General features: G+C 52.8%; 72 protein-coding genes and 2 pseudogenes. 38 read left to right on the top strand and 36 right to left on the bottom strand.

All coding sequences use genetic code 11. The features are described from left to right. Positions 1 to 195: 195 nt before the first annotated feature. Positions 196 to 417, top strand: coding sequence for a hypothetical protein (locus tag BW974_RS25110; protein WP_139328989.1), 222 nt, complete (start codon positions 196 to 198; stop codon positions 415 to 417). 680 nt (positions 418 to 1097) lie between these two features. Here the strand turns inward: BW974_RS25110 and BW974_RS27340 are convergent. Next, positions 1098 to 1328 carry a HalOD1 output domain-containing protein gene (locus tag BW974_RS27340; protein WP_076432980.1) on the bottom strand — a complete coding sequence of 77 codons (231 nt, stop codon included), beginning with the start codon at positions 1326 to 1328 and terminating at the stop codon, positions 1098 to 1100. A 204-nt stretch (positions 1329 to 1532) separates the two neighbouring features. On the opposite strand from BW974_RS27340, the gene BW974_RS21875 reads away from it, so the two are divergent. Continuing rightward, the gene (locus tag BW974_RS21875) at positions 1533 to 1976 is read left to right on the top strand and encodes a DUF7344 domain-containing protein (protein ID WP_076432978.1); all 444 of its coding nucleotides are present in this window, start codon (positions 1533 to 1535) and stop codon (positions 1974 to 1976) included. Further along, positions 1966 to 2301 carry a HalOD1 output domain-containing protein gene (locus BW974_RS21870; RefSeq protein ID WP_076432976.1) on the top strand — a complete coding sequence of 112 codons (336 nt, stop codon included), beginning with the start codon at positions 1966 to 1968 and terminating at the stop codon, positions 2299 to 2301. The genes BW974_RS21875 and BW974_RS21870 overlap by 11 nt, the downstream gene beginning before the upstream one ends. A 485-nt stretch (positions 2302 to 2786) precedes the next feature. Here BW974_RS21870 and BW974_RS21865 read toward each other — a convergent pair whose 3' ends face one another. After that, the gene (locus BW974_RS21865) at positions 2787 to 3140 is read right to left on the bottom strand and encodes a DdfA family disk-determining factor (protein ID WP_217694389.1); all 354 of its coding nucleotides are present in this window, start codon (positions 3138 to 3140) and stop codon (positions 2787 to 2789) included. Positions 3141 to 3341: 201 nt separating this feature from the next. Then, on the bottom strand, positions 3342 to 4049 hold the full coding sequence (locus BW974_RS27590; protein ID WP_449267262.1) for a DUF7344 domain-containing protein: 708 nt from the start codon (positions 4047 to 4049) through the stop codon (positions 3342 to 3344). Positions 4050 to 4377: 328 nt separating this feature from the next. On the opposite strand from BW974_RS27590, the gene BW974_RS27335 reads away from it, so the two are divergent. After that, positions 4378 to 4644, top strand: a complete 267-nt coding sequence (locus BW974_RS27335) for a HalOD1 output domain-containing protein (RefSeq protein ID WP_217694388.1) — start codon at positions 4378 to 4380, stop codon at positions 4642 to 4644. Between the two features lie 232 nt (positions 4645 to 4876). On the opposite strand, the gene BW974_RS21850 is transcribed toward BW974_RS27335, so the two are convergent. Next, positions 4877 to 5338 carry a hypothetical protein gene (locus BW974_RS21850; protein WP_076432972.1) on the bottom strand — a complete coding sequence of 154 codons (462 nt, stop codon included), beginning with the start codon at positions 5336 to 5338 and terminating at the stop codon, positions 4877 to 4879. Positions 5339 to 5699: 361 nt separating this feature from the next. On the opposite strand from BW974_RS21850, the gene BW974_RS21845 reads away from it, so the two are divergent. The 3 genes from BW974_RS21845 to BW974_RS25105 all read left to right on the top strand — a co-directional run bounded on the left by BW974_RS21845 (position 5700) and on the right by BW974_RS25105 (position 7849). Continuing rightward, on the top strand, positions 5700 to 6317 hold the full coding sequence (locus BW974_RS21845) for a hypothetical protein (RefSeq protein ID WP_076432970.1): 618 nt from the start codon (positions 5700 to 5702) through the stop codon (positions 6315 to 6317). Then, a complete protein-coding gene (locus BW974_RS21840) occupies positions 6314 to 7492 on the top strand; it encodes an inorganic phosphate transporter (RefSeq protein ID WP_076432968.1) in 1179 nt (392 codons plus the stop codon). Before BW974_RS21845 ends, BW974_RS21840 begins: the two co-directional genes overlap by 4 nt. A gap of 159 nt (positions 7493 to 7651) precedes the next feature. Then, positions 7652 to 7849, top strand: a complete 198-nt coding sequence (locus tag BW974_RS25105; protein ID WP_139328988.1) for a hypothetical protein — start codon at positions 7652 to 7654, stop codon at positions 7847 to 7849. Between the two features lie 277 nt (positions 7850 to 8126). On the opposite strand, the gene serS is transcribed toward BW974_RS25105, so the two are convergent. Continuing rightward, positions 8127 to 9404 carry a serine--tRNA ligase gene (gene serS / locus BW974_RS21830; RefSeq protein WP_076432964.1) on the bottom strand — a complete coding sequence of 426 codons (1278 nt, stop codon included), beginning with the start codon at positions 9402 to 9404 and terminating at the stop codon, positions 8127 to 8129. A 345-nt stretch (positions 9405 to 9749) separates the two neighbouring features. Further along, on the bottom strand, positions 9750 to 9947 hold the full coding sequence (locus BW974_RS27080) for a thermonuclease family protein (RefSeq protein ID WP_281247731.1): 198 nt from the start codon (positions 9945 to 9947) through the stop codon (positions 9750 to 9752). Between the two features lie 60 nt (positions 9948 to 10007). On the opposite strand from BW974_RS27080, the gene BW974_RS25100 reads away from it, so the two are divergent. From BW974_RS25100 to BW974_RS21815, 3 genes are all read left to right on the top strand, one after another. Beyond that, complete coding sequence (locus tag BW974_RS25100; protein ID WP_139328987.1) at positions 10008 to 10229, top strand: hypothetical protein; 222 nt, start codon at positions 10008 to 10010, stop codon at positions 10227 to 10229. A 376-nt stretch (positions 10230 to 10605) separates the two neighbouring features. Beyond that, positions 10606 to 11991, top strand: coding sequence for a hemolysin family protein (locus BW974_RS21820; RefSeq protein ID WP_076432962.1), 1386 nt, complete (start codon positions 10606 to 10608; stop codon positions 11989 to 11991). 197 nt (positions 11992 to 12188) lie between these two features. Further along, entirely contained in the window at positions 12189 to 12836 is a 648-nt protein-coding gene (locus tag BW974_RS21815) for a Dph6-related ATP pyrophosphatase (RefSeq protein ID WP_076432960.1), read from the top strand. Positions 12837 to 12916: 80 nt separating this feature from the next. On the opposite strand, the gene BW974_RS21810 is transcribed toward BW974_RS21815, so the two are convergent. The 3 genes from BW974_RS21810 to BW974_RS21800 form a co-directional block, all read right to left on the bottom strand. Further along, entirely contained in the window at positions 12917 to 14245 is a 1329-nt protein-coding gene (locus BW974_RS21810) for a twin-arginine translocation signal domain-containing protein (RefSeq protein WP_139328986.1), read from the bottom strand. Positions 14246 to 14511: 266 nt separating this feature from the next. Beyond that, positions 14512 to 14751, bottom strand: a complete 240-nt coding sequence (locus BW974_RS21805; RefSeq protein WP_076432958.1) for a hypothetical protein — start codon at positions 14749 to 14751, stop codon at positions 14512 to 14514. Positions 14752 to 15362: 611 nt separating this feature from the next. Continuing rightward, complete coding sequence (locus BW974_RS21800; protein WP_076432956.1) at positions 15363 to 16148, bottom strand: YihY/virulence factor BrkB family protein; 786 nt, start codon at positions 16146 to 16148, stop codon at positions 15363 to 15365. A gap of 462 nt (positions 16149 to 16610) precedes the next feature. Here BW974_RS21800 and BW974_RS25985 point away from each other — a divergent pair, with 462 nt between their 5' ends. Then, complete coding sequence (locus tag BW974_RS25985) at positions 16611 to 16751, top strand: hypothetical protein (protein ID WP_175609783.1); 141 nt, start codon at positions 16611 to 16613, stop codon at positions 16749 to 16751. 137 nt (positions 16752 to 16888) lie between these two features. On the opposite strand, the pseudogene BW974_RS27330 reads toward BW974_RS25985, so the two are convergent. Next, positions 16889 to 17074: pseudogene (locus BW974_RS27330) on the bottom strand (site-specific integrase); the annotation flags it as partial. Between the two features lie 76 nt (positions 17075 to 17150). After that, on the bottom strand, positions 17151 to 17453 hold the full coding sequence (locus BW974_RS21795; RefSeq protein WP_076432954.1) for a DUF8160 family protein: 303 nt from the start codon (positions 17451 to 17453) through the stop codon (positions 17151 to 17153). A 185-nt stretch (positions 17454 to 17638) separates the two neighbouring features. Here BW974_RS21795 and BW974_RS21790 point away from each other — a divergent pair, with 185 nt between their 5' ends. Both BW974_RS21790 and BW974_RS21785 read left to right on the top strand, forming a co-directional pair. Next, complete coding sequence (locus tag BW974_RS21790) at positions 17639 to 18310, top strand: hypothetical protein (protein ID WP_076432952.1); 672 nt, start codon at positions 17639 to 17641, stop codon at positions 18308 to 18310. A 1089-nt stretch (positions 18311 to 19399) separates the two neighbouring features. Beyond that, complete coding sequence (locus BW974_RS21785; RefSeq protein WP_076432950.1) at positions 19400 to 19738, top strand: DUF7344 domain-containing protein; 339 nt, start codon at positions 19400 to 19402, stop codon at positions 19736 to 19738. 103 nt (positions 19739 to 19841) lie between these two features. Here BW974_RS21785 and BW974_RS21780 read toward each other — a convergent pair whose 3' ends face one another. After that, positions 19842 to 20333, bottom strand: coding sequence for an Lrp/AsnC family transcriptional regulator (locus BW974_RS21780; RefSeq protein WP_076432947.1), 492 nt, complete (start codon positions 20331 to 20333; stop codon positions 19842 to 19844). A 30-nt stretch (positions 20334 to 20363) separates the two neighbouring features. On the opposite strand from BW974_RS21780, the gene BW974_RS27585 reads away from it, so the two are divergent. Together BW974_RS27585 and BW974_RS21770 are read left to right on the top strand one after the other, a co-directional pair. After that, positions 20364 to 20807 carry a DUF7344 domain-containing protein gene (locus BW974_RS27585; RefSeq protein WP_449267261.1) on the top strand — a complete coding sequence of 148 codons (444 nt, stop codon included), beginning with the start codon at positions 20364 to 20366 and terminating at the stop codon, positions 20805 to 20807. A gap of 481 nt (positions 20808 to 21288) precedes the next feature. After that, positions 21289 to 22128 (top strand): TrmB family transcriptional regulator, encoded by an 840-nt coding sequence (locus BW974_RS21770; RefSeq protein ID WP_175609782.1) that lies wholly within the window; start codon positions 21289 to 21291, stop codon positions 22126 to 22128. Positions 22129 to 22153: 25 nt separating this feature from the next. On the opposite strand, the gene BW974_RS27325 is transcribed toward BW974_RS21770, so the two are convergent. After that, a complete protein-coding gene (locus BW974_RS27325; RefSeq protein WP_175609781.1) occupies positions 22154 to 22357 on the bottom strand; it encodes a HalOD1 output domain-containing protein in 204 nt (67 codons plus the stop codon). A 202-nt stretch (positions 22358 to 22559) separates the two neighbouring features. On the opposite strand from BW974_RS27325, the gene BW974_RS21765 reads away from it, so the two are divergent. Continuing rightward, positions 22560 to 22916 (top strand): DdfA family disk-determining factor, encoded by a 357-nt coding sequence (locus tag BW974_RS21765; protein ID WP_076432945.1) that lies wholly within the window; start codon positions 22560 to 22562, stop codon positions 22914 to 22916. Positions 22917 to 22930: 14 nt separating this feature from the next. On the opposite strand, the gene BW974_RS21760 is transcribed toward BW974_RS21765, so the two are convergent. Next, on the bottom strand, positions 22931 to 23122 hold the full coding sequence (locus tag BW974_RS21760) for a hypothetical protein (RefSeq protein WP_076432943.1): 192 nt from the start codon (positions 23120 to 23122) through the stop codon (positions 22931 to 22933). Positions 23123 to 24381: 1259 nt separating this feature from the next. On the opposite strand from BW974_RS21760, the gene BW974_RS21750 reads away from it, so the two are divergent. Then, a complete protein-coding gene (locus BW974_RS21750) occupies positions 24382 to 24762 on the top strand; it encodes a DUF7344 domain-containing protein (protein WP_076432939.1) in 381 nt (126 codons plus the stop codon). 68 nt (positions 24763 to 24830) lie between these two features. Here the strand turns inward: BW974_RS21750 and BW974_RS27580 are convergent, their stop codons facing one another. The 3 genes from BW974_RS27580 to BW974_RS25975 all read right to left on the bottom strand — a co-directional run bounded on the left by BW974_RS27580 (position 24831) and on the right by BW974_RS25975 (position 26096). After that, on the bottom strand, positions 24831 to 25220 hold the full coding sequence (locus BW974_RS27580) for a DUF7344 domain-containing protein (RefSeq protein ID WP_076432937.1): 390 nt from the start codon (positions 25218 to 25220) through the stop codon (positions 24831 to 24833). Positions 25221 to 25433: 213 nt separating this feature from the next. Further along, positions 25434 to 25838 (bottom strand): helix-turn-helix domain-containing protein, encoded by a 405-nt coding sequence (locus tag BW974_RS24400; protein WP_084186442.1) that lies wholly within the window; start codon positions 25836 to 25838, stop codon positions 25434 to 25436. Positions 25839 to 25937: 99 nt separating this feature from the next. Continuing rightward, a complete protein-coding gene (locus BW974_RS25975) occupies positions 25938 to 26096 on the bottom strand; it encodes a hypothetical protein (RefSeq protein ID WP_175609780.1) in 159 nt (52 codons plus the stop codon). A gap of 400 nt (positions 26097 to 26496) precedes the next feature. Here BW974_RS25975 and BW974_RS21735 point away from each other — a divergent pair, with 400 nt between their 5' ends. Further along, entirely contained in the window at positions 26497 to 27081 is a 585-nt protein-coding gene (locus BW974_RS21735; protein WP_139328985.1) for a hypothetical protein, read from the top strand. Positions 27082 to 27309: 228 nt separating this feature from the next. On the opposite strand, the gene BW974_RS21730 is transcribed toward BW974_RS21735, so the two are convergent. The 3 genes and pseudogenes from BW974_RS21730 to BW974_RS26785 all read right to left on the bottom strand — a co-directional run. Further along, complete coding sequence (locus BW974_RS21730; RefSeq protein ID WP_076432934.1) at positions 27310 to 27477, bottom strand: DUF1931 domain-containing protein; 168 nt, start codon at positions 27475 to 27477, stop codon at positions 27310 to 27312. Between the two features lie 308 nt (positions 27478 to 27785). Beyond that, positions 27786 to 29030, bottom strand: a complete 1245-nt coding sequence (locus BW974_RS21725; RefSeq protein ID WP_076432932.1) for an inorganic phosphate transporter — start codon at positions 29028 to 29030, stop codon at positions 27786 to 27788. 245 nt (positions 29031 to 29275) lie between these two features. After that, positions 29276 to 29521, bottom strand: a pseudogene (locus tag BW974_RS26785) (IS6 family transposase); the annotation flags it as partial. Positions 29522 to 29593: 72 nt separating this feature from the next. On the opposite strand from BW974_RS26785, the gene BW974_RS21715 reads away from it, so the two are divergent. Together BW974_RS21715 and BW974_RS21710 are read left to right on the top strand one after the other, a co-directional pair. Next, positions 29594 to 29845, top strand: coding sequence for a DUF4177 domain-containing protein (locus BW974_RS21715; RefSeq protein ID WP_394329575.1), 252 nt, complete (start codon positions 29594 to 29596; stop codon positions 29843 to 29845). Beyond that, complete coding sequence (locus BW974_RS21710) at positions 29842 to 30897, top strand: DUF7972 family membrane protein (RefSeq protein WP_076432928.1); 1056 nt, start codon at positions 29842 to 29844, stop codon at positions 30895 to 30897. Before BW974_RS21715 ends, BW974_RS21710 begins: the two co-directional genes overlap by 4 nt. Positions 30898 to 31073: 176 nt before the next feature. Here BW974_RS21710 and BW974_RS21705 read toward each other — a convergent pair whose 3' ends face one another. Both BW974_RS21705 and BW974_RS25090 read right to left on the bottom strand, forming a co-directional pair. Further along, entirely contained in the window at positions 31074 to 31790 is a 717-nt protein-coding gene (locus BW974_RS21705) for a DUF2270 domain-containing protein (protein ID WP_076432926.1), read from the bottom strand. Between the two features lie 438 nt (positions 31791 to 32228). Then, positions 32229 to 32507, bottom strand: coding sequence for a hypothetical protein (locus BW974_RS25090; RefSeq protein WP_245800247.1), 279 nt, complete (start codon positions 32505 to 32507; stop codon positions 32229 to 32231). Between the two features lie 84 nt (positions 32508 to 32591). On the opposite strand from BW974_RS25090, the gene BW974_RS21695 reads away from it, so the two are divergent. Further along, on the top strand, positions 32592 to 32867 hold the full coding sequence (locus BW974_RS21695) for a DdfA family disk-determining factor (RefSeq protein ID WP_084186441.1): 276 nt from the start codon (positions 32592 to 32594) through the stop codon (positions 32865 to 32867). A gap of 448 nt (positions 32868 to 33315) precedes the next feature. Here the strand turns inward: BW974_RS21695 and BW974_RS21690 are convergent, their stop codons facing one another. From BW974_RS21690 to BW974_RS21680, 3 genes are all read right to left on the bottom strand, one after another. Beyond that, positions 33316 to 33510 carry a cold-shock protein gene (locus BW974_RS21690; protein ID WP_076432922.1) on the bottom strand — a complete coding sequence of 65 codons (195 nt, stop codon included), beginning with the start codon at positions 33508 to 33510 and terminating at the stop codon, positions 33316 to 33318. A 405-nt stretch (positions 33511 to 33915) separates the two neighbouring features. Then, positions 33916 to 34875, bottom strand: coding sequence for a transcription initiation factor IIB (locus tag BW974_RS21685; RefSeq protein WP_076432920.1), 960 nt, complete (start codon positions 34873 to 34875; stop codon positions 33916 to 33918). Between the two features lie 164 nt (positions 34876 to 35039). After that, on the bottom strand, positions 35040 to 35285 hold the full coding sequence (locus BW974_RS21680; protein ID WP_245800246.1) for an SWIM zinc finger family protein: 246 nt from the start codon (positions 35283 to 35285) through the stop codon (positions 35040 to 35042). Positions 35286 to 35344: 59 nt separating this feature from the next. On the opposite strand from BW974_RS21680, the gene BW974_RS21675 reads away from it, so the two are divergent. The 8 genes from BW974_RS21675 (at position 35345) to BW974_RS21645 (ending at position 40025) form a co-directional block, all read left to right on the top strand. Continuing rightward, on the top strand, positions 35345 to 36211 hold the full coding sequence (locus BW974_RS21675; RefSeq protein ID WP_217694387.1) for a DUF7344 domain-containing protein: 867 nt from the start codon (positions 35345 to 35347) through the stop codon (positions 36209 to 36211). A 2-nt stretch (positions 36212 to 36213) separates the two neighbouring features. After that, on the top strand, positions 36214 to 36513 hold the full coding sequence (locus tag BW974_RS21670; RefSeq protein ID WP_076432914.1) for a HalOD1 output domain-containing protein: 300 nt from the start codon (positions 36214 to 36216) through the stop codon (positions 36511 to 36513). An 844-nt stretch (positions 36514 to 37357) separates the two neighbouring features. Further along, on the top strand, positions 37358 to 37606 hold the full coding sequence (locus BW974_RS21665) for a hypothetical protein (protein ID WP_076432912.1): 249 nt from the start codon (positions 37358 to 37360) through the stop codon (positions 37604 to 37606). Continuing rightward, positions 37603 to 37998 carry a PIN domain-containing protein gene (locus tag BW974_RS21660; RefSeq protein ID WP_076432910.1) on the top strand — a complete coding sequence of 132 codons (396 nt, stop codon included), beginning with the start codon at positions 37603 to 37605 and terminating at the stop codon, positions 37996 to 37998. The genes BW974_RS21665 and BW974_RS21660 overlap by 4 nt, the downstream gene beginning before the upstream one ends. A 198-nt stretch (positions 37999 to 38196) precedes the next feature. Beyond that, complete coding sequence (locus BW974_RS26780; protein WP_245800245.1) at positions 38197 to 38619, top strand: hypothetical protein; 423 nt, start codon at positions 38197 to 38199, stop codon at positions 38617 to 38619. Next, complete coding sequence (locus BW974_RS26775; protein ID WP_245800244.1) at positions 38620 to 38799, top strand: thermonuclease family protein; 180 nt, start codon at positions 38620 to 38622, stop codon at positions 38797 to 38799. 310 nt (positions 38800 to 39109) lie between these two features. Then, complete coding sequence (locus BW974_RS21650) at positions 39110 to 39586, top strand: DUF7344 domain-containing protein (RefSeq protein ID WP_076432908.1); 477 nt, start codon at positions 39110 to 39112, stop codon at positions 39584 to 39586. 76 nt (positions 39587 to 39662) lie between these two features. Next, positions 39663 to 40025 (top strand): HalOD1 output domain-containing protein, encoded by a 363-nt coding sequence (locus BW974_RS21645; RefSeq protein ID WP_076432906.1) that lies wholly within the window; start codon positions 39663 to 39665, stop codon positions 40023 to 40025. 130 nt (positions 40026 to 40155) lie between these two features. On the opposite strand, the gene BW974_RS21640 is transcribed toward BW974_RS21645, so the two are convergent. Next, on the bottom strand, positions 40156 to 40431 hold the full coding sequence (locus tag BW974_RS21640; RefSeq protein WP_139328982.1) for a hypothetical protein: 276 nt from the start codon (positions 40429 to 40431) through the stop codon (positions 40156 to 40158). Between the two features lie 239 nt (positions 40432 to 40670). On the opposite strand from BW974_RS21640, the gene BW974_RS25970 reads away from it, so the two are divergent. From BW974_RS25970 to BW974_RS21625, 4 genes are all read left to right on the top strand, one after another. Then, positions 40671 to 40892, top strand: a complete 222-nt coding sequence (locus BW974_RS25970; protein WP_175609779.1) for a hypothetical protein — start codon at positions 40671 to 40673, stop codon at positions 40890 to 40892. 291 nt (positions 40893 to 41183) lie between these two features. Then, positions 41184 to 41438, top strand: a complete 255-nt coding sequence (locus BW974_RS21635) for a HalOD1 output domain-containing protein (RefSeq protein ID WP_076432902.1) — start codon at positions 41184 to 41186, stop codon at positions 41436 to 41438. A 473-nt stretch (positions 41439 to 41911) separates the two neighbouring features. Further along, positions 41912 to 42163 carry an AbrB/MazE/SpoVT family DNA-binding domain-containing protein gene (locus BW974_RS21630; RefSeq protein ID WP_076432900.1) on the top strand — a complete coding sequence of 84 codons (252 nt, stop codon included), beginning with the start codon at positions 41912 to 41914 and terminating at the stop codon, positions 42161 to 42163. Continuing rightward, positions 42160 to 42501: a type II toxin-antitoxin system PemK/MazF family toxin gene (locus BW974_RS21625; RefSeq protein WP_076432898.1), complete on the top strand. Its 342-nt coding sequence runs from the start codon at positions 42160 to 42162 to the stop codon at positions 42499 to 42501. Before BW974_RS21630 ends, BW974_RS21625 begins: the two co-directional genes overlap by 4 nt. 64 nt (positions 42502 to 42565) lie before the next feature. On the opposite strand, the gene BW974_RS21620 is transcribed toward BW974_RS21625, so the two are convergent. Beyond that, positions 42566 to 42865: an SWIM zinc finger family protein gene (locus BW974_RS21620; RefSeq protein ID WP_076432896.1), complete on the bottom strand. Its 300-nt coding sequence runs from the start codon at positions 42863 to 42865 to the stop codon at positions 42566 to 42568. 257 nt (positions 42866 to 43122) lie between these two features. Here BW974_RS21620 and BW974_RS21615 point away from each other — a divergent pair, with 257 nt between their 5' ends. Next, positions 43123 to 43596, top strand: coding sequence for a helix-turn-helix transcriptional regulator (locus BW974_RS21615; protein ID WP_076432894.1), 474 nt, complete (start codon positions 43123 to 43125; stop codon positions 43594 to 43596). Positions 43597 to 43927: 331 nt separating this feature from the next. Here the strand turns inward: BW974_RS21615 and BW974_RS21610 are convergent, their stop codons facing one another. Together BW974_RS21610 and BW974_RS25075 are read right to left on the bottom strand one after the other, a co-directional pair. Continuing rightward, a complete protein-coding gene (locus BW974_RS21610; protein ID WP_069452990.1) occupies positions 43928 to 44413 on the bottom strand; it encodes a hypothetical protein in 486 nt (161 codons plus the stop codon). A gap of 64 nt (positions 44414 to 44477) precedes the next feature. Then, positions 44478 to 44759 (bottom strand): SWIM zinc finger family protein, encoded by a 282-nt coding sequence (locus tag BW974_RS25075; RefSeq protein WP_139328981.1) that lies wholly within the window; start codon positions 44757 to 44759, stop codon positions 44478 to 44480. A 59-nt stretch (positions 44760 to 44818) separates the two neighbouring features. Between BW974_RS25075 and BW974_RS21605 the strand changes: the two genes are divergently transcribed. Next, complete coding sequence (locus tag BW974_RS21605; protein WP_076432892.1) at positions 44819 to 45061, top strand: winged helix-turn-helix transcriptional regulator; 243 nt, start codon at positions 44819 to 44821, stop codon at positions 45059 to 45061. A gap of 86 nt (positions 45062 to 45147) precedes the next feature. Here BW974_RS21605 and BW974_RS21600 read toward each other — a convergent pair whose 3' ends face one another. Together BW974_RS21600 and BW974_RS25965 are read right to left on the bottom strand one after the other, a co-directional pair. Next, on the bottom strand, positions 45148 to 45555 hold the full coding sequence (locus BW974_RS21600) for a nuclear transport factor 2 family protein (protein WP_076432890.1): 408 nt from the start codon (positions 45553 to 45555) through the stop codon (positions 45148 to 45150). Positions 45556 to 46038: 483 nt separating this feature from the next. Continuing rightward, positions 46039 to 46434, bottom strand: coding sequence for an SWIM zinc finger family protein (locus BW974_RS25965; protein ID WP_175609772.1), 396 nt, complete (start codon positions 46432 to 46434; stop codon positions 46039 to 46041). Between the two features lie 73 nt (positions 46435 to 46507). Between BW974_RS25965 and BW974_RS21585 the strand changes: the two genes are divergently transcribed. Both BW974_RS21585 and BW974_RS21580 read left to right on the top strand, forming a co-directional pair. Then, positions 46508 to 47005, top strand: a complete 498-nt coding sequence (locus tag BW974_RS21585) for a winged helix-turn-helix domain-containing protein (protein WP_076432884.1) — start codon at positions 46508 to 46510, stop codon at positions 47003 to 47005. A 54-nt stretch (positions 47006 to 47059) separates the two neighbouring features. Continuing rightward, a complete protein-coding gene (locus tag BW974_RS21580) occupies positions 47060 to 47389 on the top strand; it encodes a toxin-antitoxin system TumE family protein (protein WP_139328980.1) in 330 nt (109 codons plus the stop codon). A 19-nt stretch (positions 47390 to 47408) separates the two neighbouring features. On the opposite strand, the gene BW974_RS21575 is transcribed toward BW974_RS21580, so the two are convergent. The 4 genes from BW974_RS21575 to BW974_RS21565 all read right to left on the bottom strand — a co-directional run bounded on the left by BW974_RS21575 (position 47409) and on the right by BW974_RS21565 (position 50046). Continuing rightward, complete coding sequence (locus BW974_RS21575) at positions 47409 to 47741, bottom strand: SprT-like domain-containing protein (RefSeq protein WP_245800263.1); 333 nt, start codon at positions 47739 to 47741, stop codon at positions 47409 to 47411. Positions 47742 to 48287: 546 nt separating this feature from the next. Then, the gene (locus BW974_RS25070; RefSeq protein WP_139328979.1) at positions 48288 to 48485 is read right to left on the bottom strand and encodes a hypothetical protein; all 198 of its coding nucleotides are present in this window, start codon (positions 48483 to 48485) and stop codon (positions 48288 to 48290) included. Positions 48486 to 48553: 68 nt separating this feature from the next. Next, positions 48554 to 48796, bottom strand: a complete 243-nt coding sequence (locus BW974_RS21570; protein WP_076432880.1) for a hypothetical protein — start codon at positions 48794 to 48796, stop codon at positions 48554 to 48556. 239 nt (positions 48797 to 49035) lie between these two features. After that, complete coding sequence (locus tag BW974_RS21565) at positions 49036 to 50046, bottom strand: sodium:calcium antiporter (protein ID WP_076432878.1); 1011 nt, start codon at positions 50044 to 50046, stop codon at positions 49036 to 49038. A 222-nt stretch (positions 50047 to 50268) separates the two neighbouring features. Between BW974_RS21565 and BW974_RS21560 the strand changes: the two genes are divergently transcribed. After that, a complete protein-coding gene (locus BW974_RS21560) occupies positions 50269 to 51654 on the top strand; it encodes a phenylacetate--CoA ligase family protein (RefSeq protein WP_076432876.1) in 1386 nt (461 codons plus the stop codon). A gap of 238 nt (positions 51655 to 51892) precedes the next feature. On the opposite strand, the gene BW974_RS25065 is transcribed toward BW974_RS21560, so the two are convergent. Further along, positions 51893 to 52252, bottom strand: coding sequence for a hypothetical protein (locus BW974_RS25065; RefSeq protein ID WP_076432873.1), 360 nt, complete (start codon positions 52250 to 52252; stop codon positions 51893 to 51895). Positions 52253 to 52574: the final 322 nt, after the last annotated feature.

Genomic DNA, 52574 nt, shown 5'->3' with positions numbered 1-52574 from the left:
ACCTACCAAAGCGAACAGTCTCGAATCAATGAGCGCCGTTGGGTTGTGAATGGCACTCAGCAGTCGAACGTCTACTAAATCCATAAGCGGAAGTAACCAACCCCCGGTATCCCCAAATTAATTTATGCGCAATCCGTGATGCGAATCTCTCATTCGCTACATCGGATTTATTAAAGCAAAACACGTACTTTGGATATGAGCAGATCACACGTTGGCACTATTGTAATCGGTCTACTTGGGATTGCCCTGACCTACACTCTTTCTGGGCCAGAAGAACGGGTCTTTGCATTTGGACCGTTTCGATTTGATCCCTACTTCGCCGCTATCAGTGGATTTGGGTTCCTGATCGCATGGGGAATATTATCAACACTGGGGCTTGCTTCACCAGTTTTTGAGAAATTCAACAGATTAGGGTAAATCCAGAAGAAGGTGTTTGTATCATGATCATTTTCTATTCATCACGAAGCTGGTTTTCTACCGCCTAAAATCATAAACGACACTGGACTATCCCCACACCGTGAGTCGATCACTGTGTTTTTCGGGGTGCATATTTAGCCGACCAGCCGTCGTTGATTCCCACGATTGATTTCGGCTTTTTGAGCAATCTGAGAGGAAGCAGTCTGATTTCTGGGACTTCGATCCGTTTCAAGATGCGTGATTGATTTGATAATCGAAGTAGAACGTGCTACGGCAGCGAGGTCAACTTCTCGAATTTGGCCGATTTAGCGGATTCACTACCGCTGGGCAGTATAAGCAGAAGTGGGACAACCCCGGGACCCATGTATCGATCTGTAGCAGTCGTCTACGGATCGACGATTCGTACGGAATTCATCCGAATATGATCCGGAACGTAGCTGGTGGTAGCACCCACTACCAAACAGAATTCTACTCCCAGCTGCCCCAGATACTAACCAGCTCAAAAACGTAATATCTTAACTCAATGACCATACTCGTTGAACTCTCTCTCTCTCTCTTTCTCTCTCCCTGCCAGCGACTTCGCGCTTGGCCGCTTACTCACAGCATGAACAGAGATGCATATCGAATTCGAACGAATCGTGCCCGTTTTCGAACCGTTCACAGTGACCCCGGTACTGCAGCTATGATTCGATGCACATCAGATGAGTAGACGCGACTGTGATAGAATACCCACAGTACTGAAATGAGATTGACTCCCGATCACTCGGCGAGTCAAACACTCGAGCAAGTTCGTCGATATCGACTGCCGCACTCAACGTCCCAAGTTGCTCTGGATCACACTCTTCCAATGCAGCAACTGCTTGCTTCACGCTTGTACTGGGATGGCGAGATGGATCTGCGTATGTTTCCATGCAAGGTCTACAGTCTCCACCGATAACTACCGTCGAGATTTTCACGCTATGTTGTCTTCTCAGTGAACATACAATTCATACCATCCAGTGGACGTGTGTAAATGTGAGTTAACGCTGATTTTAACCACACTGGGAGCTTTTGGATACCAGAAGCCAGCACACTCCGTCGATAGTGCTGGATGCAATAGTTGGAGTAATCCATATATGACACAACATGATCACGACGAGGAATCAGCATTGGAGATATCATCCAATGCCGGTACCATGCCGGAGATCCCTGAGCACATCTTGGAGTTGGACTACATCTTCCAATCGATTGCAAACTCCCGCCGGCGCTATCTGCTTTACACACTTGAATCAAAAACAGAATGGTCAGTGCGTGAGCTTGCGACCAAGCTTGTCGCCTGGGAGACTGAAACGCCTGAGAAGGATGTTTCACAGGAGGAGATCGATCGGATGTTCGCCTCCCTCTACCATGCCCACATCCCCAAACTTGTCGATGAACGGGTCATCCAGTTCGATGCCGACACCGAGACTATCTGGCCGGGAGAGTACACTGAGCAGGTATTGACTGCCTTAGCAGGGGCGGGGGCGAGTCTCGACATGCGACAAGAAGCCCACGCACGGAGTGAGATGGATGACGGATAGTTTTGACGAAGACAGTGATCCCAAGGCCAGCGTAGACGGTGGCGAACAGCTCCTCGAGCAAGCTCAGTACGAGCGGGCCAGTCGCGATGATCTGACGACCACGATTGTTGGGGCGATTGCAGCGGCCGAAGGTATCTCACCGGCAGAGCTGAAAGACCCGATACTCTACGAGTGTGTTGATATCGCGGCATTGGAGGATTCCTTTTTCGGGCCGACGATCGCAGGAGAGCGTCGGAATGCGGTTGGTAGTGTCGAATTTCTCTTTGGGGAGTATCGAATCGAAGTCAGTAGTGAGGGTTGGGTTTCGGTGTATGGACGCCCCTGAGCTCCTTCCGAAAACCCGTAAACTAACTCTACTGCTACAAACTCTCACACCCAGTAGGACAGACGGCGGGCAGAAACAGGGTGCTACCTTGATGTGAACCACCTCGACCTTCAATTGAATCCCAACAGTCTTGATCAAGAGGGTTGATGCGATTAGATCGGGTTTCCAGGGCCACCACCGTTACGGTTGTCGTCTTTGTCCTGCAATTGCTCGGTGAAGTTCTGGACGTTCTCGTTACTTCGACATTGGCCTGCACAGTGACCGCATTTCCCGATTCACCATCATCTGTACCGCTGTCTCTTTTCTCAACCGCGATGGGCTGTGATGGTGGCGGTGTATTGTTTCCACTCTCGACCGCCACAGTAGCATCTTCCAGATATAGCAGATACGTATGAATCAACTCTGTTTAGAGTGACTTGATCTCACACATCTCGTCACACCAACGGAAATCCACTTCACACCAGACGAATAATGCACATCCCGTTCTAATCGTCCTCAATCAGTGCGTGATCTGTATTTGATTCTGACATGGGTTGGTGAAACGTAATCTGCCCATCGCTCTCAACCTTCACGTAGTACGAATCGTAATTGAACAAAATATGTCCATTCGAATCACGCGGGTCCTTACTCGCTCGGGGGCCAAACAGCGCATCAAGCGCCTCGGGGTCAACGAACTCCGAGAGCACTGTTAGTTCGGTCGGATCAGCGTCGTTCAGTGTTGCAACGGCCTTGAGCAGCTCTTCACTGACCCTGTCTGTTATCGGATCAAACTCCGTTTGATAAACCGCGTCATCTGCATCGTTACTATCGTCATCGAATGGAGGAATGTATTCGGTCATGGTAGGGTGCGAGAAGGACGAACTATAGAATGCACCCCACTCACAGCATGTGAAACAGCCAGACTGTTCCTAAAAGGTCGTTTCCACCGCCTGGAAACGGATACACAGTATACTCTTGCTTCTCGACCAAATATTAGCGCACGCACACACACATAACACTCTGGCTGAGAATCGAACATAATTTTAGTGAACTGAACGATTTCACTCGCGTTCTACGGCGTCAAGCGTAGTCACGTATGATGGGAGTCGTTGTGCAGCCGGCGTTTCTCGCATGGCAACTGTCTCTGACGCATCTCGATACGTAATGAGTTCATTCGCAACGAGACGAGGGAGGTGCTTGTGAATGAGGGCGGTTCGTGCCTGCTGGAACTCCCGACCAGACCGTTCTGGAGATACTCGATTCCCGTCAGTTCTCATCAAACCGAGCGTGATGGCCGTTAGTGCACGTCCATTCTCAGCATCGACTAGTCCTGCGAGAATGAGCCGCCGCTGTGGATGGCCAAGCGCGTCGAAGCAGCGGTCTTGGATTGAATTTGGATCGTTATCTGCGTGTTTAAGTAGGGTCGTAAGACGTGAATGAGGATGATAGCGTATTCGTATCCCTTCGGCCTCGTACTCGAGAATACCACTGGTAGTGAGTTTTGGCAACACAATGTGGCGCAGCTGAAGGCGAATGTCCTCACGAGGCTGCGGCGACCTCGAAACGAGTTCCTCGACTACTGTCGATTGGTCGAGCGTGAATTCGCTTGCGTGTTCAAACGCTCGCAAGACCGCTCGTACTCGTGCATCGACGAGGAGGCTGCACAATGCTTCGACAGGGAGGGACGCTACTGGGCGAGTAGCAGTTGGTGGTTTCGTTGGTGGTGCCCCGTTGTCGTGGTCATCAGAGGTGCGATGAGTATCTGACATGCATTCATTCCTCCAGCCTCTGTGTGTCAAGGACGACCATGCAACCGCGCGGATCTGTTCACGCGGACATGTGGTACAGTCCACTTGTCTCACATGTTGTCCGTTCCCCTTCTAGGAATTGAACGCATCAGTGTGTCCCGTATCATAATAGTAGTAGAGAACCGTTATATAACTAATTAGTACTATATGAGAGCCGTTTCAACAAGCAATTCGTCGGTGGTAAAAGATACCGAATCGATTGGTTTCGTTTGTTTTAGCCCGATTTGCACAGGAATACGGTTACGACAGTGCCCAAAGGAGTTATGCGTAGAGAGATAGAGTACGGAAGGTGACTGTCCGAGTCAGATCTGCTCACCGGGTATGCCTTTCGTCCTTCAGGAAAGCCCATGCCAGAGACACCGATTGCGACATCCGCATCCCACCGCCACAGTCGTTCGAAAATCCGCCACTGAGCCTCGAAATCACCGAAGCAATTATCGATCACACCGACCGTACACGCGATGAGCTCCCACCGCTGTATGAGGTGATCGATCCAGATGCCCTCGAAAACGTATTCTCACCTAGGCTGAACGGAGCAGCACGAGCGAATGGTTGAGGAGTGTTTCAGTATGCAGGTTGCCGGGTAATCGTGGACGTAGATCGTACAATTACTGTTGAGTCGTCACCCGATAGCTGAGACAAGACTGGGTGATATTTATTCCGCTGGGTGCCTCGTTCAGAGAGCTTCGTTTCGGAATGCGGCCAGTTGATACTTTAGACTGGCACTCGTCAGCAGGGAGCGTATGTCCCAGGTGTATCGACTCATGCTCCCTGCCGAGGAGATCAATCTATTGTATCCTCACCTTCGTGAGGTAGATGCACTTCTCGAATTCGCTTCCCTTGGAACACCCGACACTCCTTTGCTTCCACGATTCTGGGCGTATGGATCCGACCGAGAGGTACTCGCTGATCAGCTCATCACCGCGCCAGCACTCACTGCGATCTCTAAACAAGCGGTGTGTCCCGACCGCGTGTGTTATCGTGTCGACTGGGATCTGAGTACTAAAGAAGTTACCAACCTCGACCGTCTCAGAACCCTGCTTCGTGACCTCGGGGTCACTGTGTTGTTCGGCTGTATTACGCCCGCTGAATGGGTTCTTGTTTGCCAGTTCCCGACTCAGGAAGCAGTGCTCCGTTGCTATACCGACTGTGGGTATCCCGACTGCCGACTTGCCCACCAGACCGATCTCGACTTCAAAGAGTATCATCCTACCAATGGGTGACACGAGACGCTGTTTTCTCTCAGACATTGATGATGCTCGTCAGTGTCCGTTTCGACCGTGGGAGCGTCACCTATCGGTACTCTCATAGCGGACCACTGTATTATAAATGGACGATTAGAATTTTGTTACAAAACGGATAGTTACGGTCTCATCCTGCGACGAGCGTAGAACGATCTGCCGAGTACTTTGATTATTTCAGCGTCCTCGAGATACAGGAATTTTGTCTGGTCAGACTTACAATCGGCCAGGCTCAAATACCGATGTCCGGGCAAAATGTTTTTGCCAAATTACTTGAGCGGAGGGTGTGTAGAATCTGTATGTGCTTTCTCACATCTATTGATTCCAGGTTGGTTCTACCCATACTGGTGGCCTTCGGACTGGGTGAGTCGTGAACCCGAACCGCGTCGACTCTCTCATCGATCTGACCTACGGCCTGTTGATCGCGGTCTCGGTCGGACTGATAGTCATCGCCGGGACCGCTGTCGGGTTGGCATTCGGATTTGGGGTACTGGTCTCTTATGTCCTCCACGTCGTCTGGAAGATGGCCCGTTTCGATCCGAACTGGATGACGACGGCGGTCAAGGAGACCGTCGAAGAGACGGTCAACGAAACAGTCGGAGAAACCGTTGACGAGACAGTCAACGAGACAGTTGAGAAGACGGTCGAGGAGACGGTGGGCGAGACAGTGGAAAGGACAGTAGACGAGAAGGTTGGGGAGACGGTCGGTGAAACCGTCGAAAAGACCGTCGGAGAGACGGTGGAGAAGACAGTCAAGGAGACGGTGGGCGAGACAGTGGAAAAGACGGTGGATGAGAAGGTTGAAGAGACGATAGAGGAGACGGTCGGTGAAACCGTCGAAAAAACAGTTGGGGAGACAGTGGAGAAGACTGTCGAAGAGACGGTCGGCGAGACAATGGAGACAACCCTCGAGGAACAGCGTGCGGCCAAGAGCGCGAACGACGAGACAGGCGAGGCCGCCGAAGAAGGCGAGACAGAGGACCGATGACCAGTCTCCTGCTCATTGGTGGCGTCCTCGTCGCAATGTTTGTCGCCTACAACATCGGGGGATCGACTACGGGGCCGGCGTTCGGGCCGGCCGTCGGTGCCAACGCCATCTCCAAGCCTGTTGCCGCGGCGCTCATGGGCGTGTTCTTTTTCATCGGTGCCTGGACGCTGGGGCGGAACGTCGTGACAAAACTCGGTACCGAACTGGTTGTCAACACCGGTGTCTTCACGCTCGAATCCTCCATCGCCGTGCTGTTTTTCATTGGGCTCGCACTGCTGATCGGGAACCTCTTCGGCGTCCCGGCCTCAACCTCGATGACCGCTGTGGGGGCAATCGCCGGCCTCGCACTGGCCGCTGGCGTGCTGGATTTCGCCGTGATGGGACAAATCGTCATTTGGTGGGTCGTCTCGCCCATCATCGGCTTCTGGGTCTCGCTGGTCATCGGCCGGTATTTTTACGCGCGGCTGAACAGGCTGATCGCGATAGAGCGCAGTACGGGGTCCCTGTTCGATCTTGACCGGTCCGGTGTCGTCCCCATCCCACGTGTCCACAAGACGACCAATCGTCGGGAGCTGGTCGGGACGGTTACTGTCGTCGCGATTGGCTGTCTGATGGCCTTCGCTTCAGGCACCTCGAACATCGCTAACGCCGTTGCACCGTTGGTTGGCAGCGGCGAACTGGCGATGAACCCGGCGATCATCTTCGGTGGGATCGCCGTCGCCATCGGCTCGTTCACCATCGCTCGACGAACCCTGGAGACGATGGGCAGTGGCCTCACGGAACTCCCCCTCACTGCGGCCATCGTTGTCGCGTCGGTTTCCTCGACGCTGGTCGTCTTCCTCTCGGCGCTCGGCATCCCCGCGAGTTTCGTCATCATCGCGACGATGTCCACCGTCGGGCTGGGTTGGGGCCGAGCGACCCGACCGAGGACCGCCCCCGAAATAGTCACTGGCAACGGAGGGGCTCCGGTCACGGTCGACGCGCTGGCGGCCGACAAGGAGGGCGAGACGCTCCCTCCAATCGGCGCGGAGGACGCCGAGGACATCCCTGATCCGGGGGCGTTATTCAACCCCGTGATGACCGCGCGCGTCGTCCTCATGCAGAACGTCGTGCCGGCCATCGCGACAGTCGGTGCCTATCTCACATTCCGGTTCGTCCCGATATTCGGGTTCTGAGCCGGAGCCGACTTGAACCGCGTTACCGTTGCTGTCCCGGACGGTGTCATCGCTCGTGTTCACGAGAGAATATTGGCGCTCGATGGTGTTACCGGTCAGTATGAACCTCGATCCGAGAAAGCTGTCCTCTTCGAGGACTCAGCAGTGGTCCGTTCCCTGATGTCGATCGCCCATCGAATCCACTCATTAGAACACGGGCTCTCGCGTACTGGTGACGATGACGACCGTCACGACCAGTTAGAGAGCCGTTTACGGGAGAAACAGGCGGCGTTCAGAAAACGTGAGGAGATGGTTGGCTTCCGGGACGAATGGATTCCGAAATCGCAAATCCAACTCGCATTTCAACGGAAGGGCTGAGAACTGACCACCAATCTTCGACCCACGAGCGCACGATCGATTGTGAGGAGAATGACTGCCAGAACGGCCACAAAGATTGACGCCGGTTGGTTGTCGAACGCTATGCTCTGTCGGTAGCAACTGGTCTTTCCCGCCAATGGTCCTTCACTCAAGACCGGGTGTGCCCACGTCTGCTTAGTGCAACAGGCGGCAGTGGCACCGAAACCAGCCATCTAAAGGAATCTACTGTTGTACAATTGGTATAAAAACTAGTTCAGATAAAAACGCTCCGAGCGACTCACCCCCTCGATTGAACCTCGATGACCTCCTTCCCGAGATACTCGTGCAGTGGCGTAGGGAGGACGATGCCCTCATTCGTCTGATTGTTCTCCACTATTGCTGTGATAATCCGCTGGGGAACCAGAGCCGTGGCGTTGAGCGTATGCACCGTCTCATTCTCCTCACCTGGCCGCCGAATACGTGCATTCAGCTTTCGGGCTTGATACGAGGTGCAATTCGAACACGAAACGACCTCGCCATACTCCTGCAGTGGTGGTCGCCACACCTCGATATCGAATTTCTTTGCTGCCGTGTCGCCAAGATCGCCCGTGCAGACGTTGACCACTCGATACGGGAGGTCAAGTGCCTGCATCACAGCCTCCGCGTTCTCCAACAGTTCACCATGAATTTCCCACGAATCCGCAGGGTCGGCGAAAATGAACTGTTCGATTTTCTCGAACTGATGCACTCGCCACAGACCACGGGTTTGGGTACCGTGTTTGCCTGCTTCGCGGCGGAAGTTCGTCGAGAATCCCGCGTATTTCAGTGGCAAGTCACCTGCTTCCAGGATCTCGTCATACTGAAGGGCCGCAAGTGGCTGCTCAGCGGTTGCAATTAGATATCGATCGTGGCGCTCCAGTTTGTACAGCTGTTCCCGAAAATCGTCGAGTTCTGCTGCGGCCTCCATCGGTGCCTCGTTCAGATAGTACGGCGTCTGAACTGGCAAGTAGTCCTGCTCGACGAGTAGATCCATCGCGAACTGTTGGAGTGCCCAGGCGAGGCGGACGAGATCGCCTTTGAGATAGTAGGCGCGCTCACCAGCGACTTCGACTGCTTTTTCGGTTTCCACGAGATTGTTCCGCTCAAGTAGCTCAGCACCGAGCACTGCATCGTCTTTCTTTCCCTCCGTGGGCTCCCAGTGTTCCACTGGGACGTTATCATTCTCATTCGTGCCATCGGGAACCGATTCATGCACGAGATTGCCAATCTCATACCGGAGGTCGTTTCGTTCCGACCGGAGTGTTGCTTCTCGTTCCTCGAGATCATCAATTGTCGCGTTCAACTCCGCAACTCGCGCAATCGCCTCAGATGCGTCCTCTCCAGCCTGTTTTTTCGCTCCAATTTCATCCGTGATGGTGTTTTTCTCGTGGCGAAGACCGTCCAATCGATGGTGTGTCTCGCGCCATTGTTGATCGAGCTCGCGAACGGTGTCGACTCGGTTTGGATCCTTGCCTCGTCGTTTTTCACTTGCTTTGATCGTTTCTGGGGCGTCCCGGAAGAGGGCAATATCAAGCATGGGGTGTCACTGGAACACTCCAGGCTGATACTCGTTGTCTATGGGTTGATTCGGTGTATTGCGTTCAGTGTACTGCATACGTCGTAGTTGGTGGTGGTTTGGGGGCTGATGACTCTCTGTGAATACAAGCGAGGAAGCGAGGGAGCACCGAGCGCCGACGTGTTGAGTTATGCCCAACCGACTGCAGCAGCACTGTCTACTTCCCAAAACGAGGACTGAGATCGAGACCGGGAAGTAGACTCCATATCATGTAGCGACACTTGCGGACACTTATAATTTTGTGAGATATATTGGCTAGGCTACGCTCACCCATTGCCCAGCTGGTTCGCTGATCAAGTAATTCTACTAGCCAGTATCGGTGGTAGTGCTCCAGAGGCCGTAGCCGCCGTGCTTGGCCGCCTGTTGCTTTCGCTCAAACTCCGCTCGCTTGCTAAACTCGCCGTCTGCCACCCGTGCATATCCAGTACGGAGCAACTGGGTGTTGTACAGCCAATTGCCCGTATAGACGTACAGGTGTAGCGGCTGCGGCGGGGCGCTGCACATCAAGGAGATCGCTGGCGAATGACGGGCGACCGGTGCCCGGAGTGCGGCGACGAGGTGGTGGTGACAGTGATCCGTGGGCCGACGTCGGTCGTCTGTCTGCGGTGTGGGGACGAGAGTGCCGAGGAAACACAGGTCCGCGTCGATGGTGCCTATGCTGGCCCTCGGCGAGTAGCTCACGCGGTTCCTCGTGGCTGCGAGCGACGACTGACCACGGTCGTCCGTGCTGACGTACTCGGCCCCCTCTCTCACTTCCCACGGGTGTGGTGGCTCGTAGTTGTTTAACTAGTTCTCGCGATAACGGTTAGATACGAGCGGCGTTTTCCGTGCGTTCCTGTGTTCACAGTCGATTCTGTTTTGGAGACAGCACTGGCTGTTGGCCATTTATAGACGTAGTATACTAATGCCAGATGTACCATAGTCGGCCTTCCTCCGTTGCTTCTCCTCGACTGCGACCTGCGGAGAGTCGTCGCTGAAAGGGCAGCGAACGCGTGGAGGCACCCACGCACCGTAGTCCTCTCCACGGCCGCGAATCTCTATTTTACTTACAGTAGGCGTTCAGCAAGCGCTCGCTGTTGGTACGGGAAATGAGGACGGCCTAACTGATTGGCTCCGGCGTGTCGAGCGCGAATTCATAGATGGTTTTAGTCGATGGAACGAGATGCATGAATATGAACACGCTACAATCGAACGGCAGTACGTTCCGGGGGTACCGATGGTAAACGTCGCGCTCTCAGCGGCACAAATCGTCTTAGCGCTGTTTCTCGTGGTGCTCAACGGCTTTTTTGTCGCAGCAGAGTTCGCCTTCGTTCGGATTCGGGGAACGTCGGTTGACCAACTCGTTGAGGAGGGGCGACCCGGCTCGGGAACGCTCCAAGAAGTGATGACGAACCTCGACAACTACCTCGCCACGACGCAACTCGGTATCACCATCGCCTCGCTCGGGTTGGGATGGGTCGGCGAACCCGCCGTGGCGGCGCTCATCGAACCCGTACTGGAACCGGTTCTCCCCGCGAATCTCATCCATCTCGTCGCGTTCGCAATCGGCTTTAGTGTCATCACGTTTCTCCACGTCGTCTTCGGTGAACTCGCGCCGAAGACGCTCGCAATCGCCCAGACCGAGCGACTCTCGCTGTTCCTCGCCCCGCCAATGAAGTTCTTCTATTACATACTCTATCCGGGAATTGTCGTCTTCAACGGGGCAGCTAATGCGTTCACGCGGTCGCTCGGTGTGCCGCCCGCGTCCGAAACGGATGAGACACTCGGCGAGCAGGAACTCCTTCGGGTATTAACACGGTCGGGCGAGGGCGGGGACATCGACGTGGCAGAAGTGACGATGATCGAACGCGTCTTTGATCTTGACGACACCGTAGTGCGGGAGGTCATGGTCCCACGGCCGGACGTGGTGAGCGTTCCGGCGGATGCCACGCTCTCCGAACTTCATTCGATCGTCTTAGAGGCTGGTCACACGCGCTATCCGGTTCTTGATGCAAACGACGGTGACCAAGTGATTGGATTCGTCGATGTCAAGGACGTGTTGCGAGCAGAGGTGGACGATGGGGATGCCGAGCGAGTCGATGACATCGCCCGCGAGATTCTCATCGTCCCGGAGACGATGGCAATTAGCGATCTCCTGATACAGTTCAGGGAGGATCGCCAGCAGATGGCCGCAGTCATCGACGAGTGGGGGGCGTTCGAGGGGATTGCGACGGTCGAAGACATCGTTGAGGCCCTCGTCGGGGACCTTCGAGACGGGTTTGATCTCGATGAGCGCGAACATTCGATACGCCAGCGTGACGATGGGGGGTACGACATTGACGGCGGAGTCCCGTTGTCGAAAGTTTCCGACGCCCTCGATGGCGACTTCGATAGCGAAGCGGTCGAAACGATCGGTGGGCTGGTGCTGGGACAACTCAACCGCGCGCCGGAACGCGGCGACCGCGTCGAGATCGACGGTCACGTCGTTGAGGTAACGAGCGTCGAGGGGACCCGAATTTCGACGGTATGGGTCCACGGAAGAGATATCGACGATCCAGAAGTAGCCTGATAGGGATTAGCGTTGATCCTCATACCTTTCCAGTGTAGCAGATCACAAATCTGTTGAAATCGGCGTGTAAGACTTAGAGGATGTATCCAGCACTTCTGACCTCTCGGATTAGAAGTGTCAACAGTACCCTAAGCCCCGCCGATCACGGCACCCGTGAGCAAAGGGTATTTGATGCGACTCGGCTATGCAGTGACTGAATGAAACGATTCTGCTCGTGGGGCGGCGGAAAGGATAGCTATCTCGCCTGGGTTCGGGCCAGCGAGGCAGATTCTCCATTACCGTTGCTTACGATGGTCGTCAGCGGAAACGACTCAACGCACCAATCGTATGGCGAAGTCGTACAACGACAGGCGATGGCGCTTGAAATACCCCTGGTATCGGAGTCAGTGAGTTGGGAAAGTTATGAAGATCGCTTCAAAGATACTGTAGGTGAGCTCGGCGCGGATTTCGGAGTCTTCGGAACCATCGACGTCGAGGAGCACCGCTCCTGGGTGAAGTCCACGTGTTCAACCTTGGACGTGACACCAAAGTTTCCGTTATGGGGCGAGGATCCCGTAGACCTGTACTACGAAATCCTCGACCGCGGGTGGGAAGTTCGAATCGTCAAGCTTGACGCCACTCGCATCGATGAACGCTGGCTCGGCGAACCGCTCGATACTGATTTCTTGGAATTCCTGTTGGACAACTCGGTTCATCCGATGGGTGAACATGGCGAGTACCAAACCCTCGTCCTCGACGGGCCGGGATTCAACCGACGGGTTCCGGTCGAAATTACTGGGTCAAGTTCTCTGGGAGACTATCGTATCGCCCAACTAGACGTCGGTGAGGTGGGAGAGAACCGCTAACTCCCGGTGCAAGAACTGGGGATGTAGTATCAAGAGTTTCAACAGGAGCACCGCGACTATCTCTCCAAGACCGCCCGCAACTACGCGACCGACCGCCCATTCACGCTGATATTCTTTGCGACGTCCGGCCACCCACGAAACAGCGCGCCTCGAGTTCCCCGCCAGCCCTCCGTCCGCACAGCAAATCCGTTGACTGTGCACTGATTGACCGCATCATCAACGACTAACGCTAATTGCGGCTGCTTGTGGATCTCAATGTGAATGTTGTTGAGCGTTGCCTGCTCCATCGCATGCTGCACCGTTACCGACCATCCAGTCGGGAGAAGCTGTTTGATTCGTACATTCTCGACCGTGCAACTCCCCCCGTCTAACCGAATCGGGCGCTGTTCGAAGTAAAAGTCCGTCTTCTCGAAATTCGAGTCAGTCACCACCGTACAGCCCGCAATCCGACAGTCGGTCCCCGAAATTCGAATGTTCGACGGGTGGGAATTTGCCGCAACACAGTTGAGGATTTCAACGGTCTGCTCTGGCCCACCGGCCAGATAGAAGCCATTGTCCGGCCAACCACCGCACATGCATTGCTGCACCCGAAGATGGCCTTTCGCCTCAGGATGGGTCGTGATGCCGCTCGTTGCCCACGACCGACCTTTCTCCGTGCCGCCACCCGACCGCTCATCCCGTGTGTTAATGGTGAATTGGTAGCTCTTCCCGCCGAACCGCAAGTCAACCCCGCGCACAATCGCGTTCGATTCCGGGCCATGGCAGTCAACGCGAAACGGCCCTTGGCAGCCAAGACTGTGAATTCCCTGCTGGCGGACGTTTTCGATGACAGAGGTGCCATCTGTATGGTGATTGAGGATCTGTATCCCCGAGTTTGGCCGTCGCCAGTCGGCAATGAACCCGCCAAACACGAATTTACCCTTGTGTGGGTTGTCGGGAATACCGATTTTGAAGTGTTGTGCTGGCCCCGTGAACTCGCCGTTCGTCACCTCGAACCCGTCAATAGCTTCGACAGTACCATGGCGCAGAACCGCGCCCTGACCGATGATCCCAAGATTTCGCAGTCCGACGCGACGAACTTGCGAATTCATTTTGTAGGTTCCCTGCGGGAATACGAGCAGCGTGTCGCTGCCGATTTCGCGTTGAATGACGGGACTCACGTCTTCGTTCCCCGTGGGATCGGCTCCCGCCTCCACCATATTGACGACGTTTGTGAACCCGCTCGCGTACTGATTTGGGTCGCTGACGGGCGCGGGAAGTCCGACTGTGCGATTTTGCGTCTCGTTTGTGGCGTTGCCGGTGTTGTCACTGCCGGTGTCTCCGGCGGAGAATCCGCCCATGCCGCAGCCCGCGAGGGCGGAACTTATGCCGACTGTTGTGGTTGCTTTGAGGAATGATCGACGGTTCATATGAAATTGTCACTCCGTTAATTCAGATATGCAATAATACCAACGTAACTAGGATAAAGATTGGGGGCTAACCCTCACGAGAGGGTAGAGAGTTTGTCGATATTGTCAAGATAAGTCCGTCACTGACGCCTGTGCACACGCTAAATCCGTATCAATCATATCATGACGGGTCGCGAACACCTTTGACGAGCATGGTTACGGTGCGTTTCTCGTCATTACAATGCTTGGCTTTACACTCTCCTGCTCTTATGAGCGAATGCTACCGATCACGTGCGAGCTGTACCGGGCACGAGATCCCAGACCTTCTCCGTCGCGACGTACTCCCCGTCCTGCTTTTCGATGTATCCCTCTGCAAGCGCCTCGGCTATCGAATCATCGATATCGCCGTCAAAGCGACCATGCTGGGTTGCAATCACACCAATGTGGTCGCGATCAATTGTCGCACGGTTTTGCCCGCCCGTATTATGCTCGATTATCCGAGCGACTATTGCGGCATTCTCGCTCATGGCAAATGGTAGTGTCTGGATTACGTTAAATCGGTGGGCGATAGAACTAGAAAATCCAAGATCAGACTAGTAGGTGCGGACCGCGAAGCTAACACCTGCTGAACGCTGACAATCGCTTTAGTTTCTCACAAATCATACTCCTTTCATACTAGATTAAGACGAGAGAGGGATGACGATTCAGTAGTATGAGTGGCCTTTCCATCCGTCGGTATGAGCCAAGAGACTCTGAACGAGTGCACGAACTCCACGAAAAGACAATGCGAAAGGAAGGAACATATATCGAGGATATCCCTGACACTGATTTAGACCACAAGATCGACGAACTGCTCGCTTCATAAACTGGATTAATTAGACAGTCCTCCCTATTTCAGCCAGTATAGTTATTCTGAGGGCTTCTACCGATCCGAGCCGTTGACCGAGTATACCGACGCGTAGCCACGACCGAAGCAGTGTTGACAGCACTGCATACCTAAATTGTGGATGTTGCTGGGCTGAATCGTAGCAACGCCTGTCCTCTAACTATTGCACCAGTCGAACGATTTGCAGATCATGCTGTGAGCCTAAAAAAACGTCCCAGTCAGGATATTATCTCTGTTGTATCCCCATCTCCATCATGCTCGACCGGCCAACACGGCATTTACAACGGCTCCAAGTAGGAGAATAAACATACTCGAATACAACCAAATAAGCATCGAGAGGACGACGCCAAGTACTCCATATGCTTCCAAGGTGAGTGTGTAGGCAGCATACACCTGAAAGAGGATATGAAAAATCAGCCACCCGATGGCAGCCGCAACGGTTCCTGGCAGCACTTCGCGGACAGTTACCTCGAGACTTGGAAAGACATAGTAGAGTGGAAAGAAGACAATGATGAGGACAACAACGAACAGAACAGCATTAAGAATACGAACAAGTGGTTCCCAAGGGAAAACTGCAATAAGTGTTCCGAGAGTGATTGCCATAAGTAGCGCAAGGCTGATCACAAGAGCAGCAATAATGCCACTTCTGAACTGGTTTTGAATTGACTTATGTGTTGACGTGTTGTAAATCGTTGCAAAGGCAATATCAAGTCCGCGGAAAATCCGGAGCAGACTCCAAAGTAATGCGCCGATGCCAAGCACAAGTACTCCCGTATGAGTAGATGCCCCCAGGATTGTTTCTGCGAGCAATGCCCTTGCACGCGGTGTGAGATATGGTTGAGTAAAATCAACAAGGTACGCTACACTGGCTTCGCCACCAACTGCAGAGATTACGATGAGCAAAAATATCAGCAGAGGGATTAATAATAGAAATGCGTGATATGCAAGGCTTCCGGCCAAAAATGGAAGGTAGCTACTATTCGCGTGGCGGACGATCTGGCGAAAGATCGTAGCGACGGAATTGATCGTCCGCCTCATGAATTAAAAAGGGGACAGATACTATGAATCTTCTGTGAGAATACTATCTCGCTCAAGTTCTTAGTTACCATCTAGGAGCAAACTTGGTAAAGCTATCGTGAAAATGACGAGTGATCAAGGATTTGCTCGAAGTAGACGATGAAAATTTGAAATAAAACCCCAAATTAGTATACTAGCCTGCTACCACCGACATGGCGTGGTTCCAAACGTACCCGTCAATTCGGACTAAGGCTTGAGTACGCGCCGCACATAGTTTGATAGGGAAGTACCGGGGCGGGCCACTTCTACTTATGAAATCAGGCATCAGAAGAGCAATCGGCCCACGATGGACGGTCACACTGCTTAGCACCCTTGGTAGTCCCACAATCCTCTCCAAAGAAAGTGGAAATGGAGACGGTTTCCCCGGTGGGGGGGCTGGTATAGCTCCAACTCAAAATGGAGACAGTGGCGCTGAGTCGGACAATGCAGTGGCAGTGCAGGCCAACGCCCAGAGCAACGAAAAACGTCCAGTACGCCGAATCCAACGCACAGAACTTCAACGAGCAGGTTCAGGACGGTGACGACAACGGTAACGGTGGCGGTCCACCGCCAATTGGTGTCTAATCACGGCAATCCACATTTTCGTGTGGATCTCGAGTGTCATTACCGCTTATAATGGAAGGCAGTACTGCGGAATGACGCCGTAAGGATATCTGTTAAAGAAATTCAGGAGTAGTGATTCTCGGCCTTTGATCGGCCGTTCACAGCTCAACGGCACTCATCGATTCAATAATATTCGCTTCCGTGGGCGCAGCGAGATATGGCTCAATCGCGTCATAGCTTGACCAGCCACCGAGCGCTATCACAATGCGCGGTGGCACGTTCTCCTCAACAAGTACATGGTTCGCCCAACAGCGGCGTAAGGCGTGCGTCGAAACGTTAGTATGCAGTTCTAACCAGTAATACTCAAAACGTGGCTTTGTCAGTCGTCCATCTCAGTATAGACATGCTCGGCAGTGAGATTCACAAGCCGTGTTTGATGACTGCGGGATAGAAGTGGGCGTTCTTCTCGACGGCGTCCATCTGCACGTCAAATTCTCGCGACAGCTCTAGCTTGAATTCCTGATACCGATAGCCAAGCTCGTCTTTAACCGCTGGCGGCAAGTACATGTAGGTGTCAACCGGCTCCTCGTCTTCCGATTTGTGTGTTTCGTCCGTTTCGCTCGTTTCGCCTGTCTCGCTCTTTTTGTGCGCTTCGTCCGTGTCGTCTGTCTTTTCCTGCTGGCTCTGTTTGCGTTCCTCATGGTTGCGGCGCTTCTGGGCCATCCGATTCGCACGCTCGTCGTCGCGGGTGGTCGGGTTGGCATTGCTGAATCAATACATGGATGTAACAAGTAACGGCCATCGCGAGAGCTGGGAAGTTGTGGCGACGGTGCATCCTCTGACCAGCGGCGGCGACAGTTCTATAATCGATACAGCATTTTATGTTGTAATAGCAACTATCCACTGCTATGCTGCTTGGGATCTCATCAGGTCTATGGACACTATTCACGCTTCTTCTCGGTGGCTCACTGACCTTGATTGGCACGTTAATTGCGAACTGGAATCGGCGTAGCGTACAGAATCAGCAAGTAAGATCTGCACTGCAGAATGAAGTGAAACAGCTAGGTGCGCCACTGCAACGACTATACATCGTCGTATTGCTAGAGATAAATCCACAGTACAACATCCGTTCTGTACAAGAAGTTGATTTTGATGCAGTTGATGTAGAAGAACGTCAGCAAGAATTTAGGAGAAATATCGCCTCTATAGACGAGTCCTATGTGGAACGGGTTTTTTCAGCACACTACGATAATTTATTCTCGACAGATGTATATGAGGCGAACGTAGGCGATATCGGGATTTTTACACAATCTGAATCGGAAACCGTGATTTCATTCTATACTAGGCTTAATGGCATCTACACTCTCTTTGAGGACAACAACTTTGCGACAGACAGCGAGGATGGTGATGGTTCTGAACCAGGCCTTCCTGAACTGTACTCATTGAAATCGTTTCTAGAGTCAACACTGCAGGAACGAGAGGATTGCATTGAAGTTCTCGATAAAGGACGTGGCACGCTCTTGTTAGAGTCTGCTCAGAGAAAAATTAGGTTCATCTCGTCCATTTTCCGCGATAAGTAGCAACCATCACCACACTAGCAATGAGTCAGCGGCGCGTGGGACCGTCACGATACTCCTCCCGACCGAGCCAGACATTGTAGGTCCCGTCTTGTTCCGTTCCGTCCTCATTGCGTATTAGTTGTGAGTTTCGTGCAATATAGAGGTTGAGGACGGCGCTATCTAGAAATTGAATCGGCTAATTTCGGGCGTCCCATGGGTTGATGGCTGTTCTGGTTGCACGTTTGTGGATAAACGTGCAGTGGGAACATTCAGACACTGCAATGAAGCTCTCAAACCGTGTCCGTATGCTGTTGGTTCATCGAGCGACCGATCAGCACGAGTCCAATCGCGATCAACACGAATCCTAGTACCGATGGAACCAACCAAGAACTGCGCCAGTTACACCCGTCATACCATGAAAGGCTCATCGTGGCTACCTGAAGATCGAGTATCCGAGCTTGGCTGAAATCAATCCCAAGAAAATCAGGCGCGGACTCTGGACATGCCCCTAATGTACCGCTTCCAGTGAATATCGTCAACGGCAGCAGTACGACGCCAAGCGGAACAAGGATGAACCCAATACGCCGGGACGGAAGACTCGACATGTTCGGATCGATGGAGTTCTGCCACTAAAGCCTCCGGTAAGTTCAAACTCAATTTTCAGTCACTCTCAACACCGGATTCCCGGAGCACATTTTTACAGTCATTAGCGGGCCGCCTGCCAGCAGAACACGTCCACGACAACAGCCTAACCTCTCTCATTCGTCGCGCTAGTCGGAATCGAACATTTACTACTCCCGCTTTTTACACTAAGCAGATGTGGACATACCATCACGTGCAGTCGCGTTGCAAACGACAGTGCGTCAAATGGGAGACCCACGAGACCAACCCATACTGTGAGTAACTGAGTGAATTCCCACCCCCTTTATCTGTCTCAGACCCCGAGTATAACGTACGGAATTGACAACTCTACGTTTGTACCCCGATACTGGAGGGGTCGCTTGAACCGGGATCACCGGCACTGATGGGTTTTCCTCGTTTTTCTTCGCGTGAGGTGTCACGCGGAACGCTCACAGAGTTCAACCGTTCCGCAATACCAGTCCGATACCCATGCCACACTCCACTCCAACGTCACTTGACGTTCTACTCGACGCGCTCAGCAACGTCCATCGCCGCCGTATCCTGCTCGCGGTCGCAGACCACAATCCCCGTGATGAAGATGAGTTTACCCCAGATGAGGTTCCAACAGATACGATACCCGATGAGGACCTCGACTCACTAAAAACACGGTTGCATCACACGCATTTGCCCAAGTTAGCGGATGCAGGCTATATCGAGTGGGATCCAAAGACTGAAACGATTCGTCGCGGGCCAAATTTCGATGACGTTGCGCCACTCCTCACACTGATGACTGACCATGCAGACGAGTTACCTGACGACTGGCCGTAGCCCCCGAACGCCTCAGAATGAGGACAGAGAGACCGTTTTCCATTTCTCATAATTCGACTCAAGCCGAGTGCTACGTCACGCTCCGAATGTTCTCGTCTCTCAACTAGCTGTCCTGCTGCTCGTCAGCGAGATCCTCACTGAAATGGAAGTGATTGAATGGCTGAATATGCCGCGAGCGCATCATCTCGGAACTCTCGACGGTGAGCCCCGACTCGTGCAGCGTGTCCGTAATGCGCGTAATATCTTTCGTACTCGTGCCAACGACTTCCACATAGATATTTCTTCTACCGACGAGCATCTCACGGACATCAATTACACCCTGTATTTCGAGGAGGTGCTGGATGTATTCGGAACGCTCGGTTGCCGGTGCAGTACAGATGAACAACACACAGAGCGGGAGGTTCGCCGCTTCATAGTCGATTTCGGGATGGTAGCCCTTGATGATGCCATCCGCTTCGAGTGCTTCGATTCGGTTGCGCACCGTACTCGCAGAGGTACCGACCGTTTCAGCAATTTCTTGGGTGGTTGTATTGCGTGCGTCTCGCTGGAGGTGATAGAGAATACCACGATCGACGTTGTCGAGTCCTCGGCTCATACATCGGAGTAGACGGTCGGAACGTAAAGAATGTGTGAAAATGTGAGTGACAACTACACGGTTTCTATCCCGTCGTGTCACTCAGTTACTCAAACAACAAGTATTGTGGAAAATGTATGGTGTTTAACCCGATACAAGGTAGTAAGGGAAGTGAAGACCATGCTACTCAATGACAAACTTTCAGTGCTAGCAAGTAGTGAGAGACGACAGCTTCTCCACGCACTCACAAACGGCCCTGCGTCTGATACTCCCACCGTGTCCCCAACCACTGTGGCGACAGAAGATGGCGACCGCGAGCACGTAATTGCACTACATCATATCCATCTGCCGCGATTAGAAGATCATGACCTTGTGACGTGGGATCAGAAGACAGACACAGTGACAAAAGGACCACAATTCGACGAGATCGAACCCCTCCTCACAGATCTCACAGAGAAGTATAGCACACAGTCCATCAGTGAACTACCGGACTAATGCATTCGAAACTGCCACGTGGGTGGCAGTCTGGTACGGAGTAGCGAATGGTTGGGACCCAGCCGACCTCCGTACCACTTGGGTCTTTGCGCTCGTCCTGTATAATCTTACTGTGAGTATTCGAGTTACTGATTGATTTCAGAATGCCAAATATAGAAATATATGTTTCTACCGGCTGCTTTCGTCGAACATGCTCTCTCGAGGCAGTTCGTCTTGCTGTGAAATCCGCAATTTGACATGGAACTGATTGCGAATTCGTGAGTCAATTAGTGTGATTATCCGAGTGAATCGCATGATTGTTGGTAAATGAGCAATATGGCAGTTTAGGAATGAGTGCCTTTGATACGTCTCGACAATCATTCTCACTGTATGGGAGACAGTGCTGTCGGACAAGCGCGGTGGCTTCGACACGGACTGTCTTGTGAGCGACGCCAGAACATAATGACTACCCCGGAATGTTTGGGGAAAATGGTTGGGACCCATGAAGGACATATCTAATCAACAGCAATCGGTCGACTTGTTACAGCAACTCGGATTGAAAGAATACGAAGCACGCTGCATGGTGGCCTTAGCACGCCTTCCAAAGGGGACAGCAAAAGAGATTAGCGAGATCTCTGAAGTCCCCCGAACACGTGTGTATGATGCGATTCGCGTGTTAGAGACGAAAGGATTGGTTGAGATCCAACACTCGAATCCCCAGCAATTTCGCACCGTGCCGATCAAGGAAGCTGCCGAGACACTGCGCCAGGAGTACGAATCGCGGACGGAGACACTTGCTGAGGCGATGGCCGCGATCGAGCCTGCAGAATCGAACGGTGGTGATGAGGGAATCACCCACGAAGTCTGGGCACTCTCGGGCACTACTGCGATTACGAATCGCACCCAGCAACTCATCGATGCCGCTGGACGAGAAATCGTGCTCATTATCGGGCGAGATGAGGTTGTCACCGACAAGTTGCTCGACCAACTTCAACAAGCGCTGGACACCGGGCTTGATGTCCTGGTTGGCACCCAAACTGAGGACATTCGTGAGCAGATTGCAGAGGCGTTGCCCGACGCGGAAGTATTCGTCTCTGGGTTGGAGTGGTTGGATAGTTCGCCACTCGAAGTTGACGACGACACGACAATCAGCCGATTGCTGTTGATCGACAAGAACACGATTCTCGTGAGCTCGGTGCATGAGACGGATACCGGTGGGATTGAGACAGAAAAGGCGGTGTTTGGTCGGGGGTTCGACAATGGGATTGTGGTGATTGCTCGACGACTGATGGCGACAGGATTACCACCGCGACACGATCCTGATACGACTGTGGAGGATTAGTCTTCGGTGATAGCAGCAGGAGTTCTTAAGCGGGAGCAACGTGAACGGTGCCAGTGCTATGGAGAGTGACGGAGTAGCCAGTGTAGGTGAAGGAGATCAACGCAGTCGTATCGGTGGTCCGTGCCAGTGCTGGTGCAATCAGCGCATCGAAGGCTTCGGGATCACTCCACTCGTAGAGTGGACTGAGCTCCTGATGGTCGGAATATGCCGTGGGCCAAATTGGTACCACCCCCGCAGCATTTCATAGTGATCAATAGCCGGTTTTTAGCCAGAGATTTATGTGACTGGCACGTAGTCCTCTTCGACGAAGAAGCAAGGACGCACTGTGTGTCTGTTTCCAGTTGCGGCGGAAGCAAACCTTTCAGATCGAATCTGGCTGTTTCACATGGCGGATGTGGGGCGCATCATAGAGTTTCTACTTCTCTCTCACCATGACGAATCATACATCCCCCAATGACGAGAATCGTGATGAGTCAGACGATGACGCCTACGAGACGGAGTTTGATCCACTCACGGACACCGTCAGTGAAGAACTCATCAAAGCTGTTGCAACACTCAATGACGCCGATCCTGCCGAGTTGGCGCTCCTCGCGGAGTTCATCGATCCGGATGCCCTTGATGCACTGTTCGGGCCACGACCCAATGATACACCGCGTGACACCGATGGGCGTGTCGTGTTCAAGTACGACGCGTATCACGTCAGGATCGACAGCAGTGGCAAGATTAGTTTGCACCGCACCGAGGCTGAGACAGACAGCGAACGCTCATTGAGTGACGACGACGAGTAGAAGTCGATTGTGCGCTATTCGTCCGTCGTGAAGTGAATCTCGGTTGGTCGAAGTGTTGTGTCCGTCAGCTCAGCGAGGAGCTCATCGTCGACGTCTCGTATCGTCCCTGTGATGTCGAAGGCGATTACGTCTTCTTCGACACCAACGTCGAGATGATCAACCTCGAGTTCCGGCTGCTCGTCCAACTGAACCACAAACTCTGCCATATGCTAGCAAATATGGTGTGCCTGTATGAGAGTATCGATAAGGAGTTGACTTCCTTGCCTAACGATGAACACCCAAGTTACAGGAAATGAGAGTCCGACTCCACCCCTCTTTCAGAACTTAGGACTGGTGGTTCTTCAATTCGAGATCCGTCTGTTGATCAAGTCTCGAGTGTGAAACGGTAGATTCGGTATAGAAGTGAATTACCGAGTCTTGAGACGGAAATTGGAGGAAACAGTGCCACTCTGTGGGTGTAACCCGCCCAAACAGCACTGTTACATCTTGATTGTGGAGTGTCGTTGCAAGCTCTTCGAGCGAAGCGACTGCATCGGCGTTCATATCCCATTCTACCTGGTAGCGTATGCGGTCGGAACACCGAGTGAGTTGAGAAATCTCTGTTACTGCTCGGTCAGTAGCGAGGCGATCGCCGAGCAACTCGCGGTCAGGACCGTATGCCCAAAAATGGGCAAAGAGTTCAGTAGAGGGCCCGCCGAGGGTAGCGAATTCGAGATATGAATCCGACTTATGGAGGTAGGGACTAATGAGGGCGATCTCCTTGGCGGGGAACGTGAGCCGATACACCAGACACATTTGCTAACTGCTGACGGATGCCTGTCTAAAATATCAACTGGCCAATTCTGAAAGTAAATGATAAACGAGTCCACTTTAGCTGAATTGCAGGCGCTAAGCCCCCTTCCGCAGGGAGCACCGAATGACGCGAGCGGGAGGGAGATACAGCGCCTGCGATTCAGCTAAACACGCTCACCGGGAGCGACCTGCACCGCTCCAAACTCTAGCGACATAAGGAAGGCAACCTTCGACTGGCCACTGTGAAAACACACCTTCGCTTGCACCCCAACCGCCAAGTACATTCGGCTGTGGTTCCATTCTCCGGCACGGAACTACACTGATACACTGTGTGTTTGGTCCCTCTGACACAGGGGCCGCTTGAGCCGGATTCACTGGCAGTGCAAGGTTACTCCCTCGTTCTCTTACCCTCCGGTTGGCCCTAATTCGCGATAGCTTTTCTACAGAACAGAAAGTGGATAACACAGCTCTCAGAGCGTCTGTGAATGGTCACGAATGTCCTCGGTCTCGTAATACCGCGGCGAAGACGGTTTTGTTTTGATCAATATTCGCCAGTATACACCCAACCGTCCGGTACTGCCAAATTCCGACTCCCTGTTCGACTGCCGACTTAAAGCGGTTGTGTCTCCAACCGTCCTTCAAAAATAGCGTTGCTCCTCTGTAGTCACTCAGCGTGCAACCAAACGACGACAAACATACTGACACTGGTTCGGTCGAACTCTCGAAAAAAGAGCTTTTACGACTGCTTGCGCATCCTCGCCGTCGGTATATTCTCCATCGGCTCAATCAAACCGACCATCCGTTTGAGCTTCAAACACTTGCAAGAACGACTGCTGAATGGGAAGCCGGCATGTCTCCTGAGACAGTTTCTGCGGAATTCATCGAACGCGTCCGAATGTCTCTCTATCACAAACACATTCCGAAGTTAGCGGCAGCTGGAATCCTCGTCTTTGACGAACGATCAGAGATGGTTACGCTCGATACGTCGTCCTACCATTTCGAAGTGGTAGCGGAGGCTGTTGCAGATGGTGATCCCGACAATATTTCTGAGTGAGTGACCGAAGCGAACCACTCACGAGCTTTGTAGTCCGGGCGGAGAGTACCACCAGTCACGGCGATCGATTATTTCTCTTTCGTGCTGGAGACTCCCCGAACAACGTCAAGCATTTTTTCGACGCGCGAATTAGCGTTGTACGAAATGCTGTGTGTCGTCTCGTTGTACTCAAGCATCCCATGATCCGCGAGCTTTGGAAGATGGACGTGCTGCAATTGAATCGCGAGTCGACGGTGGGTGTCTTCATGTGACCCATCGCTGACTTCTGCAAGATGATCGAGCAACTGCTCACGGGAAATTGTCGTCCTCGTGCGTTCGGAGAGATAAAGAAGGATGTGGCGGCGGTGCGCGTTTGCGAGTAAATCACATAGCGTATTGAGAGAAACCCGGTTGGTTCCCTGGTCGTCTCCGTCTCGTCGAGTGGTACTACTGCTCTTCGATAGTTCATCTGAAGTCATTTGTAGGGAGTACTCCGTCTCTGTCTGGTGGTCATATTATCGATCAAAGGCCAGTTTGGTGTTATAGAGTAACCGTATTTTTGCTCGGGGGTTGTTGTACGAACTCTTTTATAAGGTGCTGGCAAGCTGTAAGCGATTTTCGGCAGCGTAGAGACGACAGATTGTACACTGTTACCGAGACTCTTAGACAGTAAACGATTGTTGAGGGTAAAACTAATCAGTAGCGTCGGTTTCCATCGAGTTGAGAAACTGATCAAGCATCTTCAGTTCGGCACCGCGAATCCGTTTCGAGAACGCTTGTGACGAGATATTCAACTCGTCGGCCATTTCTTGGAGGGTGATTTCGCTCGGTGTCGCAAAGTAGCCCCGTTCGTATGCCATCACGAGTGCTTCTCGCTGTTCGGGGGTGAGTCCGAGCGTATAGCCTCCACTGTCCTTCTCTGTTAAGGAGAAGACGCGGTCCAAATGGAGATTGATATCAGCGGCCGTGAGATGGTTGTAAAACTCGGCTAATCGGTCGTGGCTCTGAAATCGCACCCGGAACACCCAGTTTTCGCGTCCATAAGCTTCGAGAACGACTGCTTCGGTTTGTGCAAGTCCCTCCAGCAATGAATCCACTTCCTCGGTCCAGACTGCCCGGTACAGTCGATTGTCACCAATGCGATCGAGTTCAACGAGGTCATCGACGTGGAGATCTTCACGAACTTGAGTCTCGAATCAAGGAAAGTCATTGCTTTCGACCCAAAAGAACGGTATGACAGCGTCTGACGTCGGGACGATGCGCTCCAGTTCGATCGTCGTATTTGGGGTTTTCGCCATCGACGCACCGAACATGAACTCGTTGGAATCGATGGTGAACTCGGCGATAATACTCATAGACTTTCTACGGCACCCAGCAGTGTAGACCTGTCTGTGATGACTAGCGTGAAGGAAAGCGTGAAAATAAGAGCAGCTCTAAGCGTGGCAACGTCGAGGAGGACAATAGCACTCTTTCGGTACTCTGTAGTTTGATATCCTGTCGTACCTAAAGAGACGGGAATTCCAAGCTGTGAGATACTAATAGACGACAGAGTGAACCGTCTAGCCAGAGTATGCTAAACGAGGGGGGAGACTGCTGGCCGAACTCGGGAGTGAAGAAAGGCTGTAACTGCTGTAATCATGACTTGTATCGACTATCAGGTGACCTCTCAGTCGGGAGCGTACGTACTGCCTTGCTACTCTCGGCGTCCAAAATACCCAAACCAACACCATGACAAGGGAAAATGACAAGCAAACGGTGGAACGCCGGACGATCGATGGAGTCGATGCACTGGTCAACACGGACCCTGGTGAGATTTTCATCGATCTTCCAGCAACGAATCCGCGGTACATTCGTGTTCAAGAAGGAGACCGCATTCAAGAGGGCGACGTTAGCACACGCACGACTGCGGAAATGGCTGGGCCACTACTCACAAACTGGAACATCGAGTCAATTACAACAGAGACTGTTACGGGAACTGATACCGAGACTGGAGAGACCCGGGAATGGGATCGAGAACAGTTGATACACCGTCTCGGTGCTCGTGAATTCAGTGCAGAACTGACGACCTTTGATCGAGTAAGCGTGACTGAAATCGAGGAATGGAGCGATAGACATGCAGTCGAGGGCGTCGAGGAGGAAAAACCGTATGTGATCGTAATTGCGTACGGGAACAACGGAGAGAAATTCACGCAGCTGTATGCTGCAACCGAGTCGAGAGACTGGGACTCACTCGAGGTGGTCCAAGAGGATACCGACATCCAGAACTTCAGCGACGAGTTACGGAACCGCTTCGACGACGCTGTACATAAGACTCTCGAGGTCGAACAACGGTATCACTGAGTTTGTGACCGTGATTCATTGCCTGTGACATCCTCCCCGCCGTAAACGGCGGGGCTTCCCGGTCCGTGTTGGGATATTTACGGTTTGCAGATGCTCGCTTGTTCATCGAACGTCCCCTGTCCACTCCTCGGGCCGCGTTCTCCACGGCGGAACTGGTTGACTGCTGGGCGAATAAGTTTGTGTAGCAACAAACAAGAAAGGTTTATGTCATCTTGTGGCAATGTATCGCTACAAATCGCGCGCTTGGACGGTTTTACGATCGTTTTCTTCAGCCCGTTGGGCGGCGTTTTCGAGAACCGTCGCAACTTCCTCATCGAGTGCATCGTAAAAGTCACTCGCAACATTCTGTCCTTCGAGCTGTTCTTTCACTGCCGCTTTGACGATCAAATCAGCCATACAAGCGTTTAGACGGAATAATACTACAAAAGAACAGTGGCAGAATCGTTGAAAAGGGGCTACTAGTTCGGATTACTGATGACGATGTTCTTCGAGTGATTCGTGAGTCCAAATTTCCGGCTGTGCCCGCTCGCTGGGTTGCGGATACGATTGGGATGAACCAGCGGCCAGTACAGCAGCGACTCGAGGAGCTTCGTGAGCAAGGAGAGCTAGAACGGGGGAAGTTGAATCCGCAGGTGGTCATCTAATGGATTCCAGAGGGAGAATGAATACACTATCTCGTTTACGTGAGATCAGTTAAGCAACGTTCACAGCAGGAATACAAATACCGGATAGGAGGCAACAACCGCTAGCGAGGGCGTCAACACCCACATTGTAACGATACGTTTGGCCGCCGCTGAGTCGAACAGGCTCCGCTGATCGAGATCCGCTGGCCCCTCCGTACCAACGTCAGGCACGTCTGGTAGTTCCTCCGGCTTTTCTGCCGGTTCCTCGTGACGGGCAATATCGCCGATCGTTGGACTTGCAGGCATATCCTCAGCACGGGAGGTGACCAGTGCTCCTGTCGCGACCTCTAAATCCGGATGTTCACGTTCCGGCGTCGCAAACTCCACGAGTGTCGCTGCTCGGCTTGCTCGACCCCATCCGAGTCCAATAATCGCCGATGTTGTACTTACTGCGAGACTCGCCGGGATTCCGAGGTAGGACAAAATCGTGATGACTGTGCCACCAACTATCGAGACGATCAGTGAAGCGAGGATTGGTAGCTCCGTAATATCGTCTCCGACCGTCTCCAACGTGCGACGGGCGATGGTAAAACTGCCTAGACCGAAGGCCACCACCGCGAGTATGACACCCTGATTGACGGTAAGCGACCCCCCTTCGCCGACGAGGGGGGCCACAGCGTTTGCCGCGTTTGACGCCCCCGCCGAAAACGCCATATAGCACGCGATGATGACCACCGAGAGTGATCCAAGGATATCCTGCCGTGTCGCGTTCGGATTCAGGTAAAGGCGGGGAATCGTCCCAGAGCGGTCGAGTTGGATGAAGTGGAGATCAAACTTCGTGAACGCGACATAGCGATCCAGATACGGGTAGAAGTAACGCCCGACCACGATTCCGATGCCGAGGCTGATCAGCGGCGCGATGATCCATGCTGAGACGATAGTAAACATCAGTGCCTGATTGAGTGTGTTCGACGCGAGGCCAAGTCCAACGATGGCGCCAACAGCCGTCATTGAAGTCGAAGCTGGAACGCCGTAGAGATTTGAAATGAGGAGCGACGCTCCTGTGAAGAACAAGACGGCGACGCTTGCGGCAGGCGTGAATTGGGTTGCCGGCACGATACTGCTGCTCATCGTCGCGATGACGTTCCGGCCGACGGTCCATGCTCCGAGAAAACCGAAGCCGACGAACAGGACTGCTGCGGTCGCCTTCCGAAGGAGACGTGAGCCGACTGCTGGACCGAACGCTACACCCGTCGATGAGCCACCAATATTGAAGCCAACGAATACGGCGACGACTATCCCGGCGACGGTTAGCACTGATACCATTGGTTTCTCTCTAACCCAACGTTGCTGACACCTATATAATTCCCTGCAGCCAGCTCTGAGATGATTCTGACCAACTTACAGACAGCCACTGTTCTATCCTCAATCTTTCTTCGTCCATACTCCGAGGTATGCACATGGTCATTCCGTTACTGAATGTCTCGATTGCATGCCTCGATCTGTTCTTCTGGCATCGGAACGTCGGGATTTCATGATTCGATATTTGATTTCTACTCTCCATTGGCTGTCTAGTTTAGCTCCTCCTCGACAGGCGTTCGGTCGTCGAGCGATTGGTGCGGCCTCTGCTGGATACAGCAGTGTGCAAACTGTTCAAGCCATTGCTGGACGCTGGGCCGACTGCCCACCCACGAGGTATGAAAGCGGTCGATCCGCTGTTTGAGCGTACGAAGCCACTTTTTGATCAGGTTTCGCTCTGTATAATCGAGCTGACCGCCCAATCCAATTCGAAAGAGGGTAGTTCGATAGCCGTAGCCAAGATTCGTCCGAGAGCTGGGCAAGATGGCCTACAACGGCACGTAAGCGCTTGAAACGAACGATATCCAAAAATGGATACTGTTATTCAATCACAAGGTGAAGAACTGATGATGAATCAGAACGACCGTTGGGAATACGAGACACTCAGACCGCCTCGCGGAGAAACGAAAAAAGAAGCAGAGGATCCGAAAGCAGAGTTAAACAAACTCGCCGCCGAAGGGTGGCGATTCGTCGAGACGATCGCCTATACCGATGGTGGGACCAAATATCTCGTGTTCGAGCGCCCTGTTCGGGTAAACGACGCTGAACGGGACCCGCCATGAGTCCCGAATCGATTGATGGCGACACAAATACGAACGTCGACACCGATATCGATGTCAGCACAGCGAATACGATGCGTGAGCGCGCTGGGGAGAGCCGACTCAAGATTTGGCTGTTGCTCGCTGCGAACCGTCTATATGTTACCGCCGTACTGGCACTCGCAGTGTTCGTCGTGTTCGTCACGCTCGTGACAGTCATTCCACCACCGTTGGTCCCACAGCTCAGCTCGGGTGATACGATCGAGACAATGTTCTCGGCGATGCTTGGCGCGATCATCACTGGGGTTACTCTCGTTGTAACGATCGGTCAATTGGTATTGTCTCAAGAGAACGGACCACTGGGGGAGCAACGTGACCGTATGGAGAACTCGATGGATTTTCGCGATTATGCGGAAGAGCTACTTGGTGCGCCGAGCCCGGCCGATCCATCGGTGTTTCTCAGTGAGCTTGTTAATGTCGCCGAACAGCGTGCGAACGCGGTACGTGACGGCCTGAGTAAGATCGACAGCGACCAACTCCAGTGGGAAGTCGATGAGTTCACCGAGAGCGTGATCGGGAACTCCGAAACGGTACGCGAACAACTCAACGGTGCGAAGTTCGGTACGTTTGACGTGCTCTTCGCGGCACTCAACTACAACTACGGTTGGAAGATCTACCAAGTCGAGCGCCTCGCACACGATCACGCAGAAGATCTCGGTGAACCAGAAAACACTCTCCTTGACGAATTGAAGACGGCCCTCGCACTGTTCGGGCCGGCGAGAGAGCACGTGAAAACGCTGTATTTCGAATGGGCACTGGTTAGCCTCTCACAGATGATTCTGTATGCAGCGATTCCAGCACTGGTTGTTGCTGGCGTCATGCTCACTGTCGTTGAAGGGTCTACGCTTTCCGGAACGACGTTTGGGGTCGCACACATGACGGTGGTGATCGGTGCTGCGTTCACGGTGACGTTGGTACCCTTTTTGCTGTTCACGTCGTATATCTTACGAGTCGTTACCGTCGCAAAGCGAACTCTGGCAATTGAGCCGCTAATCTTGCGAGATTCACAGCGATAGTCCATTTCGTATCGACCGCTGATTGTCGAATTTGAACGTACATGCGTCCACTCACTTGTGAACCAGATCATGAATCAGCCGTCGATCGTATCGATAAGATCCATCATCGGTAGTCGAAGAAGAAACAATCCCGAGGATTCTCTCGAACAGTCCATCCTTCAGGGTGGAGAAAAATATCAATCTGATTTCTTCCATTCGCCGGGTTCAGTGTCGTTGAATTCGCCTTTCGACTGCCGCTCACGCGGCCAGAACGCAATTGAAACCATTATCGTGTAGAACAGTCCCACAACTCCGAGTACAACGATTCCTGGTATCGTTCCCACTGCAGCCGTTTCGAGTAGTGACTGGTTCGAGAAGGCAGTGAGTTTGAAGATCCAGGCAGCGAGCATGAGCATGAAAAACGGGAGATAAATCCGGCGGAGCCGCCGTGCAAGTGCTTCCATATAGGGTGTCTTGATGGTCGGGTTTCGATAGTCCTCACTGAGTTGACGCCGCCAGTCGCGATGCTCGACACCTTGAGAGGGGTCGAGCGCGTTCGCAAAGAGATTTTCTTGGAGCATCCGTGCCCGCGCCCGATACACGTCATAGGCCTGATAACGTCGGGCTTCGATCCCCAAGAACATGGCGATCACCACCATACCAGTGAGGAGAATCACGTGCTTGCCCTCGGTCGAAAAGGCGTAGATGAGGATCGCTGCGATGATCGTCACCGCCCAGTTGATTGTCTCATCAAGCCGGCTACGCCATGTCGTGACCACGCTCATCTCCCCACGATAGAAATGCGCCACAACCGACCCAAGACCCGTACTCTTTGAAACCATCTCGCGGCCGATCTCGCGTTCTTCACGCTTTTCTGGGTCAAACTCGTCCCAATCCCTGTCATCGTCACTCATAATCGTCAGAGGATTCAGTGTACGTCCGTAAAACACCGCTGCCCGCGTATCTGGACGGGTTCGTAGGAATACTGAGAAAATTGTACGACTCCTTTTGTTCTGACTACGTGAATGGGGCACTCGCCAGCGTATCTTCGAGCTCTTTATCAAAATCTAGATTGTAAAATCCACTTAAAAACGTAGTACGCTGGCTGAATTATATTTGAGAGTTTAGTGAACACTGTATTTGTTATTTCCCTGAACCTCATCGCTAGCCCAGAAAAGATTAATAATCTAACAATAATGATCTGTTACGTTTCCAGCGTCACTGCTGGATTGCAAAAGTAGCCTCAACTCGGATGCCCGAACTATCCCACGCTTCTTTCGCTGAGATGTGTTTATATTCTATCAATTCCTCTTGGTATCTGGTGACAATTTCGACTCGAAGTGTGTCTCCTGTTAGTCGACATCGTCGCTACCATTCGTATCATCGAAGGGCTCCTCATCATTGTGCTTCGTTTCATCGCCAGCGTCGACCTTTGCGTCGGTTGGATCCGTCCCAATAGCCGTTGTCTCTGTCGGTATTGGAGAGAACGGTAGTCCGTGGATGAGGTCGCTCAGAACGATGTTTGCGAATTGAACGACGAGCACGAGTAGGAATGGCCCGAGAAAGAGGCCGTACCAGCCGAATAATACTGCACCAAGAATGTAGGCGAACAACACTGCACCCTTGTGCATGGTTTGCCCGGAAATGTATGGTCGGACAATTGACTGGGGAAGAATATCGAGCAAAAGAAAGGCTATCAAACGGAGTTTGATCCGATGACAGACAGCGTCAGTGAAGAGTTGCTCAAGGCCGTTGCAACACTGAACGACGCTGATCCGATTGAACTAACAGTGCTCTCGGAGTTCATTGATCCCGAGGCACTCGATGCGCTGTTCGGCCCACGAGCGAGTGAGGTCCCGCGTGATACGAATGGACGAGTCTTGTTCAATTACGATTCGTACTATGTGAAGGTCGAGAGCAGTGGGCAGATTACGTTTCACCAGCCAATATCAGAATCAAAGACAGACCACTCACTGCATGAGGACGAATAGAACAAGTGCTTTATTCGCCTGTTGTGAAGTGGATATCAGTTGGTGTGACGAGAGGTGTGAGGGCAAGTCACTCCAAACAGAGTTGATTCCTACGTCTCTGCCATATCTGGAAGATGCTACTGTGGCGGTCGAGAGTGAACCGCCTCAGGGTCAAGTGGTTCGAGAGAAGTTCTCTCGTCATCACGGAAGATCTTCGATTCGAAGATCTTCCGAACGACCCCGAGGCACTCGCCTTGATCTCCCTGTAGAAATCTTGATTCAGGTTCGGTGAGTGTAACGTCAGTGGATACCACCGCGAACCGTGTCCCTTCGACCTGGTGTACATTCTGACTGGCCTAATCGACCTCTGTCTGGGACAGTGCGAAGGCTACTGCTCTGGAGGTACTTTCACCCGAAAATGGAACAAAGTCACACAGCGTCGCCTAATGGCGACTATGCGATTCTCGAATTATGCGCGAACGACGTTCATCGCGCGTGGGCCCTTGGGGGCCTGTTCGATATCGAAGTCAATCTCCTGTCCCTCTTCGAGGTCAGCGCCGCCAACGTCCTCCATGTGGAAGAATACGTCGTCGTCAGAGTCGTCCGTCGTGATGAAACCGTAGCCGCCAGTGTTGTTGAAGAAATCAACTTTACCGTTTGCCATTACAACTAAACAGAGGCCCAACACACGGTTAAGACTTCCGTATTCATTTTTAATCCGGGGAAAATTTAGACAAACATCCACAAAAGACGAGATTCAATAGATACCCCCCCCAATTGGGTGGTTCTGCGGGGTAGACACACCGGATTCACAAGAACGAACCGTTTCTTCTACCGAAGCCGTACTTCTCGCTTTGCGGGGGTCTTTGTCTCCGGCCGCTCGGGGGGCCACAGACGCCGTCCAACTGTGCCTCCTGTTGGCGTGGCTATCTGTGGTGATCCGAACACTGGTGACTTTCTATGGCAAATCCCAGAAAACGGCCAGTCTTTTCGGAACGTAATCAGCAGACGAGGCAGCAAAAGTCGATACGATCCACTGCAATCGTGGGAAGCTACCTTTCCATCCCAATTACTGGAGACCGACCGCATCGAGTTGTTCTTGATAGTGATTACGGATGGTAACTTCGGTAACTTGTGTCGCCGTAGCGACCGCACGCTGTGTTTCTTTCTCACCGCACAGTAGTGACGCAGCGTAAATCGCTGCAGCGGCACAACTAGTGGGGGATTTTCCCGAAAACAGGCCCTTCGATGACGCGACGTCGAGAATTTCATTTGTTTTCGCTTCGACAGCGTCACTACTCCCCAGTTCCGAACAGAATCGAGGAATATACTGTTTTGGGTCGACCGGTCGTATTTCGAGATCGAGTTCCCGTCCGATATACGTGTATGAACGACTTATTTCTCTCCGTTCCACACGCGATACATCTGCAATCTCTTCGAGACTCCGAGGGATATTTTCGCTGCGACACGCAGCATACAAGCAGCAGGTCGCGACCCCTTCGATCGAGCGGCCTCGAATCAGATCGTCATCTAGTGCGCGACGATACAGGACACAGGCGACTTCGCGAACCGATCGCGGAACACCGAGTGCACTCGCCATTCGGTCGATCTCGGAGAGTGCAAATTTGAGGTTACGTTCGCTGGCATCTTTCGTTCGGATACGTCCTTGCCATTTGCGCAGTCGGTGCATCTGGCTGCGTTTTTCAGCGGACAACGTGTTACCGGCGGCGTCCTTATCTTTCCAATCGATATTCGTTGTGAGGCCCTTATCATGCATCGTCTCGGTTATCGGTGCACCAACCCGGGACTTCTGTTGGCGCTCCTGGTGATTGAAGGCTCGCCACTCTGGTCCAGGGTCAACAGCCTCTTCCTCAACAATCAACCCACAGGTCTCACAGACGATTTCACTTCCGTTTGCGCTTGTAAGCAGGGTTTCTGAGTCACACTCAGGACAGCCCTGGACGCCCTCGTGTTCATCTTCATTGTGCTCCGTCTCGTCGCGCTCTGTCCGACGGGAAGGGCGTATCATTGGTTAGCCACGATATATAAGACTCCAAAGTGGTTAAACCCTCTGTCCGAAATTCTAGCGAGACAAGCGAGCGTTGAAAAAACGTCTCTATTCGTACGTGGCCGAACAGGGGCATCGGTGTCTCGGGGGTATCGTCGGTCACTGGTTGGTGATATCCGAGACCGTCAATTGGTGTGCCCTGATAAAAAGGGCTGAAGCGGTGGTTCGTTCGGCAGTTCTTTCCGTCCCGTTCGCACGCACGGCCAACACGGGAAGTCACCAAGGCCATCACAGTCACAGTCTTCGGGTTCGACATCGTTGTCGTCCTCGGACGGGAAGGCCTCAAGCGTCCCGTCGCCGGTTGCGTTCTCGACGGCCATGTGTTTGCAGTAGGCGGTCCGATGGACGTAATGCGGACCTGTACAAACCATTAGCTCGCCGGTCTTACTACAGTCTGTCACGGGCCAGACGACTTATCGGTGTTGAGCTATTGCGTTGGAATAATATGACTAGCAATGTGCGTCGAAATAGGACGGCTATTCTATCCGATCCCCACTATCGGGAGATACTGGCTGTGCTTGAAGATGCCAAAAGGCCGCTCCACATAACCGAGCTGGCCGAACAGCTAGTCAAACGAGACGAGACGATGATCAGCGCTGACGAGTACGAACGTCAGCTCAAACAGGAACGGCTCTCGTTGCATCATAACTCTCTCCCAAGACTCGCAGAATACGGGGTAATTGACTACGATTTAGAGGAGAACATCGTTTCGTCTCGTCCCAATGTAGTAACTGAGATTGACTGGCTTGACGAGGATGTTTTTGACCAGTTGCTGGCGAAGTTTCCAACCGATTCCCAATCTACCGAGAACCCGATCGGGGTGCTCGAAGGCCGTCAGGCAGCGGTCGAGTACGGCAAACAACTTGCCGACGAGGCGGAGGAGGAACTGTTCTGCATGTACGTCAGCACTGATTTGCTCGAAGAGGAGTGTCTTAGCCACGCGGAAGACGCTCTCAACCGAGGTGTAGAGCTGTATCTGGGGTCACAGAATCCCGAGGTCTGCGATCTCTGTCGCAAACGTCTGCCCGAAGTCACGCTTTGGGAACCCCAGCATACATGGTTGAGAGCGCCATCGGAGTACCCGACAGTCAGTCGCCTGGTTCTCGTCGACCGCCGAAAGGTCATGCTCGCCATTTTGGATGAGCCGAACTCCGATAGCAGTTACCCAGAGGAGAGGACAATAGTTGGAGACGGCGAAGACAACCCACTGGTCGTCCTCGTTCGAGAATTACTTGGACCACGACTCGATCACCTCGACTACCAGAGTCCCGATTTCCAAAGTGAGATCCATTCGTAACAATGACAAATGATTCATCAGACAATAACGAGACTGCCAGCCAAGCCACCGAACTCACTTATGAAATCGGGGAGGGAGAATCACCGAGTGAAGCCGTCGTTCGGGCAACTGCCGCCCTGACGAACACGCCAGTGATCGACCTCGATCCACTCTACTCTGTGATGGATCCTGTTCACCTTGACGGCCTTTTCAGTGAATCGAGTAGACGAACCGACCACAAGGAGAATTCGGTGACGTTCAGCTTTAACGGGTGCTGCATTTCCGTCGCTGGAGATACTGTTGTCGTTCGAAGAAGCGAGTAGATTACTGGGTGAATTGCTCCCAGCCGTGTTGCTCGAAAACGTTCCAGCTGAGCCTGCCTGTGATCGTATACGTCGCAGAGTCGTACTTTGAACCCCGGCTTGCCGTCACGGTGCGACACGTAGTCAACCAGTCTTGGTACACTAGCTGGGGTGCCAGTAGCACGTACCCATGGAATACCCATGTGACGGCAGAGGTGGGGTGCCAATAGGAGCGCAACCGTCTTCCGCAGAACGCACGAGGAGGCGGCAGTGAACACACTGCCAGACTATCCACAGGAAGTCAGGGTACCGCGCCTGAACCGGTACAGCGCAGCATATTGGACTGTCCAGGGCTACAAGCACAGTAGAGATGAGCAGGCTAGAGCCCGGTGGACTGTCCTCTGCGTACCAGCAGGAGAGTGTTAGGTTTAGTAACGGTGGGACTGTCGAGCGAGCGCTGTTTACAGCGGAACTCTGGTGTGTCATCAGCGAGACTGTCAGGAGCTGGGGCTGGCTGTCTATCCGGTGAAAAGCAAAGGAAATCCGGTGTGTCACCAAGAGGACGGTTAGAAGAACTTCGACTGACTGTCTGGCCGGTGGATAAGCAGATGAAAACCGCTGTGTTTCAGCTGGGTGGGCACCTCGTCTGGTTGCTGCCGGCCGACTGTCCACTATTCGGAAATCGCCACACACAGCTACGAATGCAATCTTCGGTCAATCGTCCCAGGAGCCGAGACGATGCCGGAACACTCGGTCGGCTATGACGTCGAGAGGTTGGCACAAGACGGTAGTGACTTGACGTTCACAAGGGAGTAGGAGAATCGGCGGCGTAACACTCTTAGGCCCATATATCCGAATATATTGTATGGTCAAAACCATCCGAGTTTCGGAAGAGTATCACGAGTGGCTGAACGCCCACAAGAAGAACGGTGAGACGATGGAGGAGACGCTACGCCGAATGACACGTGGCCCTCATCCCAGCGACGTCGCCGGCCTCCTGTCGAAAGAGGACGCGGAGGACGCCAAGGAGGCAGTTGACCGCCTTCGTGGACGTGACCGCGACCGTCTCGACGCCGCCCGCAACGCCTTCGAGAGCGGTGACACGGACGAATGATCATCGATTCGTCGTACCTGTTCGACCTGATGGCAGAAGACTCTGCTGCGTTCTCGAAAGGGACGGAACTCGTAGAGCGCGGAGAAATGCAGTGGTTGCCCACGCCGGTCGTCGCCGAGGCCTACTACGGTGTCGCCACGGCTCGGAGCCAGACAACCGAGCAGGAGGTACGAAATCGCCTCCTGGGCTATCCCCGGATCGAGGTCGATGAAGAAATCGCTCGGGTGGCGGGCGAACTCCTCGCCGCTGCAGACGACCACGAGGGCGGAAACGCTGGTGTCGGGCCGAACGACGCGTACATCGCCGCGATGGCCGAGATCCTTGACGATGCAGTGCTCACGGACAATGTCGCTGACTTCGAAGCGCTGGGTGTTCCAGTTGAGACCTACTGAGGTCATCTCCAACTGTCCGGGATACCCGGAATCCAGTGTGTTTCATCCGAATGGGCATCGTCTGTGTTTCTGTCGACTGATTATCTGCTGATTATCAGTAGTGGTTATTCGGGCGAGACAATTTGATGTGTTTCCGTTCGCCGTCGGTCATCATTCGGCACCCCCAATGTTGAACTAAACAGAGCAATCATCTCCAGTATGCAGCGATCCCTCCCCCTTCTCGGACTTGTCCTGATTATCATCCTCGCAGGCTGTCTCGGTGGGCTTGGATTCGGTGGTAGTAACAACGCTACAACAACGACGACGAGAATAGAAACACAGACGACGTCGATCGCTAGCACAACAACAGTAACAGGAGAGTCGACTACCGCGACCACGACGACCACAGAAACCCAGACGGAGAAACGGATGCAGACGACGTATCTACGGCAACCAACAACGGCAAACATTGATACTCCAGAGAATAGCGAGCGCTTCCAAGCGCGTGTTACCGAGGTCATCGATCCGACGACACTCAAAATCAAACACGATGGGAAGAACCGGACCATCGATTTGATCGGCGTACGTGTCCTCGGGAACGGTCAGATCCACAAGAAGGCAGTTCGCTATACGAAGTCCTAAATGGATCATCAGGTTGTGACAGTTGTCTCTGATCCACAGGTGGAAACAGACAACGGTCGCATGCAAGCATACGTCTACATCGGCAATTTCATGTTCAACACTGATTTGATCCGTATCGGCTACGCTCGCGTGCCAGACGGCCAGTTCAGCAAACGCCAAGAGTTCATACGCAAACAATAGCAGGCCAAACACCGCGGCTATGGCCGCTGGAACACAACCTCGACAGCAGCTTAATCACCCTCAGTCGATGGACACACCATATTGGACATTTACTGTTCCATGGTGCACTAAGCAGACGTGGGGACATCTGCTACCGACAGAAGGACAGCACCGCTAGTCATTACTAAGTAACTCCAAATAGTCGGGGTTGAGATATGCCAGTACCCATGGATGGTACGATACGGCGATGAAGTGCGCATCTGTCGAATATAGTCAGGGAAACAGTGTCTACCGGAATTTTTTTTTTTTGTTTGACGCCTCAGCATTGACTATGGCAGGGAACGAGCCACCTCCCGACGAGTGGGAGACCCATTCCAGTCAGTCCGGCGAGGAGAGCGCCGCCGAGCGCGATCTTGACATTGATGTCGCAGAGGTCGTCCTCGAGTTACAACCGGTCTTCGAGGCGATTGCCCATCCACGACGACGCTACCTCGTCTACACCCTCGCTGAAGCAACCGAATGGTCACTCGATGACCTTGCGACGAAGCTCGCTGCGTGGGAGACCGACACCGTAGAGACGAATATCGCGACGCTCACGCGCCACGAAATGTACACGTCACTCTATCACTCTCACGTGCCGAAACTCGTTGATTTGGACGTCATTGAGTTCGATGCCGACACCGAGACAATCACGCCGGGTCCGCATGCGGTGCAAGTGTTGACCGCGTTGGAGGGTGCCGGTGGCAGTCTCGACAATCGCCAAGAAACACACGCTCGCAGCGAGTTCGACCGGGAGAGTACCGAGTAACCCATGGCTGCCCAAAGAGGTATCACTGCCTCAGGAACGACAGTACGATAGGACATTTTCACACGGAGAACGACAGATGACCTCAAGTAATAACCACACCGAGGATGGTACCAGACTTGCACCGGATGGAAACGATGATCCCGACATGACGTTTGTAACACAGGCTCACTACCAACGCGAGAGCCATCGCGATCTCACCACCGAAATCATCTTCGCGATCGCAGATGCTGAGAATGTTGCGCCGATAGAGATCAAAGATTCGCCCTTATACGAATGTGTGGATATCGCTGCGATCGAAGACGGCTTCTTCGGGCCGAAAGTTGCGGGGCATATCCGTGATAGTGAGGGGAGTGTTTCGTTCCGGTATAACCAGTATCAGGTTGAGGTCGTCAGTGATGGGTGGATCACGGTGTCTGAACCTACAGCGTATAATGACTGACTCCATTCTGTCTATCGCTTGCATCAGTGGTGGAAGAATGCTCGAGTAGCATGGAGTGTCGTTCAAGGGCGGTTGTCGGGAGGACAAGGTACACGAATCGTACAATGTCTTTATCTTATCCCATTTATTCTCACGCAAGTACTCGTCGAGCAAGCCGATAGAGGACTGCGAGGACGATTGCCTCGGCGAGGAGTCCAATACCCGCGATTACATAGAAGAGCAGCCCACTCCCAATCCAACCGAAGTAGATGTTTCGGAGCGCAGATGCAAAGAGGACTGCAAGATACGTCAAGACTGTCCCGCCGCTGAAGACCCACGATAGGACGAGGAGACCGACAAAAATGACGGCGATATCTCTCACGAACGATTTACTGATTGACCCTCGTGTTGTGGTGCGGACGGACATAATCAAGACTAGTACGTTCGCAAAAACCATAATAATTTCTACGATACAATAGATCTAATTTAGAATGGACTCGCACCCAGTGAGTAGGAGAAACAGACGTTAGTATATAATACTAACTCTGGCCATTCAAACTTAAACCTCAGAGATCGACGCTCTACTCTGCAAACCAATGGTACTCCGCGAAAATCTTCCTCGTATCTACTCCTTAACGCGAGAACTACTTAAACGAGAATCAGTCAGTGACCATCGACCTCTTCGACGCGAATTGCACCGCCGCACTCACTACAGCAGTACTGCTCCGGATTGTGGACGGTCTTCGAGCGTCGATACCGCGGAATTCGACCACCGCAGTCATCGCAAACAAGCCACCACTTTGGCGCGGTGAAGGGTTCGCAGTGTTGCGAAGTATCGAGGGTGTCGGTCCAGCGGGTGACCGTCTCTCATCGAATACTCCTCCGTAAATCAGGGATCTATTCGTTCGCGCTTACCTGCGGCAACGACATGGACCAAGCGGTCACTGACACCACGCGGAGCTAAGAGCCAGGCGAAACAGTAGCAGAAGATGATTCATTGCTGTAGGATCAGCCATCGACACCGTTCACTTGTTTTGCGAAGTACGTATGCACTCCCCAGACCTCGAACTGATAGCCGTGAACAGAGTAGTCGGGTTGTCAAGATTGCTCGAAGAATAGCGCTCTATGGTAGCATTTGTCCCCAAACGCCTATTAGCATGACATCCATCACCAGAGAATATGCTCAACTCATCACCATCGCAGCCAGAGCCATCGATTCGCACCACATCCGCAAACACGGAATCAATTACCGCTGCCGTGGTGACGGCAGTAACTGACGCCATGGGCGCAAAGCCCACGACTCCCCTGTATGAGGCCATCGACCCTGATGCACTTGAAAGTCTGTATCAACACGCCTCGCCCAAAGTGAGCTTCGAGTATGCGGGACAGACAGTGACGATCCATCCTGACCGAACGGTCACTGTTTCTGACTGATAGACGACGTCGACGGTCACTCAGTACGGAACGAGCGTCGGAATCAACACGTCTTCTGTGTTCAGATACCTGGCGCAGGACACTTCGCTCACGAGGCTTCGAATTTGTGTTCGATTACGACGGGCAGAACTCGATCGTAGCGCTATTTGTCGGTTGTTGCGAAGTGAATCTCGGTTGGTCGGAGTGCTGTGTCGGTCAGCTCAGCAAGGAACTCGTCGTCGATGTCTCGGGAGTATCGTCGGTCGTAGCGTTCGCGTTTTTAGTGAGCGTTCGCTGGTCGGTGATATCCGAGAATGTCAATTGGCGTGCCATGGATAAAAGAGCTGAAGCGGTGATTAGTTCGGCAGTACTTTCCGTCCCGTTCACATACACGGCCAACACAGGGAAGCCGTTGAGGCCGTCGCAACGCTTTGTTGTTTCTCCATAACTCACCCGCTGCACTTATAGATATGAAAAACATATGAATTTGTGTAATGTCCCAGGACACACGACGTGTCGGTGATCGAGGTCAGGTCACGATCCCAAAGTGGATTCGAGAGCAAGAAGATATCCACGGGGGAGACGAGGTCATCGTTGAGCGTGAGGATGGCAAAATCGTAATCCGGAAGCCGAATGGCGTTGACCATGAAGAACTCGCGAAAGCATACAAGGACAACGCCGAACAGGCACGCGAACTAAATGAGGAATGGGAAGGGGCATCGAGAGAGGCAAACGACTACCTATGAGCGTCTCTCGCGGTGATATTGTTCTCGTAAATCTAGATCCCACAAAAGGCTCCGAAATCAAAAAGACCCGTCCAGCAGTTGTTATTCAAAACGATACCGGCAATCAGTATTCGCCCACAACAATCGTTGCCCCGATGACAACGACACTCTCACAATATCCGTTTGTGGTTATTCTCCGTACAAGCGATGAAGATGTCGACAAGGATTCTGCTGTCCAACTCGATCAAATACGAACGGTCGATATTGAAAAACGTATTGAGCGAACCGTTGGGCAGGTTAGTGATGAGAAAATGGTCGAAATCGATGCAGCGCTCAAAGTGAGTCTCGGTTTGGACTGAAATCGTCGTTATATACTAGATGTAGTCTTTTTCAAGATATGCGGTACAGAGACTGAAGCGGTGGTTAGTTCGGCAGTTCTTTTCGTCCGGTTCTTACGCACGACCAGCACGGGAAGCCACCGAGGCCGTCACAGTCACAGTTGTCTGGTTCGGAATCGTCCTCCGACGGGAAGGCGTCGAGCGTCCCGTCGTCGGTTGCGGTTTCGACGGCGGCCATGTGTTTACAGAAGACGTTGCGGTGGACGTGGTTCGGACACGTGCAGGCCATCAATTCGCCCGTCACGTCGTCGATGGAGACCGTGTACTGGTGGTCTGCGGGATGCTCGTGGCTCTCGTTTGGGATGTTCGTTGAGTCCGAGAGCATTGACACAGTTAGCGAACCAACGATCCATATCTACCATTTATTGCCTGATGGCACTACAACGGTGCAGCCGTGAAATGATGTTGAGAACAGATACCACACAGAAACCAATTAGCGCTGACCACTGCTGGGGTCGAGAATAAGTTGTTTGATGCATATCAGTAAGCTCGGTCACGCTATTTATCACCATTTCAAGTCATTAAGGGAGACTGACGTCATCGTAATATGGCCGATACGTTTGAGCGTGTCACGGTTGAGGAGTGGAGAATAGAGAGGAAATCACGGTATCCATGTGTATACCAGATCTATTCCAGAGCGATCATCCCTTGGTGCTCATCGGGATGCTCGGTGGGGGACTCATCCTTGCACTCATTGCTGCCAGTATAGGCATGTATGAATTGCGTTCCCATCTTACTGGAAATCCTAGCGACGATGCTGCGTCACCACAGGAGGAAGTTGGAGACCCAAACATCATTAGTGATGCTACATACGTCGAACAGCTCCTGTTGAATCACGATGGGAAATTGTACCAACGAGAGATTGTGACGGAAACGGGGTGGTCAAAATCGAAGGTCAGCATGCTGCTTTCAGAGATGGAGGCTAACGATCTCCTCACCAAAATTCGTCTTGGACGGGAAAATCTCATCGTGTTGCCCGGCTACGAACCAGAGCACTTGACATCAGCAAGGAATACAGACAGAGAGCATGGCTGGCCATTCGAATCTGGTGAATAGCATAATAAATATTCTCTTATTAGAAAACGAGACCATGTCGTCGATGGAGACGACATACTGCGGTCTACGGGGTTCTCGTGGTTCTCGTGGTGACTTCTATAAGTCCAGGCTTCGATGCAGATAGAGACATGCAAAGGAAGACGAGGTACCCTGAATGGATATTGAACATGGCGAGGGGCGGAGCGAAGCACCTTCCATGGGCAGTTCATAATGGTATCTGATCACACAAATGAGTCGCACACATGCTGACTCAGACTCTCCTTGAGTAACTGCCACATTCTATACTAGACTGACACAGTAAGAAAATAGTGAATGAATTCTCACTTGTCCGTTACAGGGATGTCGCAGATCGATACACTGCACCTAGAACCACTCCGTAGGCGAGGTGCCAGACGAGACTGGGAAGCGCGAACGTTGGCACGGCTGGTGCAGCAGGTACGCCGACGGCTTGGAGCCACAGTGGTAAGAGGAATGATCCAGTCACAACCCATAATACCACCCCGTAGATGGCTCCAAGCCCGACCATTGATCGTTCACTATCGGCGTATTTACGAAGCGATGTCAAGGTGATGAGTGCGACGAAGACGAGACCGAGAACCGCACTGTTGAAGAGATGAATGGTCCATCCAGCGATGGCACCTTGCTGGCCATATAAGGCAGGAATCACGGTTGTGAGCGCGTCTGGGCTCAAGAAAAGAAGAAGAATCCCCATCGCGATACCACCTGCGAGTCCGGCGACAACCCCTCCTAACCAGGGCTCTAACCGCTGGGTTGTTCGTTCAGCAGCCTCACGAGTTGTTGGTGTTTTTGCCCCCATATGGTACCCTATGACACGGTCCAGTAAGCAGTTGTCGCCTTCTTCAAAGATGGGAGAATGGTGATTAGTTCGGCAGTTTCTTTCGTCCCGTTCGCGCACACGGCCAACAGGGGAAGTCACCGAGGCCGTCACAGTCGCACTCTGCCGGTTCAGTGTCATCTTCGTCCGTCTCTTCTGTGTTCTCTTCCGACCGGAATGCGTCAAGCGTCCCGTCGTCGGTTGCATTTTCGACGGCGGCCATGTGCTTGCAGAATGCGTCACGATGGACGTGATGCGGACACGTGCAGGCCAGCAGGTCTTCGGTCACGTCGTCGATGGAGACGACGTATTGGCGTCTGCGGGCGATATTCGAGAGAAAAGAGAGCCCAGAAACATTTCCTTTGTAGAGGACAATCCATCACTACAATGGCTCAAGAGAAACTAACTTCTCTGGATGAATTACCGCCAAGTGCCAAGTTGGTCTACAAGGTATTAGAATACGAATCTGACCTCACTCAAGACCAACTCGCTACGGAAACCCGACTTCCGCCTCGGACGGTTCGCTATGCGTTAAACGAACTTCAGTCATGTGGTCTTATTGAAGAAAACCTTTATTTTGCGGATGCTCGAAAGCGGCTCTATTCGATTCAAACTGACGAAACTCAGTAAGTGACCTTCCTGAGTACAACAAGTGGAAACGAGCGCGACAGAGGGACACAGTTAAAATATGGAGTTTGAGCCACCTTGTGTACCGATTACGCCTCGTACGTCTCATTCCAGAGGACCGTATCTAAGTGGTCGATGAACCGGGTCATCCGACCATCCTCCAATTCACAGACGTGCGCAAAGGGAACAGCAAGGGGCTTGCCTGTCGTTCTGTGCATTCCATGGAAGGTACCGAGGACAACAATCGTGTCACCGCCGTCGATGAACTCGTCGGTGTCGACCTGAAAGTCCTCGAAGTCCTCAAGACAGGGGGTAAACACGTTGTTTAGGACCTCCTCAGGACCGTGGTACGTCCCACCGTAGATGTCGCCCTCAGGCTCGATCCATTCGATATCCTCGGCCATTGTGGCCATCGGTGTGTCGATGTCACCTTCGTTGAACGCGTCGTAGACGCGCTCAACGAGTTCGACATTGCTCTTAGCAGCGGCGCTCGCCATGGTTCTTCACCGAGTCGTATGTACGTCATCCAAAAGCATAAAGATAGATATGTGCTAGCACACCACACCTACGATTTGACACCGTTCTTGCTCCATCAAACGTACTATCGGATTCTATAATCTTCGTTAAGACGATGAACTGTGAAATGGTGGGTGTGAGTTGAGCAATTCAGGGAATCAGTCACTCAAGAGAGATCAAGTTGACAGCATGCGCCAGTCTCGAGTTCACTCTCCTCGATGTACCGGGCGAGACACGCATAATTACAGAACTGTCCAACAGTGGTCCGTTCTCCTCCTCGTTCTTCGTCGACAAAGACGGGGTCATGCGCATGCACGTCACTTCCACAGTACGTACAGTCGTCGCTCATAGGAGGTGGACACGAGCTACAAAAAGAAAAGAGTAGTCTTAGTGAGTATGAGTCACTGATTATGAGACGATCACAAACCGAGGTGGTAGAAATAGTATCGGGGTGAAGCGGTGGGTTAGTTCGGCAGTTCTTTCCGTCCCATTCGCACGCATGACCAGCATGGGAAGTCACCGAGGCCCTCACAGTCGCAGTCTTCGGGTTCGGTCTCCTCTTCGTTGTTCTCCGAGGGGAATGCCTCAAACGTACCGTCGTCGGTTGCGTTTTCAACGGCGGCCATGTGTTTGCAGAAGGCGTTGCGGTGGACGTGGTGCGGGCACGTGCAGGCCATCAGTTCCTCGGTCACGTCGTCAATGGAGACTGTGTATTGGTGCTCTGCCGGGTTCTCGTGACTCTCATTGGTGACTTCGATGAGTCCAGGGGCATCGACGTCGAAGACGAACTGTTCGGCCTGTGGGCGTTTCTGTGCCGTCTCGGCAGCGTCACGGACTACAATATTGTCAAAAAAACCCACTGAATTCGAAAAGAGTAGGTAACAAATACGATCTTGGGTAAACTATTTTACGTAGTGGCACTCAGTATTACGTATGACCGATATCAACGAGCAAGTCAAAAAGGAATGGAAAGCCACCACAACAGGCAGGGAGCGAGTCAAAGAGATACTCACCGAAACCACGGAGTATACAAAAGCTAGTGACATCGCGAAGCAGGCCCTAGTAAGTGAGCCAACTACCAGAAAATATCTGACTGAACTTGTCGACGAAGGTATCGGTAGCACTCACCAGGATGGACGTACAACGCTATACAAGCGTAATGAAGGCCATCGCATCGACAACCGTATTAAAGAACTCCGCAGGACCCACTCGCATCGAGATCTCATTGCAGGAATCCAAGAGATGAACGAGACACTGCAGGAATTTAGAGAAACCTACGACGTCGGGAGTCCAGAGGACCTCGCAATCAAGCTGGAACCTGGTGATGACGGGTGGAGCGATCTTGGGAAATGGCGGTCAACGAGACAAAATCTCGCTCTTGCAAAAGCTGCGCTGCAAGTAGATGAGGCCCATCGGCTCGCGGAAGCCTGATTCATGACGGACGATTGGACGTATGTCGATACTGGAGCTCCGGATCAGGATCTCATGAAGAGAGCACGAACAGTTGCCCAAGAGTACGAGCCACTCATTACCGATTCAGAGTTTGATAACGCTCTGAATCCGGAGACGCTTCATCTCTACGTCGAAGACGGGATTACTACCGATGAAGGACGGTTTGATATCACGTGGACGGACAAACACTACTACCGCTATCATTACACCGAAGGAGGGTTAACTGGTACCCACGGTGATGCTGTCCCGTCCTGTATCAAGGTCACTGCAGTGCGACTCGTCACCCTCGCCGTCCTCCAACTATGGCGGGATGCGGTGGATGCTGGCGATCCTACACACCTCCAGCAACCAAATCCCCCATAACGTACGATCTCGGTGAGAACTACGTGAACGAGAATCGGTCAGTGGTTGTTGGCCTTCTCGACGTATAGTGACCCACCGCACTTGCTACAGCTGTACTGTTCGGGGGTACGTACCGCCTTCGAGCGTTGATACCGGGGAAATCGACCGCCGCAATCCTCGCAGACGAGCCACCACACTTAGATCTAGTGAAGCGTTCGCAGTGTTTTGAGGTCTCGAGATCGTCTGTCCAGCGGGTGAACGTTGCGCCGTGATCCGCGTCGCCGAACTCGTGATACTGCCACGCATGAATGAGTTCGTGGCGCACCGTCGAACTGAATTGCTCCCATCCGAGTTGCTCGTAGGCCTTCCAAATCAGCGAGATCGTAATCTCATCTGTCTTGGAGTGGTCGGTGTCTTTCCCTCTGTTCGTTGCGGACGACTATAGTTTGTCTCGTTCTGGAAGGTCTAAATACTGTGGATAACTCAAAAATCCACAAATATAAATATGCGTGATTATTTTTAATACTAGACATAGTTATATTGATAGTCATCCTTGAGATGAATATGGCAATCTCAGAAAAAGCCGGAGTTCGAAGTAGCAACATGGGAGTATGGACAGGTGTGGGTATTGCAGCAGGGGCTGCTATTGGAGCAGCAACAGGTGATGTTGCTATGTGGACTGCGCTTGGTGTCGCTGGCGGGGTTGCTATGGGAGCTACCCAAAGCCGACGATAGACACCCCGCTATTTGTCCCACCTTAGTTCAGAGCCTTCTGGGGATAGCAGACAAATTCGTACCGGCCAGGTGTATCAAACGTATGTATATATCGGCAGCCGCAGTGGCGGGTTCGCATATTGTTCATCCATTATTTGATCGAAATACATTAGGAAAATAGAGAAAACTTCCGTGGCCAGCTATCTTAGCAGTCGTCTTGAGAATCTTTTTCTGAGGGCGGCTCCTCTGACGCGGAGTTTTGAGAATCATTGTCTGCATTCGTTGCAACGAGATTCCCATCCAGATCTAACAGTGCGACTGTATCAGAGCCGTCATTGTTGAGCATTTCTTTTTCGTAGCCAAGAGTATTATCAGTACCAGTAACTGGCAGACCACCGAGCATGATCGTCTAGGTTCCACCAGCTCGAATAGTGTTGTATTTGCTCTCTGGGATTTTTCGTCGCTGATTTTTCATCTGCTGAATGGTTGTATTTCGTCACCCCCGACTGCCAGTTCGTCCGGTACAAAACCCCTCCAGTCGATCGCTTCGACCAGCAGGTCCGGGAAGTACTTGACGGCGATGTTCGTTGCGTGCTGTCGTGCTCGGTCGAGCAGGTCCGTCGGTGTCTCGGGTGTATCGTCGGTCGTTGTATCCGTGCTTTCCGTCAGCGTTCGCTGGTTGGTAATCTCCGAGAACGTCAATTGGCGTACCATGGATAAAAAGGGCTGAATCGGTAGTTAGTTCGGGAGTTCTTTCTGTCCCGTTCGCACGCACGGCCAGCATGGGAAACCATTGAGACCGTCACAGTCGCGGTCGTTTGGTTCGGAGTCGTCTCGCTCGTCGATAGGGGGCGATCTACTGGTTGTCTCTGGGGTTCTCGTGGCCTTCGTTGGTGACGCGAACAATCCACACGACGAACGTTTGTTATGTATCACGACGGAGTGTCGATCGGTTAACCCCAGGGGAGGGTCCGAACGACGCCGGTGGTTTCGAGTATCATCCAGCAGAGAAAGAGAGTGTAGCCGACAACCAAGCTGTACGCTTCTGTTGTGGTCAATTCCATTGACGTTCGGAGAAACGAAAACAGAATTACGGTCGCGACGACGAGCACCCCCATCATTGGAACGGCGAGCGCGAAATCGACCGGTGCTGCTCCGGCGATAAGCACACCCGCCGGGATTGCCACAAGCAGGTCGAAGGTATTGCTACCGAGTACGTTCGCGAGGCTGGTGACATCCTCGTCCTTACGGGCGGCCTGCACGCTGACGAATGCATCTGGAAGACTCGTCGCCGCCGCGAGTATCGTCAGTCCCCACAAGAACGGTGGTGTTCCAAACGCCTCGCCGAAAGTGAGTGCGGCCCGGACGAGCCCCTCCACGGCGATGACAATGACGACGAGACTCGTGATGAGACGAAGCCACTCTTGACCCACACGGATGCTCGTCACCTGAGGGACGCCGTACTCTCGAGAATCGAGATATTGGATGAAGACGTAGAGCCCGTACAGACCGATCAACGGAAGAACGAGCAGCCGTGTCACTTCCCCGGTAAGATCGCCGCCACCGAGTGGATTGTAGATGACTGCCAACGCGAAGGTCAAGAGGAGCGAGGCAACGGCGAGCATATAAAAGAGCGCCTCCTTGTAGACGACATCTCGACTCGAGGTATACCGGTCGGTGACCAATCCGCTCACCCCTGGAATTACGAGAATATTGAATATCGCTGACCCAACGATGGCACCGACTCCGAGGTCGAACTCTCCGTGCAGCAGCGTCGAAAGGACGGTGCTCGACAGCTCCGGGAAACTCGAACCAACGGCAGTGATGATTGCCCCCTGCACGATGGCGGGTAAGCCGTAGTACGCGGCCAATTGTTCGCTTGCATCTTCGAGCCACCCACTCCCTTTCCAAACGACAGCGGTGGCGACGATGGCAACCAGCGTGGACCAGAGCAGCCCTTCCATCACCTATTCATCGACAGCAACGATTATCAATCGATACCAAATTTTGGATGTCGCTATGAGGTCCTCCTGTACACCACGATAATCTGTGACAGGAAAATATTAGGAATATTGTCTACCGGCTAGCTTGGAACGTGCCAAGAACAAAGTCTGTCCCGGGCGAAGTGTAGATGAACTACGAAGCACGGAGAATTTCAGAACGATCGTCCTATCGAAGCGATCATCATGAATCCGATTACAAAAGGAAAGATTACATTCAAAATCTGGCGTGCCAGGCGAGCAACTCGCTCGCAAATCGATATACAACAACAACGACGGCTGGAGAACATACTGTCGTTCGTCCGGCGACAGTCACGGTTCTACAAGCAACACTATGCGGATATCCCTGACGAAGTTACCAACCTCGAAGCGTTCCCACCGGTAACGAAGTCGGTGCTGATGGAGAATTTCGACGACGTGGTCACGGACACCGCCGTGACGAAAGCCGAAATCGACGAATTCGTCGCCGACGAAGCGACGATCGGAACGCGTTTTCTCGATCGGTATCCGGTCTGGGTAACGTCTGGGACAACCGGCGAACCGGGTATCTTCGTTCAGGATGAGACCGCACTAACCATCCTCAACGTCGTCCCGGATCGGTGGACACTACCGGTATTACTTGGTGTCGAGCAGTTCAGCCGAATCGTCAAGAACGGTGCTCGTGGTGCAGAGATTGCAGTCACCGGTGGTCATTTCGCTGGTGCGTCTGGAGTCGCGCTAATGCGCCGTGAGTCCACGTTCTACCGAAATCGCATTGAAATGTTCTCGCCAATGCAGCCGATGTCTGATCTCATAGACAAACTCAATCGATACCAGCCAGCCTTCCTCGTTGGCTACTCGACCGTTCTCGTTGAACTGGCACAAGCCCAACGAGATGGTCGCCTCGATCTCGATCCGGTATTCATTGCCCCGACTGCGGAGCCAATCTCGGGTCCAGAAAAACAGGAACTTGTACGGGCATTCGATTGTGTGGTGCGTGAGATCTACGGTGCCACGGAGTTCTTCCCGATTGCGGTTGAGTGTGAACATGGAAACCTCCACGCTAATACTGACTGGGTGGTTCTCGAGCCAGTTGATGAGGAGTATCAGCCGGTCGAATTCGGTGAGCCTTCCGATACCGTGCTGATAACGAACCTAGCAAACCGAATTCAACCGCTCGTCCGATACGACCTCGGTGACAGCATCACTATGTACGAGGAGCGCTGCCCATGTGGGAGTGCGTTTCCCATCATCGAAGTCGAAGGACGGCAAGGGGACGTTCTCCGGTTCGAAACCAATGATGGAGAAGAAATTCCGATTTTTCCACTCGCACTCTCCAGTGTTGTCGAGGAAGTGTCGGGGGTACATCGAGCGCAAATCGTTCGTACAGCCCCCGCCACACTCCAAGTTCGCGTTGAGGGTACTTCTGATACGACCGAGCGAGACGTCTGGGCGCAAGTCGAGCAGAACCTTCACTCGTTTCTTCGGAACCAGGGAATCAGTGGAGTGGCCATCAAAGCCGCATCAAAGGCACCACAACGGGATACACGAAGTGGGAAATTCCGTCACGTTTGGTCCGAATTGGAGCGCTAGACCACGTTTTTCGGAGATCAACTGTATCGAGATATGTCAGTCGAGCCGTTCGACCGTTTCATTGGTTCCGTCCACTCGGACATGGTTGCCCATTCCAAGTTTACTCGTCGTTCTGTTGACTCGAGACATGGTTTTGATCTATCGCACTCGGAGCAGTGGTGTACACAGCTATCCGCTAATCGGGGGGATAAGAAACGTAGACACAAAAGAAATTGATCGATAGTGAATGGATATGAGGTTAGTTCGGTAGTTCTTTCCGCCCCGTTCGCACGCATGGCCAGCAGGGGAAGCCACCGAGGCCGTCACAGTCGCAGTTGTCTGGTTCGGTCTCATTGTCCTCCGATAGAAAGGCCTCAAGCGTCCCGTCGTCGGTTGCGGTTTCGACGGCGGCCATGTGTTTGCAGAAGGTGGTGCGGTGAACGTGGTGCGGGCACGTGCAGGCCATCAGGTCTTCAGTCACGTCGTTGATGGACACGGTGTACTGGTGTTCAGCGGGGTTCTCGTGGCGCTCGTTGGTGACTTCGACGAGTCTGGGGAATAGATCTTGAAGAGATTGGTTTACTGAGAACTCCTCACTAGTGGTCGTTCCAAACTTCACCAACTCGGTCGTCCACGCGCTCGAGAACCGAATCTATGACGGTGATAAAATCGGTCGGGAAGTCTCGGTCAAACAGCATCCTCCGTACGTGCTTTCGGTGGTTGATGGAAGTGGTCTCGGGAATTGTGCGGGTTGTCGTGCCGATCCCATCGACACATCCACGCTGTGCCGCCTCTGTCCTCCCGGTACGTAATATTGAAATCACCATTCGTGTAGGCACGGATCTCGAATACAACCTGTTGAATTGTGTCAGGAAAGTACTGACGATCAAACCACGCTACGACCGACTCCGGTCGCTCGTGCGGAAAGACAGAGACAGACT

It is taken from the genome of Haladaptatus litoreus, assembly GCF_900156425.1.
Lineage (GTDB): Archaea > Halobacteriota > Halobacteria > Halobacteriales > Haladaptataceae > Haladaptatus > Haladaptatus litoreus.
Note: the sequence above shows the minus strand (reverse complement) of the source record. Positions and strands in the feature narration are given on the sequence as shown.

Excerpts from the sequence above, each read along its gene's own strand:
- BW974_RS25110 (WP_139328989.1), top strand. The coding sequence starts at position 196 with ATGAGCAGATCACACGTTGGCACTATTGTAATCGGTCTACTTGGGATT.
- BW974_RS27340 (WP_076432980.1), bottom strand. The coding sequence starts at position 1,328 with ATGGAAACATACGCAGATCCATCTCGCCATCCCAGTACAAGCGTGAAG.
- BW974_RS21875 (WP_076432978.1), top strand. The coding sequence starts at position 1,533 with ATGACACAACATGATCACGACGAGGAATCAGCATTGGAGATATCATCC.
- BW974_RS21870 (WP_076432976.1), top strand. The coding sequence starts at position 1,966 with ATGACGGATAGTTTTGACGAAGACAGTGATCCCAAGGCCAGCGTAGAC.
- BW974_RS21865 (WP_217694389.1), bottom strand. The coding sequence starts at position 3,140 with ATGACCGAATACATTCCTCCATTCGATGACGATAGTAACGATGCAGAT.
- BW974_RS27590 (WP_449267262.1), bottom strand. The coding sequence starts at position 4,049 with ATGTCAGATACTCATCGCACCTCTGATGACCACGACAACGGGGCACCA.
- BW974_RS21850 (WP_076432972.1), bottom strand. The coding sequence starts at position 5,338 with ATGTCTGAGAGAAAACAGCGTCTCGTGTCACCCATTGGTAGGATGATA.
- BW974_RS21840 (WP_076432968.1), top strand. The coding sequence starts at position 6,314 with ATGACCAGTCTCCTGCTCATTGGTGGCGTCCTCGTCGCAATGTTTGTC.
- BW974_RS25105 (WP_139328988.1), top strand. The coding sequence starts at position 7,652 with ATGTCGATCGCCCATCGAATCCACTCATTAGAACACGGGCTCTCGCGT.
- serS (WP_076432964.1), bottom strand. The coding sequence starts at position 9,404 with ATGCTTGATATTGCCCTCTTCCGGGACGCCCCAGAAACGATCAAAGCA.
- BW974_RS27080 (WP_281247731.1), bottom strand. The coding sequence starts at position 9,947 with ATGTGCAGCGCCCCGCCGCAGCCGCTACACCTGTACGTCTATACGGGC.
- BW974_RS21820 (WP_076432962.1), top strand. The coding sequence starts at position 10,606 with ATGCATGAATATGAACACGCTACAATCGAACGGCAGTACGTTCCGGGG.
- BW974_RS21815 (WP_076432960.1), top strand. The coding sequence starts at position 12,189 with ATGAAACGATTCTGCTCGTGGGGCGGCGGAAAGGATAGCTATCTCGCC.
- BW974_RS21810 (WP_139328986.1), bottom strand. The coding sequence starts at position 14,245 with ATGAACCGTCGATCATTCCTCAAAGCAACCACAACAGTCGGCATAAGT.
- BW974_RS21805 (WP_076432958.1), bottom strand. The coding sequence starts at position 14,751 with ATGAGCGAGAATGCCGCAATAGTCGCTCGGATAATCGAGCATAATACG.
- BW974_RS21800 (WP_076432956.1), bottom strand. The coding sequence starts at position 16,148 with ATGAGGCGGACGATCAATTCCGTCGCTACGATCTTTCGCCAGATCGTC.
- BW974_RS25985 (WP_175609783.1), top strand. The coding sequence starts at position 16,611 with ATGCAGTGGCAGTGCAGGCCAACGCCCAGAGCAACGAAAAACGTCCAG.
- BW974_RS21795 (WP_076432954.1), bottom strand. The coding sequence starts at position 17,453 with ATGGCCCAGAAGCGCCGCAACCATGAGGAACGCAAACAGAGCCAGCAG.
- BW974_RS21790 (WP_076432952.1), top strand. The coding sequence starts at position 17,639 with ATGCTGCTTGGGATCTCATCAGGTCTATGGACACTATTCACGCTTCTT.
- BW974_RS21785 (WP_076432950.1), top strand. The coding sequence starts at position 19,400 with ATGCCACACTCCACTCCAACGTCACTTGACGTTCTACTCGACGCGCTC.
- BW974_RS21780 (WP_076432947.1), bottom strand. The coding sequence starts at position 20,333 with ATGAGCCGAGGACTCGACAACGTCGATCGTGGTATTCTCTATCACCTC.
- BW974_RS27585 (WP_449267261.1), top strand. The coding sequence starts at position 20,364 with ATGTGTGAAAATGTGAGTGACAACTACACGGTTTCTATCCCGTCGTGT.
- BW974_RS21770 (WP_175609782.1), top strand. The coding sequence starts at position 21,289 with ATGAAGGACATATCTAATCAACAGCAATCGGTCGACTTGTTACAGCAA.
- BW974_RS21765 (WP_076432945.1), top strand. The coding sequence starts at position 22,560 with ATGACGAATCATACATCCCCCAATGACGAGAATCGTGATGAGTCAGAC.
- BW974_RS21760 (WP_076432943.1), bottom strand. The coding sequence starts at position 23,122 with ATGGCAGAGTTTGTGGTTCAGTTGGACGAGCAGCCGGAACTCGAGGTT.
- BW974_RS27580 (WP_076432937.1), bottom strand. The coding sequence starts at position 25,220 with ATGACTTCAGATGAACTATCGAAGAGCAGTAGTACCACTCGACGAGAC.
- BW974_RS25975 (WP_175609780.1), bottom strand. The coding sequence starts at position 26,096 with ATGAGTATTATCGCCGAGTTCACCATCGATTCCAACGAGTTCATGTTC.
- BW974_RS21730 (WP_076432934.1), bottom strand. The coding sequence starts at position 27,477 with ATGGCTGATTTGATCGTCAAAGCGGCAGTGAAAGAACAGCTCGAAGGA.
- BW974_RS21725 (WP_076432932.1), bottom strand. The coding sequence starts at position 29,030 with ATGGTATCAGTGCTAACCGTCGCCGGGATAGTCGTCGCCGTATTCGTT.
- BW974_RS21715 (WP_394329575.1), top strand. The coding sequence starts at position 29,594 with ATGGATACTGTTATTCAATCACAAGGTGAAGAACTGATGATGAATCAG.
- BW974_RS21710 (WP_076432928.1), top strand. The coding sequence starts at position 29,842 with ATGAGTCCCGAATCGATTGATGGCGACACAAATACGAACGTCGACACC.
- BW974_RS21705 (WP_076432926.1), bottom strand. The coding sequence starts at position 31,790 with ATGAGTGACGATGACAGGGATTGGGACGAGTTTGACCCAGAAAAGCGT.
- BW974_RS25090 (WP_245800247.1), bottom strand. The coding sequence starts at position 32,507 with ATGCACAAGGGTGCAGTGTTGTTCGCCTACATTCTTGGTGCAGTATTA.
- BW974_RS21695 (WP_084186441.1), top strand. The coding sequence starts at position 32,592 with ATGACAGACAGCGTCAGTGAAGAGTTGCTCAAGGCCGTTGCAACACTG.
- BW974_RS21690 (WP_076432922.1), bottom strand. The coding sequence starts at position 33,510 with ATGGCAAACGGTAAAGTTGATTTCTTCAACAACACTGGCGGCTACGGT.
- BW974_RS21685 (WP_076432920.1), bottom strand. The coding sequence starts at position 34,875 with ATGATACGCCCTTCCCGTCGGACAGAGCGCGACGAGACGGAGCACAAT.
- BW974_RS21680 (WP_245800246.1), bottom strand. The coding sequence starts at position 35,285 with ATGGTTTGTACAGGTCCGCATTACGTCCATCGGACCGCCTACTGCAAA.
- BW974_RS21670 (WP_076432914.1), top strand. The coding sequence starts at position 36,214 with ATGACAAATGATTCATCAGACAATAACGAGACTGCCAGCCAAGCCACC.
- BW974_RS21665 (WP_076432912.1), top strand. The coding sequence starts at position 37,358 with ATGGTCAAAACCATCCGAGTTTCGGAAGAGTATCACGAGTGGCTGAAC.
- BW974_RS21660 (WP_076432910.1), top strand. The coding sequence starts at position 37,603 with ATGATCATCGATTCGTCGTACCTGTTCGACCTGATGGCAGAAGACTCT.
- BW974_RS26780 (WP_245800245.1), top strand. The coding sequence starts at position 38,197 with ATGCAGCGATCCCTCCCCCTTCTCGGACTTGTCCTGATTATCATCCTC.
- BW974_RS26775 (WP_245800244.1), top strand. The coding sequence starts at position 38,620 with ATGGATCATCAGGTTGTGACAGTTGTCTCTGATCCACAGGTGGAAACA.
- BW974_RS21650 (WP_076432908.1), top strand. The coding sequence starts at position 39,110 with ATGGCAGGGAACGAGCCACCTCCCGACGAGTGGGAGACCCATTCCAGT.
- BW974_RS21645 (WP_076432906.1), top strand. The coding sequence starts at position 39,663 with ATGACCTCAAGTAATAACCACACCGAGGATGGTACCAGACTTGCACCG.
- BW974_RS21640 (WP_139328982.1), bottom strand. The coding sequence starts at position 40,431 with ATGTCCGTCCGCACCACAACACGAGGGTCAATCAGTAAATCGTTCGTG.
- BW974_RS21635 (WP_076432902.1), top strand. The coding sequence starts at position 41,184 with ATGCTCAACTCATCACCATCGCAGCCAGAGCCATCGATTCGCACCACA.
- BW974_RS21630 (WP_076432900.1), top strand. The coding sequence starts at position 41,912 with ATGTCCCAGGACACACGACGTGTCGGTGATCGAGGTCAGGTCACGATC.
- BW974_RS21625 (WP_076432898.1), top strand. The coding sequence starts at position 42,160 with ATGAGCGTCTCTCGCGGTGATATTGTTCTCGTAAATCTAGATCCCACA.
- BW974_RS21620 (WP_076432896.1), bottom strand. The coding sequence starts at position 42,865 with ATGCTCTCGGACTCAACGAACATCCCAAACGAGAGCCACGAGCATCCC.
- BW974_RS21610 (WP_069452990.1), bottom strand. The coding sequence starts at position 44,413 with ATGGGGGCAAAAACACCAACAACTCGTGAGGCTGCTGAACGAACAACC.
- BW974_RS21605 (WP_076432892.1), top strand. The coding sequence starts at position 44,819 with ATGGCTCAAGAGAAACTAACTTCTCTGGATGAATTACCGCCAAGTGCC.
- BW974_RS21600 (WP_076432890.1), bottom strand. The coding sequence starts at position 45,555 with ATGGCGAGCGCCGCTGCTAAGAGCAATGTCGAACTCGTTGAGCGCGTC.
- BW974_RS21585 (WP_076432884.1), top strand. The coding sequence starts at position 46,508 with ATGACCGATATCAACGAGCAAGTCAAAAAGGAATGGAAAGCCACCACA.
- BW974_RS21580 (WP_139328980.1), top strand. The coding sequence starts at position 47,060 with ATGAAGAGAGCACGAACAGTTGCCCAAGAGTACGAGCCACTCATTACC.
- BW974_RS25070 (WP_139328979.1), bottom strand. The coding sequence starts at position 48,485 with ATGCTCGGTGGTCTGCCAGTTACTGGTACTGATAATACTCTTGGCTAC.
- BW974_RS21570 (WP_076432880.1), bottom strand. The coding sequence starts at position 48,796 with ATGGTACGCCAATTGACGTTCTCGGAGATTACCAACCAGCGAACGCTG.
- BW974_RS21565 (WP_076432878.1), bottom strand. The coding sequence starts at position 50,046 with ATGGAAGGGCTGCTCTGGTCCACGCTGGTTGCCATCGTCGCCACCGCT.
- BW974_RS21560 (WP_076432876.1), top strand. The coding sequence starts at position 50,269 with ATGAATCCGATTACAAAAGGAAAGATTACATTCAAAATCTGGCGTGCC.